Raw genomic sequence first — 57,671 nt, forward strand, 5'->3', positions numbered from 1 at the left:
GCCAAGCGTTCGGCCCCGCACACGCGGGGATGGTCTGTACGCCCACAAGTTCCCCAGCGTCGCCAAGCGTTCGGCCCCGCACACGCGGGGATGGTCTGTACGCCCACAAGTTCCCCAGCGTCGCCAAGCGTTCGGCCCCGCACACGCGGGGATGGTCCGATCAAGGGCCCCACGCTCGCCGGCGCCTACCTCTCGGCCCCGCACGCGCGGGGATGGTCCGTGGCTGGAGGAGTACGGCGCAATGTTCGGCGTCTCGGCCCCGCACAGGCGGGGATGCGCAAGGTCCTCGCGGGAGTCCATGCGGTCTGGATGCCAGGTCGTGGCGGGGGCACACTCCAGGTCGTCAGGGGGCCAGCCAAGCTCGGCGACGGTGACCGACAGGTCCAGTTCCTGTCCGAGGACGATCGTCGTCAGCGACCGCCACGGCCATCTGGGTTCCCTGCGGCGTCGGAATGCTCCGCGGATGGCTGGAGGCCGGCCTCCGTGCTGGGGCACCGGTCGATCCTGCCCTTTCCGCTGCAGCCCGGCGTCGTCGGCGCCTGAACGACCGCATCAAGTCGGCGAACCGTTCCGGTCGTTCGTGCCGGCCTTGCTCGCCGTCCACGCGGCCGACAACTTCACCCATGCGTGGCATGGTTCGAGGCGTTCCGTTGGCGCGTGGTGACTTCCTGGGCTGCTTCGGCGGCTTTGAGGAGGTCGGTGATGAGGGGTTGAGGGATGGCTTTGTGGTCGAGTCCGGCTGATCGTACGGCTGCGGATAGAGCGCGCTCATGCTCGACGGTCAGGTGCGTACGGCTGCTCCGGTTGTTGATGACCTCTTGGGCGGCGTATCCGTCTTCAGAGGTGAGGGCTTGTTCGACGAGCCGGTCCGTGGCTCGTTCGTCTTCGCGCTGTTGGCTGGTGATGCCTGCGATGTCTGCGACGGTCAGGCCCAGGCGGACTTGGAACAGGACGACGTCCGGGCTGGGAGGAAGGCTGAGGTAGTGGTCGATCATGGTGGTGACCGCGGCGTTCGCCGGCTGGTCGGTGCGGGTGGTGCACAGGGCGGTGAGGCAGGCGGCCACCGCGCGTTCCCATAGCTCGGCAGTGTCGCTCTGGCTGATGGTCTTCAACGCGGTGATGGGATCGCCGGCGTGTAGTTGGGCGAGGACGGCGACCTGTCGACCGTCCAGCAGTCGGCGGCCGATCCCCTTGTGCTGCTGCACGTAAGCGAGGGCCTCTTGCCACCGGCCGGCGCTGGTCAGGGCGCGGGTGCCGTCGGCGAGCAGGACTGTCCACAACCATTCGAGGAGCGTGCGGTGGTTCTCTTCGGTGTTGGTGAGGTAGCGGAAGGATACGGAGCGGCCGTCGATCACCGCGTCGCCGTGGGCGCTGACCGCGTGGAAGAGGGCGTTGAGTAGATCGTGGGCTCCGTTGGCATCGCGCGTGCGAATCAGCAGGCGGGCGATGTTGACCAGGGGTTCCAGGGCATGCCGGGCTGTTGGTGCATCGAGGGGCCAGTGGCTGAGATAGGTGTCGAAGTGCTGCCAACACAGGGTCCGTGCCAGGTCGTGCAGGCCGCAGTCGCTGGCGATCAGGGCGGCCATATTCTGTACAGCAGCGGCCGACGCTCGGTCGCCTTCTGTGTGAGCGCTGAGGGCCATTTCGCGGAGTTGACCGACCCGCTCGGCGAGGGGCGGGCAGGTCGGGCGGGGGCGGGCGACCAGTGGGAAGCGCTGGGCTATCGCGGCGACGTCCATCTCATCGCCACTCGATGAGGATCCGGTTGAGGGCGTTGGAGAAGGTGAAACGGCCGGGGCGCTGGGCGGGAGGCGGGCTGTCGAGCGGCTGGATCTCGAAGGTGACCTCGCGTCCGCGGTACTCATTGTCCCAGGTGCGGACGGCCTCTGCTACCTGCTCGGCCAGGGCGCCCCTGCCGGGACCGTGGCCGATGACGCCGAACTCGTACAGGCTGGCGCCGTCCGGGGCGGCGCGGGTGGCCTTGCGGCGGGTCAGGTAGGTGAGTGCCGCCTGGTCGAAGCAGGCTGTGGAGCTGGGGTAGGGGGCGGTGAGCAGGCCGCTTTCGATGGCTTGGGGTTTGGCGGGCATGCGGTTCAGACCGTTGCGCATTGTGCAGGCCAGCCATAGCTCCAGCCACTCGGCCGACTCCTGGCCACCGAATGTGACGCCGGTCCAGACTTGGGAGGCGGGCTGGTGCAGGACATCGCCCAGCGCTTCGGCATCGACCTCTTGGTCGCCGCTGGTCACGAGGGTGACCGTGCCGTCGGAGGTCACGGGAACCAGGCGCCGTGGATCGTCGGCGATGCCTTGGCGAAGCGGCATGAAAGTGTTCATTTCGCTGCTGACGCTGCGCCAGGCGCCGTCCTGCTGTTCGAAGGCGATGGAGCGGGCGACGGTGCCGCGCAGCCGTAGCGGTGTGAGGAGCCTTCCGCCCGGGGCGAGCTGGTCGAGCCAGGCATGGGGGACTGCGTGTGCGCCGACCGTGGCGATGACGCGGTCGTAGGGCGCGTTGTCGGCGTGGCCGAGAGCGCCGTCGCCGAGGATGACGGTGACGTTGTCGATGCCGGCGGCGGCCAGTGAGGTGCGGGCGCCCTCGACGATGTCGTCATCCACATCGATGGTGGTGACGTGGCCGGTCGGGCCGGCCAGGTAGGCGAGCAGACCGGCGTTGTAGCCCGTTCCGGCCCCCAACTCCAGGATCTTGTGGCCTGGTTCGACCTGGAGCTGTTCCAGCATCATGGCGACGATGTCGGGCTGGGAGGCGCAGCTGATCGACGCGCCGCCGGCGTCGAGCTTGATGTCTACCGTGGCGTTCGCGTACGCCTTTTCCAGGGGAGCTTGCGGCACGAACATGTGGCGGGGGACTGTGCGCATCGCCTCTTCGACGCGGCCGGTGCGGATGTGCCCGTGCTCCATGAGCTGGTTGACCAGGGCGTGGCGCAGAGGCTCGGCGGAGGCGGCCTCGATCGTGTCGTTGCTCACGCGGGCCACCGTAGTGTTCAGCGGACCTGTGCCAGAGGCGGACACGGGACGCTGTCCGGTTGTTCCCATGACTTCTTCTTTCGCTAGTACGGCCAAGGTGGCCTGCTCCTGGTGGGACAGGCCCATGCGGTTCCAGTGGAAGATCACGTGGTGGGCGAGGACGGCTCGCAGACCGCGTTCCAGTCGGCCCAGGTGGTTGAGATCGGCCAACCGCTGACCGAGGTGCTCGAAGGCGGCGACCCAGTCGGCCAGCGGCGCAAGCCTGCCCGTGGTCGTCAAAGTGCTGGACGAGCCCGCCTCGACGGTCATGAGCCGGTGCACGGCGTGCGAGAGCCGCCGGGAGCCGGGCTGGTTCTGCGGTGTGGGTCGTTGCTCGGCGACCTTGGCCCAGACGTCGCCCTGCTCGAACCAGTCCAGGCCCGCGGCCCGCATCGCCACGCTCGGGAGCAGCACGGCGAACTCGCGCCGCCCGAGCTCTGGCGGATTCCTGCGGGGGAGACCGGACGGGGCCAGATGCTGAAGGACGAGACGGCTGTCGTGGTGGAAGAGCGCGTGGGCGGCATCCATGCCCGCAGCGCCTCCGAAAGCGGTGGTCTCCGGCTCGTAGATGCCGGGCGTCCAGCCTTCGATCAAGCCGTAGGAGAGCATCATGTCCAGCGCCCGATCCAGTCTCCGCAGGCCGTGGTCTGTGGTCGGGTGATGCCGTAGCCGCCAGGTCGGGTACTTGCGCACGAACGACCACCCGTGCGGCTCCCCGCTCTGCGAGGTTTCGAGCGCGGGCAGCAGATGCTCCAGCACGATGGGCTCGGCGCTGCGCCAGTCGGCGAATGTGATGACGTGCTGCGGCCACTGCTGGGCTGTCATCCAGCCGGTCTCCCTTCAGGTGGACGAGGTCAGGTGATCAGGAAGCAGGAGTCCCAGCCGGACAGGGTGGCTCCGTTGACCTGGGCGAGCAGAGCAAGCGCCACGCCGGTGGTGCCTTCTAGAAGTCCGGCGCCGCAGGCCATCAAGGTGTCCGGCGTGGTGGATTCGATCGGTGCTAGAAGGCGGGGCAAGCACTCGCGCAGGCCTGGCGTGATCGCATCTGCCGCGGCGAGTTGGACGATGTGCGCCAGGCCGGCGAAGCCGTGGCACAGTGACAGGTCGGTGGTCGCGGCGAGCGGAATCCGGGCCGTCATGGCATGTAGCAGCGCCTCTTCGGCCATGCGCTGGCGTCCGGTGTCGCCGGTGGCCCGAGCGGCGAGTTGCTGGGCGCGCGCTGAACCTGCGACGCCGTAGCACCAGGAGGGACGCGAGGGACCAGGGCTGGGACGTTCAGACTCCAGCTCGCTGAGCGTGATCCAGTACGGCCAGCGCGGACCGTCCCGTCCCTCGATCCGCCACAGGTCGAGCCAGGCGCAGATCCGTTCGATCGCTGCCCGTTGATCGCTGACGGTGATGCCGCGTAGTGAGGCCAAGGCCAGGAGAGCCAGCGGACCGGCGATGCCGTGAGCGACGCCGTTGTTGGCGTGCCCGCTCGGGTACTGCGAGGACCGTCTGCCCGATGGGGCCAGATCGCTCCACCAGCCGGGAAGGAGGTCCCCATGGCGCCGCACGGGTTCGCTGAGCCGGACCAGGTAATCCAGGATGGCCCGGACCAGGTCGGCGTGAACATCGCCATGGTGGACGGTGCGCCGCAGCAGCAGAGCCCCCATGCCGGTCAGCCCGCGGATGGCGTCGAACTCGGCCAGCGCGGGCAGCCCGCCGCGATCCATCCGCGCGTGGGCCTCGTCCAGTCGAGAGCGGGCGACAGCGGCGATGTGCCGATCAAGGGTCTCCAGGGCGCGGGCATAACGTCCAGGCCGGTCAGCCGCAGCGTCGAATGCGAAGGCGAGAGCCGGTGCCCCGTAGTACAGGTGGCTGCCCGCCCCTGTTGAGGCGGGTTCAGCAGCGGCGCAGGCGAGCCAATCGTGAGCACGCTGCCAGGAGCCCTCGCCCAAACGGGCGCGCTCGATGTGGAGCAACGCGATCCCGGCCGCACCGTAGGCCAGCGACTGAGGCCACCAGCCGTGGGCCGGGACGGTAGCGCGCACGGCCTGCGGCGAGGCCAGGTGGTCAGCGATTCGGGCGGCGAGCGCTGCTCCAGCCTGGGCGCTGGCCGGCGTGACTACAGTTTGGTCGGCCACGTTCACCTCACCGTCCTGCCGCTGACGACCGCTTTGCTGTCCATGCCAGCGCGGCGGCGCGGGCCAGCCGCACGCAGATGTGTTCGTCGTTCTTGTTCGGCCCGGCGGCCCGGATGTGATGGGCGTGGAGCAGCGAATCCAGGACGAGGTCGGGGTTCAAGTCCTCGGCGCTGCGTAGCCGGTCCCGGTAGCGGACCAGCGCTCGGTCGCGTTCGGACCAGGCGGCCAGGACGATGTCGCCGCCGGGGACCGCACGCAGCGCTGCCCAGCCGTCCTTCGGGTCGGCCAGGCGGACCGCCTCGCGGAGTACTGGCCGTTCCAGGGGGCAGGCGGCATCGACCTTCCCGTGCCGGATCAGCCAGTCCATGCCACTCTGCGGGCTGCCGCTGAACCCGGCCGCGATGGAGACAAGGTTCGCTGCGGTCAGCGCCTGCGGGGACGACCCGGCCATCTGAGCGAACTGCACGGCCAGTGCACGAGAGTCTGCGGCAAAGACCTCCTCGGCCGCCTCCAACACCGTTCCACTGCCCCACCGGCCGGTCTCGGGGTAGGAGGTGGCGAACTGCACCTCGCTGAGAAGCCCTTCGCGTCGCAGAAGCGCGGCCCACGCGGAGACGCGCTTGGCAGCAGGTCCGAACTCGGTGAGGTCGTCGAGTGCGATGCGCAGCCGTAGATGCGGGAGCGGGTCGCGATAGCGCAGGAACCACCACTTGGGCGGAGTCGCCCACCGAGCGAGCAGGTCCGGTAGGTAGCGGCCGAGGATCTCAGGGTGCCGTTCGGAACTGCTGTAGAGCTTGACCAGCAGCATCCGGGACGCCCCCGGCAGTTGCCCGTGATCCCGACGCTGCGGTCGAGGGGCCGGGACTCGCGGTCCCCTTGCCGATCCGCCTGCTACGACCGCGGTCATTGGCACGACGATCTCGTGGGCGTGGCCGTCGAACCAGCCGTTCCCGGTCGCCGCTTCGCTCAACAGGGCGACGCCGGTCGAGTCAACGTATGCGCGCAGCACCGCCAGGTGCGCGGGTTGGGATAGGTCCAGAGGTAGGGCCTGGTCCCCATCGGTGAGGGTGACGGCGTCCGGGACGCAACGGCGGTCCCGCCAACGACACATGCCGTCCCACCACTGGGGCCACGGCGCATGGCGGTCGGGTAGGTCCGAACGGCGCAAGCGCCAGCGAGCCGGCGAAAGGACCGTGCGGCCGATCCGAAGCCGGGGCACGAACGGCATCCGCCCAGCCGGACCCCAGGAGAAGTGGGACACGACCGCAGACTGGGACCTGGCGATCTCGGCGAGGAAGCGCGCCAGCGGGGGAGTATGCGCCCGCAGATCGAGCGCGTGCGGAACCACCGGCTCCAGGCGCTGCCCGCGTGACCGCGAAAGCAGGAAGAGACGGCGCCGGTCGCAGCCGACCACCAGGTCGTCCACCCCGATCACCTGGGGCCCCGCAGAACGGTGCTCCGCGAGACTGATCGTGGCGGCGAGGAACTCCTGCGTCCGAGCCACATGAGCGTCGCCCGAGTTGAGCGGCGGAAAGGACAGCTGAACCGCCACTGCCTGCGGTTCGCTGACCGGCAGCCGGTCGAATACCGCAGCGGCCTTGGCCCGGTCGCCAGGGCTCAGCAAGCCGATGAACCGGCCGGTTGTCGTGCCGATGCCGCGAGAAGGTCCCACGACCGTTAGCTGGAAGTGTCCGCGAGCCAGCGCCTCCCGGGAGGCCGCCCGAAGGTGGAAACGGAGCTCGAGATGCGGCGGCACCAGGATCTGGGTTTTGGTGCCGATCTCCAGCTCACCGATCAGGTCCTCATCCAGCACGACCTCCTCGCAGCCGTCCAGGGCCGCAGCCTGCGCCAAGGCAAGCAGCCGCAACTGCCTGGCGGTCACCGGCTCGCGTGCTTCCGGCTCGCCATCCAGGTAACCGGCGGGAAACCCTAAACCCACATCGGGATCCACCAGGTCCCGCAGCGGCACGAGCGAACCGATCCCGTACCGCTCGAAGAAACGGTTGTGATAGCTCCGCCAGCCAGGCGAGCCTGCCGGGAACTCGGTCAGGCGTGCCAACACCGACGTGGCAGCTTCGGCCTCCCGGGCCACCTGGAAGGGCAAGCTCAGCGAGCAATCGACCCGCATGTCCACCACAGGGGCTGAGTCCGTGTTCGTTGCCAGGCGCGCCATGCACTCCGCGAGGGCGGGGCGGGCCTTCCGGCGATCCGTAGAGGTCGTGAGCCGGGCGTACTCGGCAAGGCCCGCATGGATCTCGCGCAGCTGATCCAAGAAGTCCGCGACTTGCCGCAATTCGCCTGCCCCGGCCTTCTCCATCTGCTCCACGACATGCCCCAAGGGATCCAGCGTGGTGGAGTGAGCGTGCAGGCTGCTGATGAGAGCGCCCTGATCCAGCAGGCTGTTGATCAGCTTCTCGATCTCGGACTGCGGCGTCGCCGGGAACGCGGCGGCGACCGCGGCCGCCACTCCGTCGAACGGGACCGGAGTACGGGCCGTCTCCATCGCGATCCGCACGGGCGTGGTCCACCGCAGCGATACTTCCGAGGGGGAGCGTTGACCTGCTCGCCGCCCGGGCGGGTAAGGGACGACCAGGCGACCGCCCCGCACGAATGCCATGGGATTAGCCATCAGCGGTAGCCGCCGCAACAGTTCCGGGATGCCTTCCAACTGGGCGATGACCTCGCTGATCCAGCTCGCGCCGACCCGTGCGACGACCTGATGGTCCTCACCCCACTCGACCACCGGCCGGGCACTAAAACCGGCCGGTGCGATTCCGGCGAAAAGCCCGAAAGGTGTAGCTCTGCCCGTCATCCGGAGCACGTATCGCACGACCGACAGCACCGTGCGCCGTGCCCTTCGGGCATCCGTGGTCGAGGTCGAGCACACCACCGCAACCTGCCGAGCCAGTGCCGGGCTGGCCTGTTCTATGGCTTCGGCGATCTCGTCCAGCCTCCAGATCGCCAGGAGCCACGCACGCCAACCGGCGACGTGTTCCGGTGAGTTGCCGGTGAGATCCGGCCATTCCGGCAATTCCAATGCCGAGTGAGGAGCGGCACGAACCATCGCCGTCTCAGCGCACCGATACAGGCGCTTTCCACCGCTTGATGCCATCATCTCGCCTTCGGGGCAGCGTTCTGCCAGGCTCCGGCCCATGCCCCGAACAACCTTTCCGGGCATGGGCCGGAGCCCGAACCTCAACGTCAGAGCGCGGTCAGACGACGTTGGTCGCGCACGGGCTGGAACACGTACTGCCACACCCGTCGTCGGTGAGGACGATGAGGTCGGCTGATGCGTCGCCGGACTCCAGAACACTGATGTCCAGGTCGAACTCGTCGCTTTCCATGGACTCTCGGATGGTCATCGGCTCTCCATACCCTTCCGGAGCCCACCGGCTCCTCACTATCGGCTTTGCGGCCATGGCAAGGAGATTCGCCGACAGTTCTCGTAGGCGCCAGAAAGTTCACACACATTCACACCCGTGCGCTGTCCGGCGGGGTTGACCGCCGACCGGGGTGGGGGTCAAGGTCGGGGGGAACCAGGTGAAGCGAATGTTAGCTGGGAGCCATTCATGCACGAACCGGCCGAAAAGCCCAACACCCCGCCGTCCGGCGACGTCGACTTCGTCGGGATCGACGACGACTCGCCCGCCAACAAATGCCCGGCGGTCCTCGTGGTCCCCGGCACCGGTGACGTCCTCCAGGTCGGACGCCGGGTCACCGACCCCGCCACCCTCGCTCGGCTGGGCCGACACACATCGATCGCTGACGACGAGGTCGCGATCTGGACACCGGCGAACCTCAAACAGAGCCTCCTCGAAGCCCTCACCGACGACTACGAGCCGGGCAGGGACGGCCCCGGGGAACCGGCCTTCGAGGAACTACTGGCCGGAACCGAACGATCCGTCGTCCACCTCGAAGCCCGCGATACGTACGACCAGACGGACCCGGCCTTCATGAAATGGCTGGAGGACGGCGACACCACTTACCAATGGGGCGCCTGGATCGACCTGGTCGGGGGCGCTGTCGCCCGCGGTGTCCGATTCCGTCGACTGCGGATCGTGTCCGAGCCGGTGAGCGATTACATCCGCTGGGAACATGCCATCAGCTACGGCAACCTCAAAGCCGGGGAGGAGTTGCGGTGGCTGCCCCGCCACCTGGCCTACGACCTGCCGCATCCCGTCGCCGACTTCTTCATGTACGACCAGCGCCTCATCGCCTACAACTTCACCGCAGGCGACGGCACCGACACCGGCCGGATGGAGTACGTGGCCGACCCGCGCAAGGTCCTGCCCATCGTCGGCATGTTCGAGATGCTGTGGGAACGCGGCATCCCGCACGACGACTACACCCCCTCCTGATCGCCCAGCCGGTCGAGCGCGGCGCGGACCCGTCCCGTCGCCGCCTCACCTGTCTCCGCCAGTGCCCACAGCCGCTTCCATGCGGCCACGTAAAGCGCGACTTCCGCTGGCTGCGTCACCGACAGGTAGCCCGACACCAGCTCCACGGTCACCAGGTGGCCGTCGGTGATGTCGAACGCCTCCTCCGGGTGAACACCATGCCGGAAGGTGCCGGCCGGGATGATTCCCAGGAACACGTTCGGCCGCCGCCGCACCTCCAGGAGGTGCCGTAGCTGATCGCGGTGCACGTCGGCCGGATACGGCCGGTACCACAGCACCGGCTCCTCCAGCAGGAAGTACCAGCGGGCATCCGGGCGGCTGAGGAGACTCTGCCGATCCATCCGTTCGGCCACCGCCAGCTCGACCTCACCATCCGGATCCGACGTCTGCACCGCCTGCTCAACGATCACGCCGGTCAGTGCCGCCCGAGTGTAAGCCGGCGTCTGCAGCATGCCGGGAAACACCTTCGGCTGGTACGACCGGGCCAGCACCAGCTCCTCGTACTGCTGCCGGATCGATCTCTGCGCCGCCGGCAGGCCACCACGATTCAGCTGCTCGTACGGGATCCACATCCCCGCGACCGCCGCCTGCTCGGCGAGCAGTTCCTCGGTCCGGCGCTCGGACGCTCCACAGATCGAGCACCACAACCGCACGTGCTCCGCCGAGATCGTTCGGCGGCCCATCTCGATCATGGACACCTGGGACGCGGACTTCCACCCCGCCGAGGCTGCGAAGGCTCGGCCCGAGATACGCCTGGCCCGGCGGAGATCTCGGAGCTGGCTTCCCAAGCGCTCGCGCGCCGCTTGAGCTGACGACGATGGTGAGGGCGGCATAGTGGCCCATCATGCCCCGGCCTCACCTGGTGAGCGCGACACCGTTTACCAGGATTCACACCCACAGGCAGTCGACTGCACACGACGACACTCTTCACGACGCCCGGCTCGACACACCGTTCCCAGTCGGCCGCGAGTTGACCATCCCCGATTTCGCCACGTCGAAATCGGGTGGGCCAAGGCTGAGACGCACCCCTCGGCCAGACGACGCCTGGCCGAGGGGTAGGTAGCGGGAGCCCTTCCCGCTAACGCGCCTAGGCGATCTGATCCAGCATCCGAGACACGCCTGGCTCAGACCGCCGGCGCTGGATCCCGACAGGGCTGGTTGCGCGGATCCAGGACACGCCGACCTTGCTTGTGAGGGCCTCGGCACTGAGGGAACGACCGTGCGCGACTGGACTGATGACGACACTGCCCAGCGGGTCCCTGAGTCCGGCGATCAGGAAGCTGGCCTCCCTGCGGGTGGAGAGAGCCTTGTCCGAGCGGTCCGGTTCGCGAAGCCCGAGAGGGCTGCGGGAGACCTCGATTTCCCCGCTTGGGGTGGTGAGCGGGCCGCCGTGGAATCGCTGGCTACTCGCCCTGTAGAGGACGTATGAGGTGTGTGCCAGAGCGTTCATGGAATCCTCCGATCGTTTTGCTGACGAGCCACAATGAAACCCTGAGAATTCAGGCTGTTAAATGAGGAGAACGTTCGTTGGGCACAACCGACCAACAGTGCGATGCGGGCGCCGAGCGCTGAGGGCGCCGAAGGAACCTCTGGTCCGGGGGTTGTAGGCCTGAGTTGTCGCTGTTGGTTACTTGCGCTGATTGGTAAGGAGTACTCACCGGCAGGTGCGCCCTGGTGAGGAGAAGAGTGGCCGGTGACCCTGCCGGTATCTTTTCGGCTCGGGTCGCGCGCCGCTGACCACGCCGCGGAGCGGTAACTGTGCACAGGCCTATGTCGTTAATGTCCATACAGGCCGCTTAGGCGGCTTGGAGGCGATGCGCAGGACCACTTGGTCAGCTGCGGAAGCAGCCTGTCTTCCCCGGTCCGCTATAGCCCTTGCGTCCGAGCAAAGACCACGAGCATCGAGATCAACTGCTCATTCGAGGCCGTCCTCGGAGGCCCTGAACTGGCTGCTCCCCAAACTCATCCTCACCGACGGTGTCGGTCACCTGGCTCCTGCCCGATCACCGCATCCGCCGTTCTCTCACCCGAGGGCCCAGAGCCTGGCGATTGCCTGGTCGCGGGTGAGGAGGTCGAGGTTGCGGCAGGGCGGGTGTTGGGGGCCGTCGACGGTGACGAAGTGGGTAGGGCCGTACGGCCAGGGGCCGTTGAGCAGCGTCATGAGGTCTGTCGAAGGCTCGCGCTCGAGCGTTTGGTGGACGACGTCGGCGTCGTCTCCCGGCGTCGCCAGCCAGAGCACTTGCGGTTGCTCCACCGAGCCTGCGGCAGTGGTGTGGGGAGTCCTGCTCTCAAGGTGTTCGATCGCGTCCTCAAGGGTGTCGGTGATGTGCAGGGCAGGGACGAGGTACGAGGAGAGTTGGGAGGAGGCCGCGCCGAATAGGCGCTCCAGGTCGGCGCGCGCGATGACGACCTCGCATCCCTCTGTGCTGCGGGCCAGGGCGTCGACCAGGACGGTCCGAAGTAGGCGTTGGGTGCCGGGGCCTATGACGCCGGCTCCTTGGGGGTGGCTGAAGGCGCGGGCCAGGAAGGGCTCAGAGGCAGATCCACCGCACGCGCATGGGTTGACTCCCGGGGTGGTGAGGTGGGTGAGCCACTGGATCAGGGGTGAGTGGGCGGCCTTGCGTAGACGGTTCATTCTCGCTCCGGTCGATCGGTGGTGGGGTGCCTTGATCAAACTGGGTTCTGCCAGCTCAGAGGCATGAATGAAACGCCTCATGGTGGTAAGTGGCCAGGATTCGGCGACCGATTCATGGGTGCTGGAGGCTTGGAAACCACCTTCGCCAGCAGCTTCGGAGACCCCGAGCCGTGATGGCGGGGCGGACGGTGGTCACTTTGTTCGTTGACACCAAACGCTCATCCGACAACTTGTGACGCTATTCACTCACGTCGATACTCTCTGTCAGGGGAGGTGTGAGTGAGTACCGAGCTCGAACAGACAGCCACCAGGCTGCTGAAGGGAATCGTCGCCGATGAGCTGCTCGTCCCTTACGCCCGGCTACTGGGCTCGGACGGGTGCCTGCCCTCCGAAGCCGCCGAGGTGCTCGGTGGACCGCAGATCGTGGAGGCGTTGAAGGAGACCGGGCTGGCTTACGTCATGCCATTGGGGATGGCGGTTCCTGCGCGGCTTGTCGCCACCGCGCCGGATCTGGCCCTTCAAGGGGCGCTTGCTGCGCTGTCCCGCAAGTTGGTCGATGACCAGCGACGGTTGCTGGATGGCCAGCGGCGCATGGTCGACATGCACCCTTTCCCGGGAGTGATGGAGGGACAGGCCGACCAGCTGGTGCGAATCCTCACAGACCGCACCGAGATCACCGACACCTCACGCTCTCTTCTGGGAACAGCACGACGCCACTGGTTGACCCTGGAGAACTTCGCGATGGAGCGGCCGCTAGAAGAGCTGGCTGGAATGCCACCTCTCCCCGCGTTCGAAGGCAACGTCTTGAGCCGGACGATCTACCAGGCGTCTTGTGCCGAGCATCCTGTCGGAGCCAAGATCATCCAGATGCACACCCAGGCCGGTGAAGAGGCCAGGGTCCTGCCCGAGGTCGGCATGAAGATGAAGCTGGCCGACGAGGCGGTGGCGTTGCTGCCGCTGACGCCGACCGGGTTGCCCGGCGCGCTGCTGATCAAAGCCCCGGTGATCGTCGCCGCCCTGCGTGAGTACTTCGAACTGCTGTGGCAGCGCGCGGTTCCGCTGGGGGAGACCGAGCCGCAACTGCCGCTCAAGCCGGTCCAGATGTCGATCCTGCGGATGTTGGCGCAGGGCATGACCGATGACGGGATCTCGCGGCGGATCGGGCTGAAGACCAGCAGCGTGCGGCGGCACGTCAGCGCAATCAGCAAGCAACTCGGCACCACCAGCCGCGTAGCGATGGGCGCCGCAGCCGCCCGCCGCGGCTGGATCAAATGACCCGATCCCTCTGGAGCACAACAGCGATGCCCGACTACCTGGACTTCGTCCCCACTGAGCGTTTCCGCGGACAAGTGGCACTGTCCCCGGACGCCGAGACCGTGGCCTACTGCAGCAACGCCGCTGGGTCCTTTGACGTATGGACGATTCCGGTCGCTGGCGGGCCACCGCGCCGATTGACCCGACTCGAAGGCCAGGCGGTGCGGCAGTTCGCATGGTGGCCTGACGGCAAGGGCCTGGTCTTCACTGCCGACCGCAACGGCGATGAGCAATACCGCATCTACCGCATCGGTGCAGACGGTCAGGAGCTCACCGAAATCAGCACCGGCCCGGACTGTCAACGAGTCTTGGCGGACGTCCCCTTCCACGCCGACGGCCGCTATCTGATCTATGCGGCTAACGACCGTGACCGCACTGTGCAGGACATCCTCGTCCGGACCCTGGCGGACGGCACCGAACGCCGCATTATTCCTCCGGATGGAGTCAACTTCACCCCGGCCCGAACTTCACCCGACGGACGGTGGTTGCTGGTGGCAGGGCTTCGATCCAACACCGACGTTGCCATCTACCTCGTCGACCTTGCCGATCCCGACCTCGAAGCCGTATGTGTTACCGCAGAGCACGGGAGCGGATACTTCGCCCCCGGACCGTGGACACCGGACTCGACCGCCTTCTACCTGTCCACCGACGTATGGGGCGAGTTCACCGCCATCGGCCGGTACACCCTGGGCGACGCTTCGATGGAACGCATTACCCACGACGACTGGGACGTCGAGCACATCGAAGCCGTCGGCGAGATGCTCGTCTGGTCCCTCAACCAGGGAGGACGTTCCGTGTTGCACGCCACGCGGAACGGAACCGAACTCGCGCTCGCGGACCTTCCGCAGGGAGTCATCGACGCGATCGCACTCAGCCCGGACGGTCAACGGATCGTCCTGGAGATCGACACCGCGACACGGCCCAGCGAGATCGGGGTCCTCGATCCGGCAGGCGGGTTCCTATACCTCACCGATACCCGGCCACCCGCAGTCCAAGTGATCGATCCAGTCGAGCCCGACCTGATCACCTATCCGGCCTCCGGCGGGCGCGAAGTCCACGCTCTGCTCTACCGTCCGCACACCTCAGGCCCGCATCCGGTTCTGCTCTCGGTGCACGGCGGTCCAGAAGCCCAGGAACGTCCCGAGTACGCCTACGCCGGCCTCTACCAGTACCTCCTTCACGAGGGCATCGCCGTGCTGGCCCCCAACATCGCCGGCTCCACCGGATACGGGCTCACTCACCAGAAGCTCATCTACCGCGACTGGGGCGGGGTCGACCTGGACGACCTTGACCACGCCGTCCGCCACCTAAACGCCCTCCCCGGCCTCGGCGCCGCCCGCCTTGCCGTCATGGGTGGCTCTTACGGAGGTTTCGCCGCCCTGTCCTGCCTGTCTCGGTTGCCATATCGATGGGCGGCCGGGGTGTCGTTCTGCGGTCCGTCCAACCTGGTCACCCTCGCCCGGGCCTGTCCACCCACCTGGCGACCCACCGTCGACGCCGTTCTGGGCAACCCCGACGCCGACGCCGAACACCTCACTCGCCGGTCGCCGATCACCTACGCCGATGCCATCACCGCACCCCTGCTGGTCATCCAGGGCGCCCATGACCCGCGTGTTCCGCAAGACGAGTCCGACCAGATCGTCACCAGGCTTCGGGCACGGGGCATTGACGTGCGCTACGACATCTATCCCGATGAGGGCCATGGATTCACGAACCGCACCAACGAGATCAAGGCCTACGGAGACATCGCCCAGTTCCTCCTCACCCACCTGACGAGCAAGTAGGAGGCTTCGTGTCCGGGTTCCTGTCGCCCCTCGCCTTGTTCCGAGACCCGTCCATAGCGCCCCTGTTCATCTCCCGCATCATCTCCAGTGCGAGCGTCGGGTTCGGACAACTTGCCCTGGCCTGGGGCGCGATGAACCTGGGCTACGGCGCCCGAGGCCTGTCGTTAGTCATGGCCTGCAACGCGTTCCCGGCCTTGCTCATCATCTGCGGTGGGGTCGCAGGAGACCGCTTCCGCCGGCACCGCGTCCTCATGGCCGCCGAGACGTTGGCCTGCCTTTCATGGCTCGCCATCGGTGCCGCACTCTTCACCGGTAGCGCGCCTCTGCCGCTGCTGTGTGCGCTGGCCGCCATCGGTGGCGTCGCGACCGCGATGTTCCTGCCCACGCTCCGCGGCATCATCGCCGACCTCCTCGACTCACCGAACCGGCCCGCCGGGAATGCGCTGGTCAACCAGACCCAGTCCGCAGGCCTACTCATCGGCCTCGTCTCCTCCGGGGCCATGGTCTCTGCGATCGGCCCGGCATGGGCTGCCTCGATGCGTGGCATCCTGTGCGGGCTCAGCGCCGTGCTGCTCAGCCGCCTTGCCACTTCGCGTCCCAGCCACCCCGGCACAGGACCACTGCGCGACCTGCGCGACGGATGGCGCGAGTTCGGAGCTCGCCCGTGGGTGTGGATCATGACGCTGCAGTACACGGCGATCACTACCGCGGTGGTCTGCTACACCAAGATCGCCGGACCGCTCTACGCCACCGACGGGCATGGTGGCGCTTGGTCCTGGGGCATCATCAGTGCTTGCGAGCCCCTTGGGGCAGTGATGGGTGCGTTGGTCGGTGCTCGCTGGCGACCTGGCTGGCCTATGTCGGCCGCCGCGCTCTTGCCGATGTCGGTCGCACTGCCCATGCTTCTGATGGGGAGCGGAGCCCCTTGGCCGTCGATAGCCGCAGCAGCCGTCGTGCCTGGAGTACTCCAAGCCGTCTACTACGTCCTGTGGACGACTGCCCTGCAGGATCGAATCGCCCAGGACGTCCTCGCACGCGTTAACAGCTGGAACATGGTCGCCAGCTATGTCCTCATGCCACTGATCATGCTGGCGTCCGGGCCTCTGGTAGCCGTCCTTGGCGCCGAGGTGCTCGCGTTCTGGTCAGGAACCACAGCGGTGGTCGCCACGCTTTCCGCGCTGGTCGGACTCCGTCTGGCTGCATGGAAGGAATCTTCTTCGAAGATCGAAGTGAAGGGCGCTATGGCGTAAGTCTATGGGGTCTGCTTCAAGCGAAGGCGCGGGTTTGATGCCTCGTCCGAACATTCGACCTTAGGTTGCCGCATGCGCTCTCTCGAAGAGAAGGCTGTTCGTCTGCTTGGCGGAGTCGTTGAAACAGAAACCCTTCGTCTATATCTCCGACTCCTTGTCGTGGACGGCTGCCCGGCCGAGGAGGCCGCAGATTTCTTCGGGGGAGCAGACGAGGTAGAAAAGCTGATCCGCGCCGGAATGGCCCAGGTCCGCAAGCCGGCAGCCGGCTTGCCAGCCCGCCTGATGCCCGTTCCGATGGACGTGGTCCTGCAGCACACGCTCGCTGGCCTCGCTCGGCAGGCGCTGGCCGACTACGAAAGACTCCTGGGCGGTTACCAGCGCATGTGCGCCTTCGCTTCCTCCGCAGGTGCAGAGCCGGACACGTCGGTGGGGCAGTTGGCGCGGCTCATCACCGATAGCGACGAAGTCAGCAGGCTGACCAGCACGCTCCTGGGCTCAGTCCAGCGAGAGTGGCTGACCCTGAGCACCCATGCGCCGACAGAACCAATGGATGGAGCCGGTATCACTGCGACTCCCTCCCCAGCAGGACGCGGCGCTCGATGTAGAGCTATCTACGATGACGACCTCCTGGCGGAAACAGCCGCGCGTGACAAACTGGAAGCGATAGCCGAGACCGGTACCGAAGTTCGGATTCTTCCGCGTATTCGCATGAGTCTGGGACTCGCCGACGAGGGGATCGCGCTCCTTCCGCTCACCTCGTCCGAGACTGCAGGTGTGCTTCTGGTTCAGTCCTCGGTGATCGTGGGCGCCCTCTGGGAATACTTCGAACTGCTCTGGGAGAGGGCCATTCCTTTTGGAGGAGGCGGTTCCAACGGCCAAGGATTGCCTGAGATCCAGATCAAGATTTTACGCCTGCTAGTCCAGGGGTTGTCAGACGAAGCTATCGCACAGCGGGTGAATCTGAGTCTCACCACCGTCCGGCGCCACATCAAAGCACTCCGAGAGAATCTCGGCAGTGAGACGCGTTTCCAGCTCGGAGTGATCGCCGTCCAACATGGTCTGGTGGACTGACCGCCAATCCGCCACCACATGACGATCCGTCTGGCCGGGCGGGAGGCCGGTCTCACAGAGCCGCATCCGGATCACCAAGGCCGGCGTCCTGATTCCGGGACTTGCGTAGCGGAGTCGGCGGTTAGCGGTGTGTAAACCGGAGCCCCCGCCGAGCCGTCCCAGGAACGTCGGGAGCTCTCCTCGACAAGTTCAGGTCAGCGGCGACACGGGGGTCGGCGCGCTAGATCGAGGCCCTCGTTTCGTCCGAGAGGACATTGCGAGGAACTGATGACACTGCAGGAGATCCCGCATCCCGACTACATCGGTGCCGAGGTAGAGCCCGGTGACGCTGAGCGTGCCATGCGCCTGTTGAGGTTCTTCCTCAGGGATGGCGAGAGGGTGCTGGCCCTCGCGACGACCGTCAAGGCGCTCCCGACTCTCTCGCACATCGCCATCACTGATCGTCGGATCCTTGGAATCTTCGTAGCGGACCTCGCCAAGGAAGGACCGCGCCAGGAGACCGACATCGCGGCAATCGTCTCCGTCGAGACACGGAAGTCGTACAAGCAGCGGTGGTTCTTCGTGGTCGCGGATCGGGCAGGCGCCGATACTGATTTCGGTGATGTGCACGACCAGGACGCGCCGCGGCTCACCCAGATCGTCCAAAGCCTTATTGCGGGTCCGCCCCTGCCCGAAGCCGCCGTCTCTGAACCCCACATGCCAGCGGTCGGCGCGGGGACGCCTGCCCCGCCGCCTGCCGCCCCCGTCATGGTGCCGCCCGCGCCCACGCCCGCGCCTGCTCCGGCCCCGGCCCCGCCTCACCCGACCGGATGGCGGTACAACCCGCCGCCGACCTGGCCGGCGCCGCCCCCAGGCTGGACGCCGCCGCCCGGGTGGATGCCCGATGCAAGTTGGCCGCCCGCACCGCCAGGCTGGCAGTTCTGGTCACCCGCGCCTGTCCAGCCCGCGCCGCCGGCAAGTATCCCGCCGCCACCGCCGCACCAGGAGGTCGCGCCACCTCCTCCCCGAACCGCCGGATCTGCGCCACCTCCGCAAGGTCCCTCCGGCGGATCCAGGGGTAGGGCAGGGTTCGGCACTCGCAAGCAGCGGATCGAAGAACTCGAGGCCGAGAACGCCGAGTTGCGCGGATGGCTGGAGCGGCTCGGGGGGCTGGACGCACCCGGGGTGGCGGCAGAACTGGAGGGGATGCGCGGCGAGGTCGCGGACGCCAAGCGCAAGCGCACAGAACTGCGTGCCGAGTTGCGGCGGATCCGCGATTCGATCGTGGAGACCGAGGACCTGGCTCTCTTGCAGGAGGCGGGCGTCTACGAGTACCAGCATCCGCTGGCGGATGTCGTCGCCTACAAGGCCGAGTTGGCGAAGGTGAAGGATCGCATCAAGGCCATGGCCCGGGCGGGCAAGGCGGTCGTCGGCGCTACGAACTGGACAGTGAACGGTTCCGCGTCCCAGGGCGGCAAGATGGTGCGCGACTTCTCCAAGCTGATGCTGCGCGCCTACAACGCCGAGGCCGACAACCTCGTCCGGACGATGCGCCCCTACAAGCTGCAGTCGGCGATCGAGCGGCTCGACAAGAGCGCGCAGACGATCGAACGGCTCGGCAAGACCATGGACATCCGGGTCAGCAGGGACTACCGCGCGATTCGCGTCAAGGAATTGCGACTGACCGCGGACCATCTGGCCAAGGTGGAGGAGGAGAAGGAGCGGGTACGGGCTGAGCGCGAGCAGCAACGCGAGGAGGAGAAGGCCCGCAAGGAGTTCGAGCGCGAGAAGGCCCGCCTGCTCAAGGAGCGCTCACACGTCGAATCGGCGCTCGCGCGCCTGGAGGCGAACGGGAACACCGACGGCGCCGCCGAACTGCGGGCCAAGCTCGCCGACGTGGACTCGGCCATCTCCGATGTGGAGGGACGCGCCGCCAACGTCCGTGCTGGCTACGTGTACGTGATCTCCAACATCGGCGCTTTCGGCGAGCGCATGGTGAAGATCGGGATGACGCGGCGGCTGGAGCCGATGGACCGAGTGCGTGAGCTGGGCGACGCCTCCGTGCCGTTCCGATTCGACGTCCACGCGCTCATCTTCAGCGACGACGCCGTCGGACTGGAGAACAAGCTCCATCAGGAGTTCGCTGACCGCCGCGTCAACCAGGTCAACCTCCGCAGGGAGTTCTTCTACGCGACGCCAGCCGAGGTCCGCGAGGTCCTCGAACGCATCGCGGGCAACCATCTCCTGGAGTACAACGAGACACCCGAGGCCCTCGAATACCGCGCAGGCAAACCCGCCTGACAGCAGAGCTCTCGAGCCCAGCCAGGGCTCCGGGTGAGGGCGTGCGCGCCGAGACAGTCTGCGACCAGCGTCGGCGCGCACCCACCGGGCCTCCGAGGCTGGGTGGGTGATGCCGATGTGGGTTATCGAGGCCATCAGGAGCGACACGCCGACCGACGGGCTAGCTGGTCACCAGCGCCGCAGCACGACAGTATGGAGCGCAAACAGCCTCAACTCACTTCATGAGCATTGAAGGCTGTGGACTGTCCCCGGCGAAAGGAGCGCTCAATGATCGGATCCGCCTCGATGTTGGAGAGCACCTCACATGGACGATCACGAGACCCGTACGAACGAGAGCATTGAGCGACTCGCCGGCGAGTTGCATGAGCGTGTCCGGACCCTCAACCACCTGACGCAAGGCTCGCCGGGCTTGTCCGAGCAGGGGGCCGCGTACACGGTTCTGGGGAATCTGGCTCAGACTTCATTCCGCTTGGCGCAGACGGCCGAGCAGATCGACGCGTTCCTGACGGGGGAGTTGGACGCCGGACGGCTCGGGCATGACCGGAGCGACGACCCAGTTCCCGCCGTGACAGTGGCGCACAACGCGCTGGGGTGGGCAGCTGAACAGGCAGCCGATCTCGGTGACACTTTCCGGCGTGCGGCGAGCGCGCTCGCCCCCATCCACGCCCTGGATGCCAGCGAGGAGCAGTCCCTGGCGCAGAGGGCTGCGGCGAATCCTGGCGACCCTGAGGCCGCCCAAGTCGAGCCGGCGAAGAAGGACTTCCCCAGTCCGATCGGTGACGTCCTGTCGAACTCGTGTGCCAATGACTCGGTGCCGCCGGAGCTTCGTTCTCCACCGCAGGTGCCACATCCACGCCGGGAGCGTTGACCCAGGTGCCCCGTAGCGGACCCGACGGCCATTAGGCGTCGTTGCTGGCGCGGAACGAGGCCGTGTTCCTGGGGCTTCGCGCAAGGCCTTCTTCGCGTTGGAGCTCATTTCGTGCAGGGCTGGCGGGTGCCGTCTTCCCCCGTCCGGGCGAGCTGGTTGTGGTTGCTGTAGCCAGCAGCCGCCAACGCTCGCCGGGCCGGGGGATAGCCCCGCTATTGCCTCAGTCCTCACCGGTCGGCTGCGTGCGATGTCGGTCGAACGTATAGACCACGCGGTCTCGCCACTGCCCCCGGATATGGAGGTGATCGCGGAGGATGCTTCGCGTCGCATGCCGATCTTGGTGAGTACTCGGGCCGATGCGGCGTTGTCGGGGTCGCAGGTAGCTGAAATCTTGTGCAGGCCGAGTTCGTTGATGCCGAAGCGAAGCAGGGCGGTGGCGGCCTCGCTGGCGTATCCCTTTCCCCACCAGTCGCGGTGCAGGACGTAGCCGATTGCTCCGTGGTGGTCGGAGGCGCTGGTGACCTGAAGTTCGATCGATCCGATAAGGGCGTCGTGCTCGCAGTTGACCACGGCGAGCGCGAACCGGCGTCGGGGAGTGCTGGACCTGTCCTGTGTCACCTCCGCGAGGAACGCGGTGGTGTCGTGCGGGCTGTTGGGCCCCCAGTCGGTGTAGCGGGTCACCTCGGTGTTGCTGGCAAAGGCGTGAACGGCTGGGTGGTCGCCGGCGCGAAACTCGCGTAGCAGCAGCCGCGGTGTCTTCAGGTCCATGGTTCAAGTATCGGGACGCGCGGATCAGTTGGCGGTTTCGGCTTCAGGAACGTTGGCGGGCGTAGGGGCCAGGTAAGTCCGAACGTGGCCACTGCACGGAACAAGTAAATGCGGACCGGGCCAGGTTCGCACGGACGGGACAGCTGGGCAGGTGCGTGAGCCGTCCGCCGGGGGCGGCGGGCGCGGGGCAAGTAATGGCGTAAGTGACACATACGAGCTTCGGACCGGGCGCGGTCCGAAGAGGTGATAGGGGCAGTTCAACCAGCCTGAACGGAGGCGCCAGGTGGCGTTTGGCGGTCACGAAGGTCCCCGGTTTGGGGCACGGCGAGAGAACGGTGGCGGGCAACCTCGAAGCGGGCAGGGGCATCGTCGGCGCCGGTTGCGCGGGCAGCGGCGAGGCGTGGGGGTGCGGATCTCCTTGAGTGAGGAGGAGTACGCCGCGGTCCGGGCGGCGGCCGAGCGGGTCGGCATGGCGGTGAGTGCTTATGCCGGCGAGGTCACCGTTGCCGTCGCCATGCAGGCCGATCCGCCGCGCTGGTCGCCACTGACGGAATTGCTAGGCGAGGTGATGCGTGCCGCCGGGCAGGCCCGCCGTATCGGGATCAACCTCAATCAGGCCGTTGCGGCCCTGCACTCGGCGGGTCAGCCTGCCCAGGCATTGGAGGAGTACGCGCGGGTCGCGGCGGCCTCCACGCAGAACATCGACGCGGTTGCCGAGGAGATCAGAAGAACCCTCCGCCGATCCAGTGTGCCGAGGCCTCGCCAGTGAGATCGAGGGGGTCGATTTTCGACGCTCGGCTGATGCTGGGCGGGCTTTGGTGTGCGGTGACCAGATCCTCGCTGACGCCATGTTTCTGATTCATCGGATGCGGCGCGGCGGGACTGTGTGATCGCCAAGGTCATGCGCGGTAAGCGCGTGCCGGGCCTGATCCGCTACCTGTACGGGCCAGGACGGCGCAACGAACACCGTGATCCGCATATCGTCGCAGGCTTCGATGCCCCGGCAGCGCTTGAACCACCTATAGGGCGGGATGGAAAGCGGGACTTCCGGCGCCTGGACGCTCTCATGCAACAGCCGCTCGATCTGTTGGGTGAACTCAACCATCCCAAGCCGGTGTGGCATGTGGCCGTCCGGGCGCATCCGGACGACCCGGTGCTGAGCGATCGTCAATGGGGGGACATCGCCGCCGAGATCATGGGGCGGACGGGGTTGGCTCCGGCCGGCGATGATGAAGCCGTCCGCTGGCTCGCGGTGCGGCATGCTGACGACCACATCCACATCGTCGCCACCCTGGCCCGCCAGGATGGGACGCGGCCCAGCGTGTGGAATGACGGCTACCGGCTCCGCGCTGCATGCCGCGTGGTCGAGGACCGGTACGGGTTGCGGCGGACGGCCCCGGCGGACCGGACGGCGGCGCGGCGGCCCAAGCGCGCTGAGACCGAGAAGGCCGAACGCGTCGGCCGGAGGGAACCAGCGCGCTCCGCGCTGCGGCGGCATGTGGTCACCGCGGCGGCCGGGGCCCGGACGGAGACCGAATTCTTCGACGCTCTAGCGGCGGAAGGGCTTCTGGTCCACAAGCGCCACACTGAACGCATCGCCGGTGCAGTCACCGGCTACGCCGTCGCACTGCCGGATGACGTGGGGCCGTCCGGACGCCCAGTCTGGTTCGGCGGCGGGAAGCTTGCCGACGATCTCACATTGCCCAAACTCCGACGCCGATGGGCGTTGGAAGGCGGTGATCGTCCGGGGTCTCGTCCGCTGTCTGGACGGCATCTCTCGGCGCGGACGGCACGCGCCGTTTTGCGGACGACCGTCCGCCGCGCGGCGGAGGAAGCCCGAACGACCCACGAGTTCCTCGATCTGCTCGAACGACAGGAGCTCCTGGTGCGGTGCCGCTACAGCCGACTCAATCCCGAGCAGATCACAGGCTACGCCGTCGCGCTGGCCGACGGCGAAGAGCCCACCTGGTATACCGGCGGGCAGCTCGCAGACGACCTCACCCTTCAACGCATCCAGCGACGATGGGAAACCTCGACGCCGGACGCCACCCGCGGCCTCGCCGCCCCGGCGTACGAGCTCACACCCGAAGAGCGTCAGGCCTTCTACGATGACGCGGCCCGTGCCGCCGCCTATGCCACGTCCCAGATCCGCCGGCATCTGGCCACCAACCCCTACGCGGCCGAGGACGCCTGCTGGGCAGCGTCCGACGCTCTGCACGTGGCAGCCAAAGTCACCGGCAATCAACATCTCCGCCGGGCCGCCGACTCCTACGACCGGGCCGCCCGCTCGCCCTACGGCCGCATCCCTCATCCGACCTCAGCGGGCAATGCCCTGCGCTTTGCCGCTCGTCTCCTGGCGCTGGCCGGAAAACAGAACCACACCACCGTCTCGATCCTCGTCCTGCTCAGCCGACTGATCGCTCTCGTCGAAACCATCACCCAGATCCGCTTGCTGCAGCAGCGGCAGGCGCAGGCGGACGCGGCTCGTCGAGCAATACAGCACCTCCGCAACGTGACCGGCACCGCAACACCGCGGCCCGAAGCCACTGTTCAACCAACGTCAGCTCGCCTTGCCATGGCCGCCTTCCCGACGCTCTGGGCCCCTGCGAGTACCAGCACACACGTGAGCCGGACGTCCAGCACGCCACCGCGGCAGGCGAGCCGACGGCGCGCCCCGTGAGAACCCGATATTGCCCGAAAGAGTCGCAACACGCCGATCGCACACTGTAGTTGACCGTAATCTGTGTGTGCTGCATCTTCGTGACTGCAGTCTTTAGTTGATGGGTGCATTGGCTGACATCACCGGGGGAGCGATGAGGACGCAGGCATCGACCATGCAGGTTGAGCTGGAGGAACGGCGCGCCCGCCTGCTCCGGCTGCACTACGAGCTGAGACGGCTGGAGCTCAGCGTACGAGTCCGAAGGCCGCGCAACGGACGCTGGTGCCTGCGCATCCGGAACAACGGATGGTCCGAGACCGTCCTGTGCGCTGGAGCTGACGGCGCCTACGCCTATGTCACCGCCCACGGTCGCCTCCTGGGCACCACGAGCGAGGCCCGGTACGTCGCCCGGCTGCTGCTCTGGATGGTCGAGAGGCGCATGCGGTGACCTGGCTGAAGCAGTCGCGAGCGACGGCTACGGACGACACTCGAAAGGACAACGCCCCTGCACGCCCGGAGCCCGGCGTTGTCAGGTGGGCGGCAGCCGGGGTCGCACCGCTGATAGCGGCGCTGGCGATCCTCGGGGGCCTCGGCTCCTTCACCACCATCCGGCAGTTGGCCGAGCCGCACTTCAAGGGGCTTGCATGGATCGTGCCCGTCGGAATGGACGTAGGCATCCTGATCCTGTTGGCCTGGGACCTGCTGATGGAGTACCTCGACCTGCCGTGGCCGGTCCTGCGCTGGGTCGCCTGGCTCTACATCACCGGCACCGTCCTGGTGAACGTATCCGCCGCGCACGGCGACCTCGCCGGCAGCCTCATGTACGCGGCCATGCCCGTCCTGTTTGTCACGGTAATCGAAGGTGTGCGGCATCTGATCCGGCGGTGGGTCGGACTGGCATCGGCCCGCCGAGTGGAGCGAGTACCGATGGCGCGCTGGATGCTCGCGCCGGCTTCCAGCCTCCTGCTGTGGCGACGGATGGTCCTCTGGCACATCACCGAGTACCAGCAGGGCCTTGAACTGGAGCGCGATCACCTGGAGGCCGTCTCACGACTGCAACAGGATTACGGCAGGTGGTCGTGGCGATGGCGCGCACCGCTGGCCGAACGGCTGGACCTCAGCCGCCCGCCCGCATCCACCAATCCACGCGCGACCCCCGACGGCAGTTCACCGGCCGGTCGGCGCGACGATCCACTTCTAGCCGTCGCTCGTCAACTCCAGCGTCATTCGGAACGCGAGGGAGTCGAGCTCAAACGGGACCGGCTCGGCAAGCGGCTGCGAGAACTGGGCTTCGCCATTGCCAACCAACGGCTGACGGAGCTGATCGCCACAGTTCGTGAAGAGTCTTCCAGCGGGAAGCCGTCATGACGGCCTCCTCGGGAGAGGAGCGCCTTGCCCAGGCTGAGGAACAGCATCGTCGACTCGGCGTCCTCCAGGGCATTGCCGAGCACTCGATCGCCCGCCTCGTTGACGGCAGCCTGGCGTGGGAAGTCTGGCTTCGTGACGCGAGTCGGCATGGACGCTACGGGTTCACCAACACCCTTCTCATCCCAGCCCAGCGGCGCTCGGCGACCGACGTCCGCTCATACGACACCTGGCAGACGGATGGGCGCCAAGTCCGCCGCGGCGAAACCGGCATCCGGATCATCTCCAAGCGCGGTAAGCCCCGCACGGTCTTCGATGTCGAGCAGACCGACGGCGAGCCGGTCACCAAGGAACCGCTCTCCCCGCCCTATGGCCTGCAGACCCTCGCCCGGCTGGCTGCCGACCTCGGCTTCTACGTCGACCGCGGGCAAGATTGGACCTACCTCGGGCACCCCGGGCGACGTATCCAACTCGCTCCAGAACTCGGCGACGTCCCCGCAGCGTCGCTGCTCGCGCACCAGCTCGCCCACGCCATCCGACCCGGCGACCACCTCGACGGGGCCGCACAGAATTCTGCACCGTGCCTGGGGGCTCGGCGAGTCTTCGCCGATTCCGTCGCCTACCTCGTCCTCGCCGACTTCGGACTGGACGTCTCGCACCTTCTCTTCCCGGCGACGGAGCAATGGGCTGGGACGGACGCCCGAACGGATTCAGCCGCCGCCATCCGCGTCGTCGGCGGCCAGATCGTCAGGACGAGCACACGACTACGGCGCCGCCTGCACGCGCTCGCCGGCCCGGCACCTACTTCCGCTTCAACCTCGGTCGACCGCTCAAAGGCCGAGCGCCCTCAGACGACTGCATCGCGAGACAGCTCGTTGCTGCACGCAGCGCTCACCGATGCGCATCACTTCTACCGGCAGGCCCTGCCAGGAAGCTGGGGCGTCCACTACCTCGCGGACCGGGGTTTCAACGCCGTGGTTCAGGAGCGCTGGGAACTGGGCTTCGCGCCGCGCGACCGTCGTGCGCTGCTCCACCATCTGCGGGGTCTGGGCCATCACGATCAGACGATCATCGATGCTGGCCTGGCGAAGAGGAGTGACGATGGCGAACTCCTCGACGTGTTTCGCGACCGCGTCCTGTTCCCCCTCCGGGACGGGAACGGAGAGATCATCGGCTTCATCGGTCGCCGGCGTGACGAAGCCCCGGGCCCGAAGTACCTCAACACCCCCGACACGGCCCTCTTCCACAAGCGCGACGTACTGTTCGGTCTTCACGAAACCCGCGCCCAGCTCGCGGCCACCGGTCGCCCCATCCTTGTCGAGGGACCACTCGATGCCATCGCGGTCAATCTCGTCCTGCCGGCCGTCTACGCCGCCGTCTCTCCTTGCGGCACAGCGATCACTACCGCGCACGTCGAGGCGATCGCGGCACACGCTGACGGGCCCACGTCCGGGCTGGTAATCGCACTCGACGGTGACTCCGCTGGACGAGCTGGAGCGGTTCGAGCCTGGCGCACCCTTCGCAAGAGCGCAGAGCTCGTCGAAGTGGCCCTCCTTCCACCAGGCCACGACCCGGGCGATCTGTTGGCGCCGGCGAGCCAATTCGCCGTCCGCGAGGCGCTACTTTCCGTAGTTCCCCTCGCTGACCTGGTCATAGATGAGAGAATCCAGCGGTTCGGGGGAGCGCTGGAGTTCGTCGAGTCCCGGGTGGCCGCCGCCCAAGCCGCCGCAGCCCAGATCGCTCAACTGCCACCCGACCAGATCGCCCGCCAGGTCGACCGCGTCGCAGCGCGCACGGGCATGGACCCGGCCGACGTCACCGCCCTGGTCGCCGGAGCGATCAGTCCGAGCCCTGACCTGGGCGCCTCATCATCGCGGCCTCCGCCCCCTGCCCAACAGAACCGCGGCGCCCATGGCCCCTCTCCCACGACATCGCCGACACGCAATCACCGGAGGACGGTGTGAGCCAGCAACATCCCGACCCGATCAACGAAGGCCTCCAGCACGGCGGACAGCGACTCGTCCAGGTCGTCTCCGCAGCCGTCGGAGTGCAGCAAACGCTCGCCCATCGCCGGCACCGGTCAAAGGCCGTCCGGCAGCTTCAGGACCAGCAGGCCCAGCGAGAAGAAGCCAGAGCTCAAAGGGCCGCAATGTCCGAAGCACGATCGCGCTGGGTGCGCGCCCACGACAGCAGCTGGCTGCGCCAGGCGAACCTGCTCCAGGTCGCCGAAGCATGGGGAGCAGCCGTCCCGCACGCCCCGGGCAATGCCTCGGCGGCCCTCGCCGTCCGCAAATGCGAAGAACGGCTCCGCCACCTCCACCCGCACGGGATGAGCCACTACGACCGGTTCCGCAGCGAAGGCTTGGACTCGCTGGATGCCATGGCACAAGCCGCCCCCTTCTTCACACGGGATCCGAACGTCCGCCCTGGCGACCCCGGACCCCACCAACGAGAGCTGCACGAAGGCACCGGCGCCGAATGGGCCGCAAGAGTCCACGGCCCAGAACGGAGCGGTTGGGAAGAGGCCCGGCAAGAACAGCGCGCATTCCAAATCGCGGACGAGTTGAGGACCAAGCTCCGCCTCCAGGGGCGCGAACCTCAGCCTGAGGAACTGCGCACGGTCCTGGAGATCACGACCAACCTGCCTGAACACATCACCGCCAAGGCCGTCCCGACTATCCCGGGTCCGACTTACGCCCGCGGCTCGGACGTGGAGCGGGCCGCCGAGGACTTCCCCCTCACCATCGACGAGGCACTGGAGATGAGCTCGAAACAGCCCTTCGAGGCCTCGGCCGTCCGCCGGACCCAGTCACAGATCCCCGAGCGCAACCGCCGGCGGAACCTCTAACCGAAGGGAAGATGATGAACGCCATCCAGAGCAGCGCGTTCTTCTGGCTCGGACTGATCGGCCTCCTCGCGCTCCTGGCCGTCCTGCCGACGCTCATCGCGCTCATACGCGGTGCCGACGACATCGGCTACATCATCCTGATCAACGTGATCTGCTGTGCGACCGTCTTCGGCTGGCCCATCGCAGTGATCGCCGCCATGAGATGGCCGAGCCGCCACCCGCGTCGGCCCGGCGCAACAGGGGAGCCTGGCCCCCTGCCGCCAGCCGGCGGTTTCGGCCGCAGCCTTCGCGGACGTGGCCCGAATGCGTGATGCAGGAACCACCAGCGGCCCGCTCCGACGAGGTCGAGGCATTCCAGGTGATGGCGGCCGAACACATGCCCCGAGGCGGGGAGCAGTGTGGCTACGGGGCGCATTCCTCGTCAATACCGCCGCGCTCCTCTGCGCGGCCGCACCGCTTGCTCCGCACCATGGCACTGACCCGGTCGCCATCAGGCATGTGGAAACGTGCGCACCGATCGGTCCGATTGCCAGCAGGTACGTCGACAAGAAGAAGCTCTGCCACCGCGCCCGCAAGGAAGTCTTGCGAAGCCTCAAAACCGGCCGTGACCCCGACTGGGGTGACGTCTTCCGCGACTCCATACCCAAGGCGTCCAAGCGACCCCGCCCCCACCAGCACCCCTCGAAGCCTCGTCGCCGACCTCACCAGAACCAGGCCACGAAGCCGACGCCATCAGGGACGGCGCCAGCGACCGGCGCCGCCAGAGGAGGCCGGCCCTCGAACCGGACTCCCGTGCAGGCGTCGCCGGGAACACCGGCTCCTACCGCCAAGAATCCCCTGAACTCACACCAGCCTCAGCCGACGTCCACCGCGCACCAACCCCTTCCCACGCCTATCCCGATTTCACGCACAGATCCGGATGGCCGCAGAACGTGGGGGAGTGGCTGGGCTGGAGCTTGCGCGCTACCCCTTCTCCTTGGCGCTGCTGCCATCTTGAGTAGGTATCGGCGAGCCGTCGCCGCGGCAGCCAGGTCGGCATTCAGCCAGGTGATGAAGCGACGCTCCCAGCCCGAGGCGGTCCTGGGATCTCCAACCTCCGCCGGTCACCCGCCACCCGACCTGCCCGGCATCAGGCCGTACGCCGCAATGGGGGTTCCACTCGACGGACCAGCAGGCGAGAACGCCGTCCGCCGCCTAGCCATAGACGTCCTGACCAGTCGGCCAGGCACCACGACCGAGCTCGTTCTCACCCGAGCGGATGCATGGCGACTACTCGGGATAGATATCGGCACTCTGCAAGAGGATCGGGTACCCGGCTTGGTGCTGACCGAGAACCTGGAACAGACACGGGCCTTCCTCACGCGCCAGACAGGCTCCCGCCGGATTCTGGTCATCTACGGCGGCGAAGCCGAAGGAATCCGCGAGTTGCGCAACTACGGCCAAGTCGCGGTCATCTCGCTGTCCTCCCCTACAGAGACGCCCATGGTGGGCGCACGCGACCACGAGGCCCCACACGCCGTCGCTCTGTCCGGCATCGACTGTCTGGCGCCGCTGTCGAAGGACGATGCCTTCAATCAACTCATGTCCATGCCGACGATCGCCCGGCTCTCCCGTCCGTAGGCGACCGCCCCACTCTTGTCCAGCCGTCTGGGGGACAGGCCCGCACTAAGGACTCCTAACAACTTGGTGGGCTTGGCCTGCTCAGGGGTCGGTGTCATGCACCAGGCCGCTGGATGGCGGGAGGCGGCCGACTGCGTAATCGCACGCGAAACCCGGGCGACGTCTGTGATCATCTCCGGGATAGTGGTCGCCCATGGATGAGGTCGAGGTCGTCGCCCATTCCGAGCGTGCGACTCTGCGCGTCGGCGACGTGTTCCGGAAGGTGGACGTTGATCAGGCGCATATCGACGTCTAGGTCGAGGCGATGGCCTTGGCGCCGGTCCCGACTCCGGAGGTCCTCAAGAGATCCACGCGGGCAAGGAGCGAGCTGTGCCGGGTGCGGATCGGCGGGAGCCGGGACCGGCCCGCGTGTCGCGCGGTCGATCGCAAAAGCGGCGGCACACCGAGACAGCCCGGTTCGGGAACCCGTACCGCGACCACACGCCCATGGATGCGCCGGTTCGTCTTCGCTCTATGTCTGGATTTCGAGACATAGCCGCTGCATGATCACGGCCGACTGCATACTGATCCGGTGCTGAGCGTTTTCCACTGGCAGGGCGATCCTTCGACAAGGCCGGCGGCAGCTCTGGTGCCGTCGGGTATCGGAGCGCGGCGCCACGACAAGCTCGGGGCCGGGTGCCGGTCGGCGACTCGATGACGAGCCTGCGGATGCGGACGGCAGCGGCGTTCACCGCCGTGGCGCTGCTGGCGTCGGTGCTGGCATCCGGCGTCGGGTACGTGCTGGTGCGCGACGCGATGCTGGAACGCACCCGGGACGCCGTGGCGACCCAGGTCCGGCAGACCGTCGAACGGCTGGTGCCCGTCCAGATGCCGGCGAACGCGGACAGGACCCTGCAGGCGACCCTGCAGGCGGCGTTGAGCACTGCCGACCGGCGCCAGCGGGCCTGCGTGGTGACGTCACCGCCGGGCCGGCCGGTGCCTTCGCCTGCCCCTGGCTGCCTGCACGTGCCGGTGCCCGCCGTGTTCGCGGCGCGGGCTGTGCGGGCCATGGTTGTTCAGCGAGTACGGCATCTGGGACGGCCGTACCTGCTGGTCGGGACGTCCGTGGCCGTGTATCGCGCCTCGGCGGTCGGCGCGCAGCCCACTTCCCCACCGATTGTCCTGGTCAGCGTCAGCCTGGATCGGGAAGCCGCTGACCTACGGTCGTTCATCCGGGCGATGGTCATGGCGGATGCCGCTGCGCTGCTGTTCGGGCTAGGACTGGCATTGGCGGCCGCGCATGGGCTGCTGCGGCCGGTCCGGCGCCTTGGCGCGGGGGCACGGGCGCTCGCCGAGGGCGAGCTGACGACGCGAGTGCAGGTCCGGGGCCGGGACGAGCTGGCCGACCTGGCCCACACGTTCAATCGGGCGGCGGGCGCCCTGGAGACCACGGTGACCGAGCTGCGCGCGTTGGAGGAGGCGGCGCGGCGGTTCGTGGCGGACGTCTCCCATGAGCTGCGCACTCCGCTCACCGCGATGACCGCCCTCACCGACGTGCTGGAGGCCGAACCGGATCCGACGGCGGCGCGGCTGGTGGTGGCCGAGACGCGGCGGCTCGGCGCGCTGGTGGAGCACCTGATCGAGATCAGCCGGTTCGACGCTGGTGCGGCCGCGCTCGTCCTGGACGATGTGGTCGTGGCCGAGGCTGTTGCGGCCGTCCTCGACGCGCGCGGCTGGACCGGCCAAGTCGCGGTCGCGGCCCCCGGCGACCTGGTGGTCCGGGTGGACCCGCGCCGATTCGACGTCATCGTGGCCAACCTGGTCGGCAACGCGTTCCGGCACGGGCGGCCGCCGGTGCGCTTGGAGGTCCGCCCTGCCGAGCGCGACGGCGTGCCGGGGTTCGAACTCTCGGTCGCGGACTCGGGACCGGGCATCCCCGACGACCTGCTGCCACTGATCTTCGACCGGTTCTTCAAGGCCGAGGCGGCCCGCTCGCGGAGCGCGGGCAGCGGGTTGGGCCTGGCGATCGCGCGAGAGAACGCATCGCTCCACGGCGGGACGCTGGAAGCATCCGCCGGTCCCCAGGCGGGCGCGGTGTTCACCCTCTGGCTGCCCGTGGCGGAGACACAATGAGCGGCAGGCACGTCGTGACGGTGCTCAGCGCCGTGCTCGCCGCGGCTGTGGTCCTGGTGAGCGGCTGCGGCGTCCGGCCGACCGGCATCACCAGGGTTGGAGCTCTGCCCACCGGACAGGGCCCGGTCGTCAACAACACCATCTACTTCGTCAAGGACGGCCGGCTGGTGCCAGTGGTCCGGCCCGGATTGCCCGGGGCTCCGCTGATGCCGCTGTGGCAACTCGGGTACGGCGTCACCGACAACGAACGCCAAGCGGGCCTGGACAGCACGTTGCCCGGTATCGGGATCGTCGCCGGGCTGCCCGACCCGTCACCGGACGGCATCCGTCCACCTGGGGCGCCACCAGCGGCCATCCGCGAAACAGACGACTCGGGGACCGTCACCGTCGCGTTGCAGACGACGATCCGGCCCGAGAAATGGCCGCGCCTGTGGCAGGCGCAGCTCGCCTGCACTGCACAGGCGATCCCCGGCGTCAAGAAGGTCGAGCTGAACATCTTCGACGGCCGTCCCGGCCACACCGTCCGATGCGCCGACTATCGCGACCTGCTCAGCACCGCGACCAACTGATTTACGTGCTGGAGCACCTGGGCTTCCTCGCAGTGCTCGACCGAAGCCGACAAATAGAAGCCGGCGCTGCATGGCCCTCCGCTTCCAAACGTGTCCCCAGCCCCAAGGTAGAAAGGTCGCCGCAGGTCACGCGGCGTGGACGCCGCCCGGCCGCGCGCTGGATTCCGGCCCGGACGCGACGGGATAAGACCGGCGCGCGGTGCGTTCGCCCGGCCGGACAACCGTGCAGCCGGGCCTCGCGCGCGGTCGGATTTCTGAAACTCGCCCAGGTCAGCGGCGGAATGGCGCCTCGACCGCTGGTGGGGTTCAGAAGTTATGACAACCCGCCGGTCACGCTCGGCTACGTGGCGGCTCGCCGTAGCGGTAGGAGTTCCGGGCCATGTGAGGCTGCCCGGACCCGACTGCCACGTACGCGTTCTGACGCTTCGAGCAGGCCATCCCCTGGGGCGCATCCCCTGCCCTTGAGCCGAAACGTGACCGGGTGATCGGTACCAGCCGTCTTCCATCCGTTTGTGGGAGCCTTGCGTCATGGGAACTCGGCGGGAGGATGAGTCCCTCGCAGCGTTTCTGGAGACGGTGGACGTCGGTGACATCCTCTCGGGCGTGGTTGCAGAGGTCACCCAGTCGGAGGCGGCCGTGCTCCTTGATGGCTTCCCCGTCTACCCCGTCGGTGTCGTTGGCCCGCTCGATCTGTCCTGGCGCGCGTTCGGCCGACCACCTACTGCGCCACTCGAAGCGGGCGCCCGAGTATCGGCCGAGGTGCTTGCCGTCGATCTCGCGAAGCGGCAGGTGCGGCTCTCCTTGTCCGCCACCGAGCATCCACGCTTGTGGGCGTTTCTCAAGGCATTGCGTCCGGGACAGCGGTTGTCTGGCTCTATCGCGTCGATAGAGCGGTTCGGTGTGTTCGTTGATCTGGATGATGGACCGGACCATCCCGTCTTCCCCGGCGTGGGCTTCATCACCTTCCCCGAACTGTCCTGGCTCCGTTTCGAGGATCCTCGCGAGGTCGTCTCCGTGGGCCAGCGCGTCACCTGCGAGTTCCTGGTCTTCGACACCCACAACGGCGAGGCCCGGCTGTCGTTGCGCGCCCTGCAACCCGACCCGTTCCAGCAGTTCGCCAACCGCGTCCGCGTAGGGCAGCCCCTTCCCGGCCGGGTCACCAAGCTGGTGCCCTTCGGCGCTTTCGTGCGCGTCGAAGACGGCATCGAAGGCCTGGTCCATCTCGGCGAACTCGCCGACACACCCCTCGACAGACCCGAGGATGCAGTCGAGGTCGGCGACTCCATCACCGTGGTCGTCACCGACATCGACCAGCAGCGGCGTCGGCTTTTCCTATCGCGCCGTAGGGCGCGGCAGTAGACCCCGATCCTCGTGGAGACCGTCGTCGAGTTCCCCGATGACACGAATCACAAAGCCACGAGGACTGCCCTGCGTCCGCCAGCGTGCTCTAGAGGATGTATTCGTTACCAGCCCTGGTGCCGGCTGGCAGCCCCTTCGACGGACCGCTCCAGGCCGTGATCCCGGGGCTCGTGGCCCTGGGCGTCCTGCGGAGGGGTGTCGGCGCGCGCGGCGGGCGCGGGGATTCAGAGTTCGAGTTCGCCCCGATGCGCCCGGTTGGTGAGTGTCCGCCAGGCCTTTCGGTCGATGACGACTGTCGGGCCGTCGGGGGCCTTGGAGTCGCGAATAGCGATCAAGTCCGAAACCTGGGCGATCTCAACGCAGTCGCTTCCGCTCGCGCTACTCCGGCTTGCCTTGCGCCACCGGGCCCTTGAGAGGTCATCGTGGAGGCTCATTGGATCGCTGGTACTCCTCGGCGATGTCGGCGATCAGGGCGACCGAGTCCTTCTCGGTGAGGGCCTGTTCGCAAATGCGGTCGAACCTCACATTACAGCGGGTGACCTGGCCGACCTCCTCGACATAGACCTCGCCGCCCATACCTTCCAGGTAGACGACGTCTTGGTCTAGTTCGCCGGCAAAGCTCAAAGCGACGAAGGGACCGTCCATTCCAGCGTGCTCGCCCACGGAGATGGGCATGATGCGGATGCTGACGTTGGGCTTGGCGGTGGCGTCCACCAGTGCTTCGAGTTGTCGTGCCATCACTTGCGGTCCGCCCACCGGGCGCCTGAGCACGGCTTCGTCCAGGACGACTGTGAAGGTGGGGGCGTTCTCCCGCTCCAGAATCGCGCGACGTGCCATGCGCGCTTGGAGACGTCGCAGCAGGACGTCCTCAGAGTCCTCCGGGCTCAAGATCCGGATGAGCGCGAGCGCGTAGTCGCTGGTTTGAAGCAGGCCGGGGATGAACTGGACCTGCCAGCTGCGGATCTCAGTGGCGTCGTCTTCCAGTTCTGCGAATGAGCCGGTCAGTACGTCGTTGAAGGCCGACCACCATCCGCGTTTGCGGATGTCACGGGCGAGTTGCATGAGCGCCAACTTGACTGCCTCCTCCCCGCCGTAGAGATCGAGCATCTCCTCGACATCCGAAGGCCTGGGCCGCGTTTTGGCCGTCTCGAAGCGGAGCAGCTTCGGGCGACTCCAACCGAGTGCGGCAGCCGCCCGCTCCATCGTGAGCCCGGCCTTCTCTCGCTGTTGGCGGAGTTGTCGGGCGAGACGACGGTGCCTGACGGTTGGACTCTGCGCGTTCGACATGTCGCTCAGTGTGGCATGGCGAGCATGATCCTTTTCATCCTTGAGGAGCCCAAGTGCACATAGAAATGAACAAGTGCATGGACAGGTGCGCTCTGTAAGAGCATGATGTCGCTGGGTGACCAAGTCGATGCCGACTCAGGCCGTACGGCTATTCCGGCCTGCCATGCGGCAACGACGAGGACTCACCGGGCCCTGGCAGGGGCCATCTGGCCGAGAGGTTAAGGCGATCTCGGACCGGTGTGGCAGCACCGGTCCGAGACCTTGATCGGACAGTGGAGGTCCGACCCATGCATGATCGTACGAATCCTTTCCCGGCCCCGGGGATCGCATATGCCATAGATCAGGGACACGAGGGCGGGCGGCGCCATGGCCTCACGCCCGTCGGGTCAACGACGTCGCAGATGCCATGCAGGACGGCCGCTCACGATCCGGAGCAAGCCGTAGCCCTGCTAGGCCATCGGCACCCTCAAGCCACGATCTGGTTCGGTGCATACACCGGGAACTACTGGGCCATGTTCCGTGCCGAGAACGGTACGCCTCAGCTGATCGAAAAGAGCACGCCGGAGGACCTGAGTAGCTTCCTCGCGTCCCCCGTACCCATTACGCCGAAGCATCACTGGCCACGGCCGCGCTCGCTCAGTGCATCCCGCCCCAGCTCAGCTCCGCCCGCAGCTCGCGCAGACCTGCACCCTCAACCCATGCCTGCTCGCGAGGCGGCTCGGCCGAGCGAGAGGGGACGAGGCGATCAGTCGATGCCTGCGCGTGTGGACGGGAGGGGCCGATGCTGACCGGCGGCCCAGCTGGCATCCCGGCTGGAGGAGCCTGCGCTTTCCCCCTACCCAACGATGCAAGCACCGCCTCCCGCGCACGCGGCCTCCTCGCTGCGACGATGCGGCCGCTCGGCTTCGCCGCAGACCAGGTCGAGGACGGGGAACTCGCAGTGTCCGAGCTAGCCACAAACGCCCACACGTACGCGTCCTGGCCAGGGCGCGCCGACACGGTGCAGCAGGAACTCTGGATCTGGGCGCGCACCGTTCCCATCCCAGAACTGGTTGTTTCGGTCTTCGACTCCCACCGAGACACCTGGCCGGTCACCCGTGATACAGACCTGCTCGACGAGCACGGCAAAGGGCTGTCCATCGTCGCGGCCGTTTCCACCAGCACCGGCACCCACCTCACCCGCTCACGCCTTACTGCGGCGCCCGGCAAGTGCGTCTGGTTCACCCTCCCATTACCAACCACCTGGCAGATTGCCGACCGAGCCATCCCTCCGATCTTCGCGGCATGCCAGCTCTCCGACGCGCTCAAAGCCCGTGGCATCCCGACTACCTATCGCAGGGACGGCAGCGGAGCCACCGTCCTCAGCACGCGCACCCTGAACATCTGGGTCGCACCCACGGCGTTCACCTGGCCCGACAACCACGGTCATATCCGCCAACCGCTGATCGACCTCCAAGAGACCGCCGAGCGCATCACCAGCCACTACGAGACTCACCCCTCGGCACCCCGGGCCTGACAGGTCGAGCAGCCGGGGTTGGCTGGACCCCCAATTGCCGGGGACGCGACGCCGTCTCCTGTTCGCCGCGTCCCCGGCCCATAGCAGCACGCCAGGACCAGAACCTATGTACATCGAAGCCGACCGTCTCGCTCGCCTGCGGCGAAGCGCAGAGCAGATCCGGATGCTCGCCGAACGAGCCGACCGCACTGCTATCGACCGCTTCCTCGCCCGCCCGGAGACCGCACACCAACTCGACGCCCCCACTCTCGACTTCCTCCGCCAGGCCCAAGACCTGATAAGCACCACCACCCAAGTACTGACGACAGCGCTAGAAGCCGCGGACCCGTCCCACAACGACGGCGGCCAGCCGGCCGCAGCCTGTAACGCAGACCTCTACCTCGCGCCACTCGGCGCGGGAGATGTAGCCCCCGCCAGCACGCGGCTCGTCGACATCGCCGAGGCTTGGCGCTGCGCCCACCTTCTCCTGTCCCGCCATCACGACAACCCGATCCTCATTCACATCCAAGAGTTCGAGGACGGCTACCAGGCCATTCCCATCGCGGCCCATATCCCCGAACCACCGCCCGTCCCCACCATCGAGACCACCACCCTGGTCATCGACAAGATCACCGGCACCGTCACCCGCTGGCCCCTGCTTCCTCTCGATGCCCTAGCCCGCCTGTACCGCCGCTATCAACAGCGAGAACCCATGACCTTCGATGATCAGTCTCGGTAGCGCTACGCAAAACGGCGAAGTACATCGCTAGGGGCTGGTATCCACTCACCTCAAGGCAAGTGGACCCGGAGCGCAGGGCCGGCCACGGCCCTGCGCCGGAAGTCACGCTGCAGCGACCCAACGACGCAATGCACTTCAAGGCCCCTGTGATGATCTTAGGGCTGAGTTGCAGGGTGGTTCATTACCAGTCTCACAAACAAGATCCAGTTGCGTCCATATCCGTCCCCTGACCGGCCATGCAGCTGTCTCCAGAACGCCCCATGAGTCCGCCGCTTCCTAGGGTCATCCATGACGGTTGTTAACACCTTCGCTAGCAAGAGCGTCGCTGTTCCAGTCCCTCAGCGGTGACGGAAACGCTCTTGAGGCGTTGAGGAGGCGGAGGCTGGCCGCACGTAGGACGACGAACGGGTCGGCAGTGGCGGTCTGGCATTGCTCGGACAGGCAACGGGCTCCTGCAACCGCTGCGGGTCCTCGAGCGTCCGAACTTCAGAGCCTCCTACTCCCCGGAGCAGCCCGTGCGCCTGTCCCTCGGCATCTTCGACGTGTTCACCTACGCGATCCCTGGCTCGCTGTATCTCGCACTCGGTCTTTATCTAGCCGTGCGGCTGGACTGGCTTGACGCCGAAGAGTTGGGGCACCTTCCGAGTGTTCTGCTCGTCAGCGGGATCGTCATGATAAGTTACCTCGTGGGTCATCTCACCTATTTCGTCGGATCGCTGATCGACAGAGCAATCCCATTTTGGCGACGGACGCCGGATGAATCATGTAGGCAGTTCTTGCAGCGGGTGCCCGCTGCGCGTGGGCGCCCCTACATCTGGGCGCACGGGCCTATACTCCTTGCCGCCATCGAAAGATATGACAAGGATGCCGCGCAGGAGATATCCCGGCTCCGTGCCACTGGGCTGATGTTGCGGAACTGCTGCTTCCCGTTGCTTGCAGGCTGTGGTATGGCGGTAGTCGAAGCCGTTGTTAACAGAAATCTGCCCGTCGCAGCCGTGTGTGCGGTGGTGCTCGGCGTCGGCGGGATCGCCACAGTGCCCGAGAACCAGAAACTTCGACATTGGGCCGTTCTGAAGACCCTGGAAACGTGCTTCTGGCTCCCTGAGGTAGACGCCGAACTTCAGCCGCGTCAGAGGTGGCGGTTCCTGAGGCGGTGACTACAGGTCCAAGCGCCGATGCCCCCTCTCAGTCTGTAGGGAGGATCGGGCGGAAGGAGCGCCCAGGCAGTTGTCCGGGCTGGTGAGGAGTTCGGTGAGTATGGTTGGGAAGTCGGCTGCGGCCAGCTTGAGTTGGTTCTCTTCGTTGAGAGTTGTTGCTCGACGGATTACCAGGCCTACATCTTGAGGGGTAAGTTCTGGGGATATAAGCTCTTGGATTGCTTGACCGAGTGTGATGATGGCTTGGCTTCCTTTGATTCTGGCTGCGTCGTAGCGGGTTGAGAGTTCACGAACTGATGCTGGTACCCGTGGTAGGTGGGTTGGGTATTTCTGGTGCCGGTTCACTGCGCCCATTGCGGCTGCATCGTTGATGGCAGCGTGGTGGTGTGTGGCGAGGTTATTGCACGCTTCGATGGTTTTGAGGGTGATCGTAGCGAGCGTTGCTGCGTGGTGGAGGTCTGGGGCCAGTTCATGGGGCGGTTTTAGCCGGCTGGATGCGTGAGGGCTTGGCGTCCAGGTGGAGTCGGCGTGTATGAGGCGGCCCAGGCGGATGATGAGGTCGCTGGCGTCGGTGGCCGGGCCGGTGGCGGGGTGGCCGTAGTGGCCGATGTGCTCGTCCCAGCGCCGGATGATGGTTCTCCAGGTGCGGCCGGTGTGCTGTACGTCTGTTGCCGCCTCCTTGAGAGCGGGTAGGCGCTCAGATTCGTTCAGCTCGTTGATCCGGTAAATCAGTTGGTGGACGGTCTTTGAGTCGATGTCGCAGATGATGGCGGCTGCTCGCGCAAGGTAGCGCCAGGTGGTGATCGAGGTAGTGGTCTGCGGGTTGTTCAGCCGTTGGATGCTGGCGTCGATGCCGGCGAGGGCTTGAGTGATGTCCTCGCCGACCACGGGAGGGATGCGGTCCGGCGTGTGCTGGGGTTGGACAGCGGTGATGGGCGGTGAGGTCTCGTTCTCGCTGTAAATGCGGGAGAGGAACGCCGCCTTCAAGAGCAGTACGCCGGCCTGGCTGGTGGGCGCAGGAGTGCGCCAAGCCAGGTGGCCGATGGTGGAAGTATGAACGCTGAGTTGGTGCAGCAGGGAGCGGGCGCTGTCGGGCGCTGCGATCACGACCGCTGTCGCTGAGGTCATCTGGTCATGGGCGGTGGGGAAGTGTGTGGACAGTAGGTCCAGGCCACAGCCCAGAGCGATGGAGGCGGCGCGAAGCTTCTGGGCCAGGGCCGAACGTGGGGTTTCGGTGTCCGCGGGCGGGCCGAGGAGGTCTTCGGCTTGCTTGATGAGGTCGCTGGCGCGGCGGGCGCCGTCCCGTACGCCGGTACCGGCTGGGGCGGGAATGCCGAAGCCTTCGGCGATCTGGTCGTGGTAGCGGGCGAGGACGTGGGCGAGGCGTGCCAGTTCAGGCAGGGTCGTGCGGCTGCGGATGTCTCTTTCGAAGCGTGCCAGGTGGAGTTGGTTTCGGAGGTCGGTGAGGTGTTCGTTGGCGAGGTTGGTCATCTCCCCGAACGTGGCCATCGGCGGCTACCGGAGTGCGTCGCGTAGGCGTCCGGCGTGCAGGGCGGCTTGGAGGCAGGCCAGTTTGTCGTCGGGGTCGCTGGCCAGTTCGGCGGCTCGGACGAGGCTTTGAGAGGTCTTGCGGGCGAGGTCGAACAGGGCATCGGCGGTCGCGTTCTGGCCGGTGTGGTCGGCGGGAAGGATGGCGCGCAGGGATGGGGCTTGGCGAAGTGCCTGGTGTGCTTGGACGGCTTCGCCCTCGGCCATGCCCCAGGCGATGAAGCCGTCTGGGGATTGGCCGGCGTAGGCGGTGATGACGCGCTCGGCGTGGGCGAGGTCGTTGAGGGCGCTGTTGAGGAGCTCGGTGAACCAGTTGTGGCGGACGTCCTGGTGCTGGCGTTCGTGAGTCATCGCGGTGTCCTCCGGGTGCACGGTTGAGCCGGTCCGAGAGTCGGCCTGGTGGGGGCGGCAGGGGTTCTGCCGCGATTGCAGGGGGGCGCCTTGTGCGAGGCCATGGGGTGCTCCGGTCGGTGGCTATGCGGTGGGAGTTGAGCCGTGGGACGCGGGTGGCGGCTGCTTGCGGTCGGGAGTGTCCGGCGGTGCTGCGGTGAGGTTGTGGCCGATGTCGGTGGGGAAGTCCGCTGCGGCGGCGTTGGTGTTGGGCTGCCGGAACCTCGTCGCGGCCGGGCGCGGGACGAGTTCGTTGTGGAGACGGGACGCGGAGACGCCGCTCCAAGAGCTCAGTACGGCCAGGAGCCGTTGGCAGTCGTGTTCGAGCTTGGGGCGGGTTGATGCCGGGGCGTTTGGGAGCTGTTTGGTGAGGTTGATGTAGAGCTGTTCGGCTTGGTCGGCGGAGTTCACAGTGCCGAGGATCGTTTTGGTCGGTGGGAACGCGGGTGCGGGCGCCAAGTACGCGGCTGGCTCGGCGTAGATATAGGGGATGCCGGGCACCGCGACGAGGTAGGTGGTCTCGTCGTCGGGGCCGGTTGCCTGCCAGCCGATGACGGTGCCGCAGCGGGCGTCCTGTCGGGTGAGGCGTACCTGATCAGCGGGCTTGTAGGGGGCGTCCTCGGAAACCTCTTCGGCGTTGAGAGCGCGGCCGGTGCTGACGACGCCGGAGAAGTTGATGCCGTGGTGGTTGGCGTAGTGCTCCAGGTCGCAGACCAGTGCGGCTAGCAGGGCCTCGGTGTAGAAGGGGTCGCGTTGCAGAAGCGAAGGCTTGCCGGGGAAGGCGTCCAGCTCGTAGACGGTCAGGGTGTGCGTGGCGCGCTCGATGCGCTTGGCGTTGTGGGGCATGGGCCCTACTTCATGGCCGCGTGGACGTTGCCGGCGTGGTGGACGGCTCGCAGGCAGGCCACTCGATCCGCGGGGTCGGTGGTCTTGGAAGCGACGTTGAGGATGGCTTCGGCGACGACCATCACCAGGGCGGCGATGGATTCGGCGAGCTCCGGTACGTCGGTGTCCGACAGGGAGCGGTCCGGCCAGGTGAGTGTGGGAGCGTCGGCCAGAGCCCACCAAGCGTCGCTCGCCTCGGCGAGGGCGGTCTGGTAGGCGTCCTCGAGTGCGGATTGGGCCAGGACGGTGGTGGCGCGCTCGATCAGTTCCATCCCCATGAAGGCGGCTGCGAGGAGCGCGGGCAGAGAGTCAGCCGTCTTGATCTGTCGGGCGGCGTAGTCGAAGAAGTACTTCAGCGGGACCTCCGTGGCGTGGACGCCCGTCCTCAGGACGTCAGATGTGTGCATAGAAACGCTGTAATCGAAGCTCATTGCTTATGATCGATGGGGGATGCGTTGTCGTGCCGAGTTCTTCCAAGTGGTGGCGGCTAGCGGTGATGGCCGGTGCGCTTGCTGCCAGGGGCATCGGAGTGGGGCGTTGTGCGCGGGCCGGGGTGTTGCTCTGTGAGTCCTTGTTCCAGCGGTATGGGGAAGTCCCGTGCGGCGAGTTGGTCGGGGCTAAGCGCTGTGTCCTTGGCTCGGGTCTCGGCTTGGGCAGGGGTGAGTCGTTGCTCTACCTCGGCCAGGAGGAGGTCGGTGACGTCACGGGTGTCCATGCCGTTCCAGGCCACCAGGGCATTGAGCAGGACCTGGCGATCGTTGAGATCGTCTTGGTGCGGTGAGATGCCGGCGAGGTCGGCCCGTCCGATCCGGGTCATCGCCTCGACGAGGGCCTCTTCGGCCAGAAGGGGGTCACCGATGATGCCCCTCGTGGTGGACATGGCCGGGAACGGTGCAGTCTCTCGGAGGTCGGCGGCGAGGATGCTGCGGCTGCTGGTCTCGCCGAGGAAGTGGACGTAGTACTCGGTCGGGGCCTCATAAGGGACGTGGATTCCGGTGACGCTGCCCCGGGTCGGTCGCCCGAGCAGGGCCGCCTCGTCGGCGGCCGGTCCTTCGAGTTGGATGGTCGAGCCGATGGCGTAGACGTCGGGGCTGTTGCGTTCGCTGAGGTAGTAGCCGTTGGCTTGGGCGAGGATGTCGTTGAACTCCAGACCGCGGTGCTGGGCGTAGTGCATCAAGTCGATCAGCAAGTCGCCGAGGAGCTCGCGGGCGTGGACGTCATTGCTGCGGTGGTCGAGGTGCTCGGTCTCCTCGAAGAGGGCTTGGAAGGAGTCCAACGCTGCGGCTCCGAACTCGGCGAACTCTTCGGCGCCGGCTTCGGCCATTCGGCCTCCATGGGTTCGAGTGCGGATGGCATGCGAGGTTGGGGCTGGGGACTCAGGGGTGGCGCTTGGGCGGGTTAGGCCGGTTATCCGGGCGGGACCTTGTGCTGGGCGGCCGGTCGGGCGACGGTGAGGGAGCCGGTCCCTGGGGGAACTCGGTTGCGGACAACCGCGCCTCAGATCGCCCCGGCTGGATCGGCTTCTGCACGGCGGCCAAGATGCGGTCGTGGAGGTGACGCATGATCGCGTCGGGACGGCCGCCGGACCATGTCCCCAGCCTCATGGTCAGCTGCGCAAGGTCGGTGAGCGCCTGCTCGTCGGCGACGAGGCCGCTGGCGGCGGCGCGCTTGAGCCGGACGCCGATGTCGATGATCGTCGACTCGGCGCCTCGGGCACTGACGACGACACCAGCCGTTCGCGTGGAGAGCGGCGGGAACGGATCGGCCGGTTCCAGCTCGGACGCCGTAACGTGCAGACCTTGGTGGATGCCTGGCACGCGGACTGTGCACTGTGCGCCGCCGTCTGGCGAGGCTGCCAGGGCGGTGATGAAGCCGCGCCACAGCGGAAACCGCGGCTTGTCCCCGGTGGCGGTGTGCTCCTGTCGGAACTGGACCTCGCTTGCGAGCCGGAAGCGTTCGACCGGGTGGTCGGCCCGCCCACCGCGATCGAGTCGTTCCTGATGGAGCAGGGCCAAGGTGTCGTCGACTTTCAAATCCCGGCGCTCGGCGTAGCGGACGAGTTGATCGATGAGCGACTTGCTGAGCAACTCGGCCAGCAGCGGATCGGCGCGGTGGCTGGGAAGTTTGTCGGGCAGGACTTGCCGCTGGTAGGTGTCGAGCGCGTTGGCGACTGCCTCGTCATGCTCGCGCATGCAGTACCTCCGGATGACTGAGCGGGTATGGCTGGATCACTTCAGGCGGGGACGTGGGTTGGTGCTTGGCGGCTCGGACCGGCTGATGGTTGACGGGGTCGGTTGCTCGCCAGTGAGGCTGGCGGCGATGCTGTTCGGGAACGCGGACGCGGCGCGGCGGGCGGCCGGTGAGCGGTTGTCCGGCGATGGTGGGGAGACTCTCGCCTGGTTGCGGAGGTGGTGCAGGACCCGTTGGGGTGTCGTGCCGGACCAGGTAGCCAGGGCGGTGGACAGCTCCTTCAGATCCGCGACTGCCTCAGGGGCAGGAGCGGTGTCCTGCTTGGTCGTAAGGTCGCCGAGGATCTCGATGATGGTGTCTTCGGCCTCCTGCGCGGAGAAGACGATCCCGCGGGTGCGAGTCGGTACTGGGACCAGCCGGGTGGCCGGTTCGAGTTGCGAGGTGATGGTGTGCTGCGGGTCGATGAGCCCCGGGACGCGCAGTACGCATTCGGCGTCCTGTCCGGAGCCGGATGACTTCAGTTCGGTGATGAAGCCGCGGTGCTCGTCGGCGTCTCGGTCGCGGAACTGGACTTCGGTGTTGAGGCGGAAGCTGTAGCGAGGGTTGATGAGGGCCCCGCCGCGGTCGATGCGGGCTTGGACGAGTGCGTCCAGGAGGTCGACGACGTCCAGGTGGTTGCTCTCGCCGTAGGTGATGAGGTCGACGACCAGCGCGTGCACCAGCCCTTCGGCTTCTGCGCGGTCGTTGCGGTGCCCATGGGCAAGATCCCCGAACAGGTGCTGTTCGTAGGCGTCCAGCGCCAAGGCGACGGCTTCCATGCGTTCAGTCACGCAAGCCTCCGGTCAGCAGTTCGCGGCGTGTTGGGCGGGTTCAAGCGTCCGCTGCCGCGAGGTCGTCTTGGTCGACGCCCAGCCACCAGGCGGGAACCGGGATGATGCGTGCCTGGTGTGGGGCCAGATGCTCGTTCTCGGTGCACTGGTAGAAGGGGCCGCGCGGTCCCAGCAGGACGGGGATCTGGTGGTCGAGGTGGTCGCGGTACCACAGGGCCATGCCGGTGGCGCCCTGGAGCCGCATTGCCTCCCAGGAGAACCACAGGGCGGTGAGGCGTGAGATGGCTTCGCCGTGCCGCCACCATTCGGCGCACCAGCGGAATTCGCCGCCGAGGGTGCGCCGGTACATCGGGACGAAATGCTGGGTCACCCAGGCGGTGACATCCGGATACAGCGGCTTGAGACGTTGGCCGTCCGTGCGTGGCGTGTCGGAGGGGGACATGGAGCCTCCAGAGCGGTCGAGGTGTGCATGCAGGGCCCTTTCATGGACACGGGGGGTGGGGGATCAGTTGGTGTCGCGGTGGTAGTGGCGGCGGGCGGCGTCGGCGATGGCGATATCGGCGGTCTTGATGGCCGTGTTGATGGCCGCGGCGTGCGGTCCGGCGTACCAGGGGCGCAGGCGGATGAGGGCGGGTTTGGTGCCTGTCGCGAGCAGTAGCGCGGTGCCGGTGGGCAGGGCGCGGATGTCGGCGGCTTCGAGGATCTCCTGGCGGCGCAGCGAGATCTGTTCGCTGGCGCGTCCGTCGCTGTAGGTGATGGACCGGACGGGCACGTCGTGCTGCCCGATGAGGGTGGCCAGGTCGCGGACGAGGCGGGGCGAGTCGATGCCGGCGCCGATGAGTTTGCGGGTTGCGGCGCCCCACAGGGCGGCCATGCCGGGCTCGCCCCAGACGGTGACGCCCTGCTCGTAGCTCTGCAGGATGGTGACCGGGATGATGCCGCGTGAGCCGAGGTGGGAGTAGAGCTGGGGGAGGTCGGCGATGCGGCAGATGTTGGCGGCCTCGTCCAGCGCGACGATGAGCGGCGGGTCCAGGCGTCCGCCGGCTTGTTCGGCGCGGCGCTCGGCGGCGCGCATGGTGGTGTCGGTGAGCGCGGCGATCAGCGGAGCCGCCGCCGAGAGCGACTTCGACAGCAGATACAGCGTGTCGCGCGAGGTCGCGAACGCGTCCGGGTCGAAGACCGGCAGGTCGCGGGCGGGGGTGACCCAGGCGAGGATCTCCTGGTCGCGCAGTGCCTTGGCGGCCGTCCGAGCGGTCTGGTAGATGCCGTCTCGCGTCTCGACGGCGCCGTTCTGGGTGCCTTTGAGTGAAGAGGCCATGAGCTGGAAGCCGGCTTTCTGGAGCAGCTCGATCGGCGTGGGGACGGCCGGTTCGTCCAGCCACTGCGCCACGTGATGGAGCGAGCGGCCGGAGGTTGCGGCGGCCAGGAACAAGGCGCACAGCAGGTCTTGTGCGGCCGGCCCCCACAGGTCCTTCTTCTGGCCGTCGTCGACGGTGAGGACGAAGTGCCCGGCGAGCCGGTGGGCGTCCTCGACGGTGGAGAGGCCGGCGAGTGGGTTCCACCACCAGACTTGCGGCTGGTAGGTGATGTGCTGCGGATCGAACAGCCAGATCTTCCCGCCTGTGTGCTTGGCGCGGACGGTGGCGATCGCTGACCACAGATCGGCCTTGTTGCTGGTCGCGATGACGGGGCCCGGCGCGGAGAGGACGTGTGGGATCGACTGGGTGGTCGTCTTGCCTGAGCGCGGCGCCATGAACGCGACCACGGTGTCCTCGAACGAGGCGAACAACGTCGGGCCGGAACGCTCGCCGGGGAGAAGGACGTCGCCCAGGACGAGGCCGATGTCGTCCCGCTCCAACTCCTCTGGGGCGGACTTGGCGAGAGATCGTCTCAGCGCGATGGCCTTGCGTGCGGTGGCGTCGGGTTGAAGGGCGGTCAGGCCCGGGTTGTCGGCGAGCGCGGCGACAGCATCTCCAGGCTGGGGCAGGCGCGCAGCTATACGCGAGCAGACCTCCCAGGCGCCGCTCACCAGCGCGGTGACCAGGAGCGCGAGGATGAGAAGGACCAGCGGTGTGGGTGTTCCCGGCCAAGTGATGCTGGTCTGGCCCTTGACGAGGGCGATCGCGAAATCGGAGCCGAAGGGCATGACCGTCCCACCCGTGGCGGCGGCGCATAGCTTGGCGGCAGCCCACACGACCCACAGCGCGACGATGGGCGTCCAGCAGGCGGCTAGCACCAGCCAGCCGGCTCCCGCGTTGGAATGCCACAGCGATGCTCGCGGCCCCAGCGCCCGTGTCATCCAGCACCTCGGATGGCCTGGTCGGTGTCGTAGAGGTCGGTTTCGGGGCCGACGAGGGAGAGTTCTACGGGGATGCCGAGGCGTTCGCCGGTCTTGATGAGGTACTTGCCGCGTCCGGGGTGGCGGGCGCCGGGTTGCCAGGAGTCGGGGGCCGACCAGGAGGTGACCAGGCGCTGTTCGGGGCCGGTGAGCGGGGTGATCTCGTGGACGCGGGCCAGCTCGCGTGGTGGGAGTCCGGCCAGGACGGTGATGGCGGAGCGGTCGGCGAAGCCTTTGGCTTTGGCGCGGTCTTCCTCGGTGGCCAGGGCGTCCAGGTCGGCGAGTGAGTGGGTGATCATGATGGAGGCCATGCCTTTGGCGCGGTTGAGGCGGGTCAGGGCGTCGGCGTGCTCGACCAGGCCGGGGGCGCCGCGCAGCGCCCGCCAGAGTTCGTCCATGACGCCGAGGTAGGAGCGTCGTGGGGCGGCGCCGAGGTCGGCGAGGGCGGTGGCGGCGTCGACCATGCCGAAGGCGTAGGCCCAGGTGCACAGCATCGCGGCGGTGAGGAGCTTGTCGCCGGCGGCTCGCACGCGGGAGATGTCGACGCTGATCGCTGGTGCGTCCAGGTTCAGCGGGCGGGTGGTGGGGGAGTCGAAGACGCCGGCGAGTGATCCGGAGATGAGGAGGTCGAGGGTGAAGACCAGGTCGCGGGTCTGGGCCCGGTAGGACTCGGCGGAGTCGGTGCGGGTCGCTGAGCGCAGCTCGTCTGGTCCTTGCTCCAGGATGCGCAGGACGTCCACGACGGTGGGGTCGTGTGCCAGGCGTTCGTCGAGCAGGTCGATGGCGCGGCCGAGGACGACTTCCTCGGCGTTGGTGATGCGGGCTTCGCGGACGAGCGTCGCCAGCGCCAGCAGCAGGGAGAGCCGTCGGGAGCGCACTTCCCAACGCAGGGTTTCGGCGTCGGCTCCGGTGAGGCGTTGCCGTGCCTGGTCCAGGGGGCCGGCGTCGAGGGGGTTGATGCGGTCGAAGCCGCGGCCGACCCGGATGACTTGGCCGCCGAGGTAGTCGACCAGCAGGGTGTAGTCGGGTTTGGTGTCGCCGAGGATGATCGGTGTGGTGCCGGTCGCGACGGCGCCGGTGACCAGGCGCTTGACGAGGGTGGATTTGCCGGTGCCGGGTTGGCCGAGGACGAACATGCCCGGGTTGGTGACCAGGCCCTCGCGGAGCCAGGCCAGCGGGTCGAGGCACACGACCTCGCCCCAGAGCTGGTGGCGTCCGATGGGAGTGCCGGCGGTGGGTGTTCCTGAGCCGGCGGTGAAGGGGTACAGGCCGCAGACTTGGCTGGTGGTGGCCTGGAACTGCGGGGAGGCTTCGACGTGGGCGGCGCGTCCGGTAGCTGGGCCGCGCCAGCCCCACGGTGGGGCGAGCGGCTCGGACATTGCTGCGGTTTCGGCGTTGGGCAAGCTCGGTTCCTCCGGTTCAGTGCAAGAGGCGGCGAGACAGTTCGGGTGGGCAGATGCCGCACGGCAGGGTGGTGGCGAATCCGGTGGCCTGGCTGCCCCACAGGCGGCGGAGCCGGATCTTGGCCGAGTCGGCCGACGCCTCCACCTGAGCCACGGCGCGTTGGATCTGGCCGGGGTCGGTGACGGTGACGGTCGCGTACATCGAGATCAGGCAGACCCCGGCGCCCATGGCTTCCTCGGCGGCGGCCTGGCGGGCGCGGGCGGCGTCCCAGCTGTCGCGGGCGGTCTCGTCGCGGCCGGTGCGGCGCCGGAACTGGGCGCGGAACGCCGCCGCATTGACCTCCTGTTGCAGGACGCGGCTCGCCGCCGCGGCGGGCAACGCCCGGTACTGCAGGGTGACGCGCTTGGGGAACGGGCCGGGCGCGACCAGCTTGGCCAGGACGTCGGAGCGCACGTTCTGGCGGGGTGGCTCGTGCCAGGCCCAGCTCACCGAGTGCCCGCCGTCGTGCTCGTAGTGCGTGGTGTGCTCGGTCGCTGTGACCGGCCCGGCATCAGCCCAGGACAGGATCTCTTCTGAGTTCGGGCGCGCGAGCAGCCGGTTCACCTCGCCGCGCGCATCGGGGTCGAAGGCGATCCGTACCGCCCCGGCGATCTCGGCAGCGGTGGCGCGTCCCAGCACGGATACACCGCAGCCACCGAGCCGGGACGCCAGCCCGTCCAGCGTGCGGCCCAGTTCGGCGACCGCCTCGAACAGGTCCTTCGGGCCGGACGCGGACGCCTTGGGATCGAAGGTGATCGAGACGCGGGTGTCGACATCGGCGGCTGCCGCGGGAGCTGTGCGGACGAGTTCGCTCATGATGGTGCGGGCCGGTTCCGGCGCGGTGTCCACGACGGCGCGGTCGACGGCGTCGGCGAGTGTCGAGCCGGGCTCGGGTGCGGTGTCGACCGTCACGCTCACCCAGCGCACGGCGGGCATGTGCCCGAGTGCCGCGAGCCAGCCACCCCAGGAGACGACCCAGGTGTCGGCGTCGCTGCGGTCGGCCAGCCAGGTCGAGGCGGGGACGACTCGGAGCGTGGCGGTCAGCAGGCCGGCGCGGCGGTCCCACACGATCCCGTACCGGCCGCCGTAACCGTCCTCGGCACTGAGCAGCGTCAGCGGCGCGAGCACGCCCGGGAGCTGGAACGCGCGGGGGTGGTCGATGACGACGCCGGCCTGGTAGCGGGTGTGGCCGCGCCACACGCCCCAGTGCCAGCGGCACCGCGCCAGAACGATCCGTGCCAGCGGCACGCCACCGACCCGGAGCAGGCTGAGCGCGCCGACGATGAGGGCGGGCGGGAGTAGGTAGACCAGCAGCCGCGGAGCGGTGGCCGCGACCAGCACGAGCAGCATCGCGGTGCCGAGCGCGATGAAGGTCGAGGTGGTGTCCAGGCCGAGCAGGCCGATGCCCTGGCGGCGTCGCCAGCCGCCGTAGGTGCGGATGTCATGCTCCACCGCCGCCACCCCCTCCTCCGGCCGCGCCGGTCGGTCCGCCCAAGCCGCCGGTGGCGGCCCAGCGGACGGCGTCCTCCCCGCGACGGCGTTCTCGGTCGGCCGCGCGGATGCCGGCGGGTCCGACCGGTTCGCCGTGACCGCCGTCGGGCGGAGCCCACCCGTGACCGTCCGGCGCGGGCTGGCTTGACCCGGGATGGTCGGTGCCGGGACGGCTGGTTCCTGCGGGGGCGCTTGGATCGGAAGAGTGATGGCCGAGACCCTCGGCCGGTGCCGATGTGCCAGGGGGTTGGCCGGGCGGGGAGGGTGGCTGGTCGGTGGGGTCGTTGCCGGACGGCGGCTGCGTTGGTGGGCCTTGGTCGCCGAGTTGCTGGTTGAGGTAGTCGGCGTGCTCGCCTGCCGAGTCCGACCGTCCACCTGCCGCGCCCAGGGCGCCGTAGGCGCGCAGCGCGCCCAACGCGGTGGCGCTGCCCATCAGCGCGCCGAGGATTCCGCCGCCGGTGCTGGATTCGGTGCCGCCGGTCGTCCAGTTGAAGAACTTCAGCAGGACCGGGAAGGCGATCAGGCTGATCAGCATCATCACGAACCCCATGAGGATCACGCGCAGGTCCTTGCCTTTGCCGACGAGCGTGAACGCCGTCGCGTACACCGCTGCCGCGGCGGGCTTGTAGAAGATCAGCGCGAGCATCCAGCCGGAGACGCGGGTGAACCAGGAGCGGGTCGAGGTGGTGATCATGCCTGCGGCCGCCAGCGGCAACAGCCCGGCCAAGATGACCAGCGCCGCTCCGCGGAACAGCAGCAGGATCGCCTGGATGATGCCGATGATCAGCGCGATGAGGCAGAGGATGAGGACCAGCGCGGCCGGTGTCCCGCTCGGCACCATCACGATCTGAGTCATCCGCTTGGCGAAGTCTCCCTGCGAGGAGGCGTCCAGCACCCAGCCCGACCACTGGTCACCCCACTGCAGCAGCAGATTCGGAAGGACGGTGCCGATCACGGTGACCGTCGCGAGCACGACCAGGCCGCGTCCGGCGTCGATCAGCGGAACCGCCTTGCGCGACAGCGCCATGCGCGCGGCGACCGCCAGCAACGCCAGTGCCGCGACCGCGATCGTCAGCGGCTGGACCAGGAGCTGCAGGTACCCGATCGCCGGCTCGCCCTCCAGGTCGGGGGAGGGGGTCTTGACCCACCAGGCGGCGGTGTTGGAGATCAGCCAGCCGACCGCCGACTGGAACGACTTGGCGGCCTCGTCCAGCATGTGCCCGCCGACCATGGCCGGGATGTCGGGTATCCCGGGCAGGAACGGGCTTCCGCCGCCGTGGCCGTCGTTGTCGACCGGCTGGACGCAGGCCGGGTCCATGACCGGTGAGCAGGGATCGAGCGGAAACATCAGGCGCCCCCGTTCGGGAGGGGCACATAGCCGTCCGGCGAGTCGATAGGGGACGCTGCCCCAGCCCATGTCCCGCCCGGGGGAGCGAGAAGACGCCAGTCACCGTCCTGCCACTGCAGTTGGAGCCGGGTCACGGCGCGGGCCGTCACATCGCTGTCGCCCGGTCCCGCTGACACAAGATCCAGGCTCGCCGCCTCGGGGGAGTAGCCCTGCCAGCGGAACGCCTCCAGCACGATGTAGCCGCGGCCGAGCACAGCGCCGTCGGGACGGCGGCCCTTCAGCTGTTCGTAGGCTTCGCGTGTCGCATCAAGCAGGGCGCTGGTGTCGGGGCCAGTGACCTGTCGCTCGATGGTCGGCCCGAACACGTTGCTGCCCCACTGCGCGTTGGCGCGCACCGCGATATGGATCGCGGCCAGCAGAGCCCCGCGCGGCGTCCGAGCGAACCCTGACGCCAGATCGGCGGCGGTGTCGCGTGGCCCGTCCTCAGCGGAGTAGGGCAGGAGAACGCCGTGGTAGTCCCGCCACGCCACGCCAGCGAAGGAGATCTGCGGCGCACTAACCATCTGCCCGGCTCGCGCCGTTGTCCGCACGATCACCGGAGTCGTCGGGGGAGGCGTCCTGAAGACCGGAGGTGCCACAAGCCCGACCAGCACTCCGCCGCCGATCACCGACGCCGCGATGACCGGGCCGCGACGCCACCACACGACGCCGTCCGACGACTTCGTGTCGTTCGCCCGGGTCATTTGAAGAACACCCCGACGATCGGAGCCGCTGTCGCTGCCAGGCTCAGCCCGCCCAGCACCCACGGGATGCCGGTCGCTCCGTCGGCGGCGAATGTGGACCGGTTCTTGCGGCCGATGGCCATTTGGCCCGCGCAGATGAACAGGCCTGCGACGCCGCAGATCAGCACACCCCACTTGCCCCACGCCAGCAGCGTCTCCATCTTGCTATCGAGCCCAGGCGGGGGAGCGGGGGGCGGATCGGGCACATCGACATCCGCGCCCACGAGCAGGACCGCGGCGAGCACCGACGAGAGCGGACTCATCGGCGCTCCTCACTGACCAGGCGCCGGATCTCAGCGAGGGCCTGGTGCGCCTTGCCCGGCAGGGCGACCGTGGAGGGGTCCTCGACGAGCCGCAGCGTCCGCACATGCGGGACGCGCACCACGCCACCGACCCGCGCGGTCAGCAGCCCGTAGCGGGCCGTTGCGTCCCGTGTCTCCGGTCCGCCGTCGCTGACGATCGCGAGCACGGTCACGCGCTCGCCCCACTCGTGCAGCGCGCCGATCGCGGCGGTGGCGTGCGTGGCCGCCAACGCGGTGTTGCGCGCCGCCAGCACCACCGGACGGCCCTTGGCCTGCAGCGGCGCCTGGCCGAGATCCAGCAGCTGGCCGATCGAGCCCATGTCCCACGCCGCGGGCAGCAACGCGGCCAGCGTGGAGGTTCCGGCACCACCGTGCGCGCCGGCCACGACCACGTCCATGACCTCTGCCGACTGCTCGGCCGGGATCGTTCCGGTTTGTCGAAGACTCACCCGCATACCCCCGAATCAATGCGCTGGGTTGTTGGTCGCTCACAGTACGTGGCAAGATTATGGAGCGCAAGCAACGTCAAAAAGTTTCTTCGAGAACCATCCGACCTCAAGAACGTGCTTCCGCAGCGCCCGTCCACCACACTGGACAGGACGACCCGTGACCGCCGAACCAGGAGCCCCCGCGATGACCGAGACACCCGGCCGCGACCCCGACGTCCTCACCACCGCCGAACTCGCGACCAAACTCGGCCTCTCGCCCCAGACCGTCCGCCGGATGGCCAACGCCGGGCAGATCCCCGCCCTCAAGACCGGCAAGGACTTCCGCTACTCCTGGCAAGCAGTCCGCGAGGTGCTGCGGCAGCCCCACCAACCGGGGGAGACCGCACATGAGCCACCCGAACCCAAGAAGGGCGCCGGATACCGCGCCCAACGCCGCGCCCGCACCGGCGCCCAGAACCAGACCACCCCGGAGCAAGTCAGCCAGGAGCAGGTCAGCCAGGAGTAGGTCAGCCAGGAGTAGCCCGCCCCGGCGGCCGGTGCAGCGGCCGACGCGGTGAAAGCCGCCGCCACCGCATGCGCCGCCGCCCTCGCCCTCCCGCTGGCCCTGGTCATCCTGCTCGCCGGCCAGAACTCCGCCGCAGGAACCGGCTCAGAACTGGCAGGGGCGCCCACCGCCGAAGCCGAACGCGACATCCCACCGGCCTACCTGCGCTGGTACCTCGACGCCGCCTCTACCTGCCCAGGCCTGCCCTGGAACGTCCTGGCCGCCATCGGCAAGGTCGAATCCGACCACGGCCGCTCCACCGCTCCCGGAGTCCACTCCGGCCAGAACTTCGCGGGAGCCGGCGGGCCCATGCAGTTCCTCGCCGCCACCTGGGCCGCCTACGGCATCGACGGCGACCACGACGGCCGCAAAGACCGCTACAACCCCGCCGACGCCATCCACGGCGCCGCCCAGTACCTGTGCGCAGGCGGTGCTGGCAAAGGCGGCAAGCGCCTCTACCGGGCCATCTGGCAGTACAACCACGCCGACTGGTACGTCCGCAAAGTCCTGGCCCAAGCCGCCCTCTACGCCGCCCCCACCGCCACCGGACGCGGCGCCACCGCCGTCCGCGCAGCCCTCCGCTGGCTCGGCACCCCCTACTCCTGGGGCGGCGGCGGACCCTCCGGCCCCACCTACGGCATCGCCCAAGGAGCCGACATCAAAGGCTTCGACTGCTCCGGCCTCACCCAATACGCCTGGGCCCAAGCCGGCATCCGCCTACCCCGAATCGCCGCCGACCAATACAACGCCGGAACCCACATCCCCCGGCCCCACCTCCAAGCCGGCGACCTGCTTTTCTTCGCCACCAACCCCCGCAACCCCGCGACGATCCACCACGTCGGGATCTACTACGGCCGCGGCCGCATGATCCACGCCCCCCACACCGGCGACGTCGTCCGCATCTCCCAATTCACCGGCAACCCCTACCGCGAACGCCAATACATCGGCGCCACCCGCCCCGCACCCCACACCACCGAAGCCTGAATGGGGGCCCGCGCATGCACCCACGCCACCCCACCGACCCGCTCCGTCTATGCCCCCGGAACCTCTCACGCGCGCGCCCACGCCCCAGGTGACCGCAAGCACCTGAACACGCCGCCGCTAGCCTCGGGCTTTCACCAATGGTGTGACGTGGCACCAACGCTCCAGGCGGAACGGCCTGCGTAACCATCGGCCCTCGGTGTGCACCAGCAGTTCGGTGAAGAACGCGACCACTGATCGGCCTGCTCTCGACAGTGATGATTGCCACGTTTCCGGCAATCAAAGCCGTCGAAGGCCCTCTCTCAACCGGGCGGCAGGCGACGCCCCGGCATGCCCCGCCATGTAGATCTCGACGTGGGTCGCTCGGACTGTCAGGGGTTGCGGTTATGTTTGGTCTGGCAACACAAGTTGGAGCGCTCCGCTCGACTGGACAGAAGGTGCGGATGGCTACTCGGAGGTACAACGCAGGTATTGTCGAAGCCCTCTACCTGCTGTCGGGAGGTGGCTGCTACTTCCCAGAGTGTGGCGAGCCGACAATCAGATTCCGAGACGGCGTTCCTAAGAAGAATGTCATGGTTGCTCATATCCACGCTTTTGAGGACGACGGTCCTCGGGCGATCAAGGCGATGCTTGGACCTGATCGGAACGCATTTCCTAATCTGATCCTTCTCTGCGGTCCGTGTCACGACATCGTTGATCATGATGAGGTTACATACCACGCTGACCTTCTTCGTGAATGGAAGGCCGAACGGGAGAAAGAGCCTCAGGGTACCCTTGCAGGGCTACGGGATCTGGATCAAGCCTCGATGGAGGCTATGCTCAACGACGCGATGAAGGAAGTTCGTGAGGACATGTCGGCCGTCGCTGACATGTTCCCTGAGCTTACTCAGTTGCTGCGGGGAGTGATGGAGCATTATCCGCGGTTGGACCCCGAGTCGATCAGTTTATTGCACGACGCCGCCACGAACCTGGTCGGACTGCCTGATAGTGCACAGATGTTACACAGTGCCTCCAGGGGCCTGCATCAGTTGCCTGATAGCGCGGAGATGCTGCGTTACGCCTCCAGGGACCTGCATCAGTTGCCTGATAGCGCGGAGATGCTGCGTTACGCCTCCAGGGACCTGCATCAGTTGCCTGACAGTGCGGAGATGCTGCTTCACGCGAGCAGGGATTTAAAGGGGCTCCGTGAAAGCGCGGTCCTGTTGGCCGAGGCAGCAAAAGCCCTCAGCCATCTGCCGGACACAGTCGTGGCGTTGCTTGCGGTTGCGCAAGAAGTTCGAGGTCTACCTCAGCAAAATGGGGCAATAGATGAGGCTGTAAAGCAGGTGGAAGCGGCCACCCGGGCGCTGAGCAGCGCGAATGCCACATTGTCACAAGAAGCCAGGTACGCCAAGCCGGCACCGAGTCCGACTCCGCGTATCCATGTCAGCCCGCGCGTTCAATTCTCAGATCGGTACTGGTACGCAATGCTGATCGGCTGGGCAGGATGGGGCGTCGTAATCGTGATTGCCGTGGTCCATGCCAAGAGTGGCAACTAGGGAACTCAGCGTTTCATTTGGCCAGCCCAACGGCTTGGCAGCGGAGTTTCTGGCAACCTCCTACCGCGAACAGGTTGACTCGGCTGGACGGAGCCGACTCGATGGACCGTGACCGACGCGGAGGTGTGCAACTCGACCGCTTCGGCGTAGCCGTGCACAAGCCGGCCCGTCCGCGCAGTGTGCCAGGCGCACCGTGGCTCTGTGCTGACGATGGTCGCGCTCCGCGTCCAGCTTCTAAAGCTGGTTTCGGGCATGACGAAATCCCACCCGACGAAGGTGGCGGGAGCTTCGTTTGCTGCGCGCGAATTAGGCTTTAAGGATGTCCCGGAACCCCTTGACAGGCTGTCCAGCTCATCGAGCCTTCTGAAAACTCGGCAAGCTTGGCCTCGTTAGGTCGATCAACTTTCAGCGCCTCGTCCGTGTTGAGTTGGCGCAGGGAACGTTCGGCTTTCTCACTGCTCGATCCGTTCCGCACCGCATTCACGGCCGCCGCAGCCTCGCTACCGTTCTTGTAGGCCACGACGTACTGGCGCTGATCCCGAGGGAGATCAACTGGTAGTACTACGGTCGCGATGTGTTGCGACGACTGACGTCCGGGAGCAGTAACTTCCGCTTGGTTGCAGAACGTGGGAGCCGGATCTCGCTCGTTTGGCACATGAACGCTGGGAGCGTTCATGTGGCTGGATGATCCTGAACTCGTCAGGCAAATCGCAAGCTTCCCTCATGCGTGCGTGGCGATCGCCAAACAGGGGCGAGGCAGGTGCCAACTTGCCAGGTCGAGACTCGTCATTTGCAGCACTATTGGGACCATTCTACTGTCGGGTTTACGAACCACCGCGCTTGTAGTACTGGACGTGACTTGTAGACAACAATGCTTCTCTAGTTACATCACCCTAATTATGGAGTATCGACACCGAAGCAAACCCAAACGTGTAGCATCGGACACATGCCCCCTCGTACCAATGACTTCCAGGCCATCGTCTTCTTCCTTATGCATCACCGGGCTGCGAACGCCCGTGTCACCGAGTCAGCTTCGCTGCCCGACAGCAGAACAGGCCAAAGCCGCGAAGTTGACGTCCTGATCGAGGCCGAAGTGGCTTGCCGCACCGTGCGCATCGGCATTGAGTGCCGTGATCGCAAACGCAAGGCAGATGTCACGTGGGTGGAAGCGATGTGGGCGAAGCATCAAGACCTGCCGACTCATCAGGTCGTGCTGGTGTCCTCGTCAGGCTTCTATAAGAACGCTGAGAAGAAGGCTCGCCAGCTAAACATGGAAGTCGTCGTACCCGGGACCGCAGTCCCCGAAGACGGCCCCCTGGCCGCTCTGTTGTGCCACCGAGTGGAGACGCGCGAGATCAACTTCGGTCCGCTAGTGAAGGTCGAGGGCTGGGTTGAGCGTGGCGGCACAGTCCAGCAGATGCAGCTCGGTATCAACTGGATAGTACTTAGGGCAGACGGTTCACGCATTGGCACGGTCGGCGACATCGTACGGTCAATTGCTGAAGCCGCCCAGCAAGAGGGTATGCGTGAACCTGCGGCAACAGCACAAGGCAAGGAGAAGTACCTGGCTTATGATCGCGAGGGTTTCTTGGACGCATATCTGCGCGAAGAAACTGATTTACCCACGTTACTGCCCCTTCACAGAATCCGCTTCCTCCGCGAGGTAAAGGTGTGCATCCGGCCTATACAGCTCACCACTGGCGAACTGGAGGGGGCTGGGTATGCGGCAGGAAACGGTAGCGTGGTCGGCAATAATGTCTTCGTTGTGCTAAGTGAGGGACTCCCTGGCGGCCAGATGTCCGTGCGCTTCACTGATTCCGACGGAAACGTAAGTGATTGGTTGGCTGATCGCGAGTCGCAAGAACTGAAGTCTATGACGACCGAGACA

49 protein-coding genes and 1 pseudogene (1 of these 50 running past the window's edge) are annotated in these 57,671 nt (G+C 67.3%); 25 read left to right on the forward strand and 25 right to left on the reverse strand.

The features are described from left to right. Positions 1–617: 617 nt before the first annotated feature. The 5 genes from ABWI07_RS31270 to ABWI07_RS31290 form a co-directional block, all read right to left on the reverse strand. Positions 618–1,586 carry a hypothetical protein gene (locus ABWI07_RS31270; RefSeq protein WP_353820732.1) on the reverse strand — a complete coding sequence of 323 codons (969 nt, stop codon included), beginning with the start codon at positions 1,584–1,586 and terminating at the stop codon, positions 618–620. Between the two features lie 154 nt (positions 1,587–1,740). Continuing rightward, positions 1,741–3,846: a methyltransferase, FxLD system gene (fxlM, locus tag ABWI07_RS31275; RefSeq protein WP_353820733.1), complete on the reverse strand. Its 2,106-nt coding sequence runs from the start codon at positions 3,844–3,846 to the stop codon at positions 1,741–1,743. Positions 3,847–3,875: 29 nt separating this feature from the next. Next, positions 3,876–5,153, reverse strand: a complete 1,278-nt coding sequence (locus ABWI07_RS31280; protein WP_353820734.1) for a lanthionine synthetase C family protein — start codon at positions 5,151–5,153, stop codon at positions 3,876–3,878. A 1-nt stretch (position 5,154) separates the two neighbouring features. Beyond that, a complete protein-coding gene (locus tag ABWI07_RS31285) occupies positions 5,155–8,301 on the reverse strand; it encodes a lantibiotic dehydratase (RefSeq protein ID WP_353820735.1) in 3,147 nt (1,048 codons plus the stop codon). A 58-nt stretch (positions 8,302–8,359) separates the two neighbouring features. Further along, the gene (locus ABWI07_RS31290; protein ID WP_353820736.1) at positions 8,360–8,509 is read right to left on the reverse strand and encodes an FxLD family lanthipeptide; all 150 of its coding nucleotides are present in this window, start codon (positions 8,507–8,509) and stop codon (positions 8,360–8,362) included. Between the two features lie 207 nt (positions 8,510–8,716). Here ABWI07_RS31290 and ABWI07_RS31295 point away from each other — a divergent pair, with 207 nt between their 5' ends. Beyond that, entirely contained in the window at positions 8,717–9,505 is a 789-nt protein-coding gene (locus ABWI07_RS31295) for a DUF6879 family protein (RefSeq protein WP_353820737.1), read from the forward strand. Here the strand turns inward: ABWI07_RS31295 and ABWI07_RS31300 are convergent. Beyond that, entirely contained in the window at positions 9,490–10,377 is an 888-nt protein-coding gene (locus tag ABWI07_RS31300; protein ID WP_353820738.1) for a helix-turn-helix domain-containing protein, read from the reverse strand. The two genes, ABWI07_RS31295 and ABWI07_RS31300, sit on opposite strands and share 16 nt — an antisense overlap. A gap of 1,190 nt (positions 10,378–11,567) precedes the next feature. Further along, positions 11,568–12,179, reverse strand: a complete 612-nt coding sequence (locus tag ABWI07_RS31305; RefSeq protein ID WP_353820739.1) for a hypothetical protein — start codon at positions 12,177–12,179, stop codon at positions 11,568–11,570. Positions 12,180–12,458: 279 nt separating this feature from the next. On the opposite strand from ABWI07_RS31305, the gene ABWI07_RS31310 reads away from it, so the two are divergent. From ABWI07_RS31310 to ABWI07_RS31335, 6 genes are all read left to right on the forward strand, one after another. Further along, on the forward strand, positions 12,459–13,454 hold the full coding sequence (locus ABWI07_RS31310; RefSeq protein WP_353820741.1) for a helix-turn-helix transcriptional regulator: 996 nt from the start codon (positions 12,459–12,461) through the stop codon (positions 13,452–13,454). Between the two features lie 26 nt (positions 13,455–13,480). Further along, the gene (locus ABWI07_RS31315) at positions 13,481–15,277 is read left to right on the forward strand and encodes a S9 family peptidase (RefSeq protein ID WP_353820742.1); all 1,797 of its coding nucleotides are present in this window, start codon (positions 13,481–13,483) and stop codon (positions 15,275–15,277) included. 8 nt (positions 15,278–15,285) lie between these two features. Next, positions 15,286–16,527: an MFS transporter gene (locus ABWI07_RS31320; protein ID WP_353820743.1), complete on the forward strand. Its 1,242-nt coding sequence runs from the start codon at positions 15,286–15,288 to the stop codon at positions 16,525–16,527. 72 nt (positions 16,528–16,599) lie between these two features. Continuing rightward, positions 16,600–17,598, forward strand: coding sequence for a helix-turn-helix transcriptional regulator (locus tag ABWI07_RS31325; protein WP_353820744.1), 999 nt, complete (start codon positions 16,600–16,602; stop codon positions 17,596–17,598). A gap of 267 nt (positions 17,599–17,865) precedes the next feature. Beyond that, positions 17,866–19,878 carry an SNIPE associated domain-containing protein gene (locus ABWI07_RS31330; protein ID WP_353820745.1) on the forward strand — a complete coding sequence of 671 codons (2,013 nt, stop codon included), beginning with the start codon at positions 17,866–17,868 and terminating at the stop codon, positions 19,876–19,878. Positions 19,879–20,182: 304 nt separating this feature from the next. Then, entirely contained in the window at positions 20,183–20,746 is a 564-nt protein-coding gene (locus tag ABWI07_RS31335; protein WP_353820796.1) for a hypothetical protein, read from the forward strand. A gap of 336 nt (positions 20,747–21,082) precedes the next feature. Here the strand turns inward: ABWI07_RS31335 and ABWI07_RS31340 are convergent. After that, positions 21,083–21,514, reverse strand: a pseudogene (locus ABWI07_RS31340) (GNAT family N-acetyltransferase); the annotation flags it as partial. Positions 21,515–21,920: 406 nt separating this feature from the next. On the opposite strand from ABWI07_RS31340, the gene ABWI07_RS31345 reads away from it, so the two are divergent. The 11 genes from ABWI07_RS31345 (at position 21,921) to ABWI07_RS31395 (ending at position 34,046) form a co-directional block, all read left to right on the forward strand. Then, positions 21,921–22,283: a hypothetical protein gene (locus ABWI07_RS31345; protein WP_353820746.1), complete on the forward strand. Its 363-nt coding sequence runs from the start codon at positions 21,921–21,923 to the stop codon at positions 22,281–22,283. A gap of 117 nt (positions 22,284–22,400) precedes the next feature. Then, positions 22,401–24,194, forward strand: a complete 1,794-nt coding sequence (locus ABWI07_RS31350; protein WP_353820747.1) for a relaxase/mobilization nuclease domain-containing protein — start codon at positions 22,401–22,403, stop codon at positions 24,192–24,194. A gap of 133 nt (positions 24,195–24,327) precedes the next feature. Beyond that, complete coding sequence (locus ABWI07_RS31355) at positions 24,328–24,621, forward strand: hypothetical protein (protein ID WP_353820748.1); 294 nt, start codon at positions 24,328–24,330, stop codon at positions 24,619–24,621. Continuing rightward, the gene (locus ABWI07_RS31360) at positions 24,618–25,541 is read left to right on the forward strand and encodes a DUF2637 domain-containing protein (RefSeq protein WP_353820749.1); all 924 of its coding nucleotides are present in this window, start codon (positions 24,618–24,620) and stop codon (positions 25,539–25,541) included. Before ABWI07_RS31355 ends, ABWI07_RS31360 begins: the two co-directional genes overlap by 4 nt. Next, the gene (locus ABWI07_RS31365) at positions 25,538–27,502 is read left to right on the forward strand and encodes a toprim domain-containing protein (protein ID WP_353820750.1); all 1,965 of its coding nucleotides are present in this window, start codon (positions 25,538–25,540) and stop codon (positions 27,500–27,502) included. Before ABWI07_RS31360 ends, ABWI07_RS31365 begins: the two co-directional genes overlap by 4 nt. Further along, complete coding sequence (locus tag ABWI07_RS31370; RefSeq protein ID WP_353820751.1) at positions 27,499–28,386, forward strand: hypothetical protein; 888 nt, start codon at positions 27,499–27,501, stop codon at positions 28,384–28,386. Before ABWI07_RS31365 ends, ABWI07_RS31370 begins: the two co-directional genes overlap by 4 nt. Positions 28,387–28,400: 14 nt before the next feature. Continuing rightward, a complete protein-coding gene (locus tag ABWI07_RS31375; RefSeq protein ID WP_353820752.1) occupies positions 28,401–28,697 on the forward strand; it encodes a hypothetical protein in 297 nt (98 codons plus the stop codon). Between the two features lie 1,006 nt (positions 28,698–29,703). Continuing rightward, positions 29,704–30,006 (forward strand): hypothetical protein, encoded by a 303-nt coding sequence (locus ABWI07_RS31380; protein ID WP_353820753.1) that lies wholly within the window; start codon positions 29,704–29,706, stop codon positions 30,004–30,006. 708 nt (positions 30,007–30,714) lie between these two features. After that, a complete protein-coding gene (locus tag ABWI07_RS31385; RefSeq protein ID WP_353820754.1) occupies positions 30,715–32,118 on the forward strand; it encodes a sensor histidine kinase in 1,404 nt (467 codons plus the stop codon). Beyond that, positions 32,115–32,687: a hypothetical protein gene (locus ABWI07_RS31390; RefSeq protein ID WP_197014223.1), complete on the forward strand. Its 573-nt coding sequence runs from the start codon at positions 32,115–32,117 to the stop codon at positions 32,685–32,687. The genes ABWI07_RS31385 and ABWI07_RS31390 overlap by 4 nt, the downstream gene beginning before the upstream one ends. A gap of 576 nt (positions 32,688–33,263) precedes the next feature. Beyond that, positions 33,264–34,046, forward strand: coding sequence for a S1 RNA-binding domain-containing protein (locus ABWI07_RS31395; protein WP_353820755.1), 783 nt, complete (start codon positions 33,264–33,266; stop codon positions 34,044–34,046). Positions 34,047–34,270: 224 nt separating this feature from the next. Here ABWI07_RS31395 and ABWI07_RS31400 read toward each other — a convergent pair whose 3' ends face one another. Further along, positions 34,271–34,480: a DUF397 domain-containing protein gene (locus ABWI07_RS31400; protein ID WP_353820756.1), complete on the reverse strand. Its 210-nt coding sequence runs from the start codon at positions 34,478–34,480 to the stop codon at positions 34,271–34,273. Next, positions 34,464–35,333, reverse strand: coding sequence for a helix-turn-helix domain-containing protein (locus ABWI07_RS31405; protein ID WP_353820757.1), 870 nt, complete (start codon positions 35,331–35,333; stop codon positions 34,464–34,466). Before ABWI07_RS31405 ends, ABWI07_RS31400 begins: the two co-directional genes overlap by 17 nt. 781 nt (positions 35,334–36,114) lie before the next feature. On the opposite strand from ABWI07_RS31405, the gene ABWI07_RS31410 reads away from it, so the two are divergent. The 3 genes from ABWI07_RS31410 (at position 36,115) to ABWI07_RS31420 (ending at position 38,724) form a co-directional block, all read left to right on the forward strand. After that, positions 36,115–36,849 (forward strand): ATP-binding protein, encoded by a 735-nt coding sequence (locus ABWI07_RS31410; RefSeq protein ID WP_353820758.1) that lies wholly within the window; start codon positions 36,115–36,117, stop codon positions 36,847–36,849. A 106-nt stretch (positions 36,850–36,955) separates the two neighbouring features. Beyond that, the gene (locus ABWI07_RS31415) at positions 36,956–37,567 is read left to right on the forward strand and encodes an SUKH-4 family immunity protein (RefSeq protein ID WP_353820759.1); all 612 of its coding nucleotides are present in this window, start codon (positions 36,956–36,958) and stop codon (positions 37,565–37,567) included. A 515-nt stretch (positions 37,568–38,082) separates the two neighbouring features. Beyond that, a complete protein-coding gene (locus ABWI07_RS31420) occupies positions 38,083–38,724 on the forward strand; it encodes a hypothetical protein (protein ID WP_353820760.1) in 642 nt (213 codons plus the stop codon). Here ABWI07_RS31420 and ABWI07_RS31425 read toward each other — a convergent pair whose 3' ends face one another. From ABWI07_RS31425 to ABWI07_RS31495, 15 genes are all read right to left on the reverse strand, one after another. Continuing rightward, positions 38,725–40,215, reverse strand: a complete 1,491-nt coding sequence (locus ABWI07_RS31425; protein WP_353820761.1) for a hypothetical protein — start codon at positions 40,213–40,215, stop codon at positions 38,725–38,727. Between the two features lie 24 nt (positions 40,216–40,239). Beyond that, the gene (locus tag ABWI07_RS31430; RefSeq protein ID WP_353820763.1) at positions 40,240–40,623 is read right to left on the reverse strand and encodes a hypothetical protein; all 384 of its coding nucleotides are present in this window, start codon (positions 40,621–40,623) and stop codon (positions 40,240–40,242) included. A 123-nt stretch (positions 40,624–40,746) separates the two neighbouring features. Further along, the gene (locus tag ABWI07_RS31435; RefSeq protein WP_353820764.1) at positions 40,747–41,508 is read right to left on the reverse strand and encodes a hypothetical protein; all 762 of its coding nucleotides are present in this window, start codon (positions 41,506–41,508) and stop codon (positions 40,747–40,749) included. Positions 41,509–41,513: 5 nt separating this feature from the next. Continuing rightward, positions 41,514–41,954 (reverse strand): hypothetical protein, encoded by a 441-nt coding sequence (locus tag ABWI07_RS31440; RefSeq protein WP_353820765.1) that lies wholly within the window; start codon positions 41,952–41,954, stop codon positions 41,514–41,516. An 80-nt stretch (positions 41,955–42,034) separates the two neighbouring features. Beyond that, positions 42,035–42,871, reverse strand: a complete 837-nt coding sequence (locus ABWI07_RS31445) for a hypothetical protein (protein ID WP_353820766.1) — start codon at positions 42,869–42,871, stop codon at positions 42,035–42,037. Between the two features lie 52 nt (positions 42,872–42,923). After that, on the reverse strand, positions 42,924–43,739 hold the full coding sequence (locus ABWI07_RS31450; protein WP_353820767.1) for a hypothetical protein: 816 nt from the start codon (positions 43,737–43,739) through the stop codon (positions 42,924–42,926). 36 nt (positions 43,740–43,775) lie between these two features. Next, positions 43,776–44,555 (reverse strand): hypothetical protein, encoded by a 780-nt coding sequence (locus ABWI07_RS31455; RefSeq protein WP_353820768.1) that lies wholly within the window; start codon positions 44,553–44,555, stop codon positions 43,776–43,778. A gap of 52 nt (positions 44,556–44,607) precedes the next feature. Then, on the reverse strand, positions 44,608–45,009 hold the full coding sequence (locus ABWI07_RS31460) for a DUF4913 domain-containing protein (protein WP_353820769.1): 402 nt from the start codon (positions 45,007–45,009) through the stop codon (positions 44,608–44,610). A gap of 63 nt (positions 45,010–45,072) precedes the next feature. Beyond that, positions 45,073–46,866, reverse strand: a complete 1,794-nt coding sequence (locus tag ABWI07_RS31465; protein WP_353820770.1) for a type IV secretory system conjugative DNA transfer family protein — start codon at positions 46,864–46,866, stop codon at positions 45,073–45,075. Beyond that, positions 46,863–48,308 (reverse strand): putative type IV secretion/conjugal transfer ATPase, encoded by a 1,446-nt coding sequence (locus tag ABWI07_RS31470; protein ID WP_353820771.1) that lies wholly within the window; start codon positions 48,306–48,308, stop codon positions 46,863–46,865. The genes ABWI07_RS31465 and ABWI07_RS31470 overlap by 4 nt, the downstream gene beginning before the upstream one ends. A gap of 16 nt (positions 48,309–48,324) precedes the next feature. Further along, positions 48,325–49,800, reverse strand: a complete 1,476-nt coding sequence (locus ABWI07_RS31475) for an SCO6880 family protein (RefSeq protein ID WP_353820772.1) — start codon at positions 49,798–49,800, stop codon at positions 48,325–48,327. Next, entirely contained in the window at positions 49,790–51,187 is a 1,398-nt protein-coding gene (locus ABWI07_RS31480; RefSeq protein WP_353820773.1) for a hypothetical protein, read from the reverse strand. Before ABWI07_RS31480 ends, ABWI07_RS31475 begins: the two co-directional genes overlap by 11 nt. After that, the gene (locus ABWI07_RS31485) at positions 51,187–51,930 is read right to left on the reverse strand and encodes a DUF8175 domain-containg protein (RefSeq protein WP_353820774.1); all 744 of its coding nucleotides are present in this window, start codon (positions 51,928–51,930) and stop codon (positions 51,187–51,189) included. Before ABWI07_RS31485 ends, ABWI07_RS31480 begins: the two co-directional genes overlap by 1 nt. Beyond that, positions 51,927–52,232, reverse strand: a complete 306-nt coding sequence (locus tag ABWI07_RS31490) for a hypothetical protein (RefSeq protein ID WP_353820775.1) — start codon at positions 52,230–52,232, stop codon at positions 51,927–51,929. Before ABWI07_RS31490 ends, ABWI07_RS31485 begins: the two co-directional genes overlap by 4 nt. After that, on the reverse strand, positions 52,229–52,720 hold the full coding sequence (locus ABWI07_RS31495) for a hypothetical protein (protein ID WP_353820776.1): 492 nt from the start codon (positions 52,718–52,720) through the stop codon (positions 52,229–52,231). The genes ABWI07_RS31490 and ABWI07_RS31495 overlap by 4 nt, the downstream gene beginning before the upstream one ends. A gap of 184 nt (positions 52,721–52,904) precedes the next feature. Between ABWI07_RS31495 and ABWI07_RS31500 the strand changes: the two genes are divergently transcribed. From ABWI07_RS31500 to ABWI07_RS31515, 4 genes are all read left to right on the forward strand, one after another. Continuing rightward, positions 52,905–53,225: a helix-turn-helix domain-containing protein gene (locus tag ABWI07_RS31500; protein ID WP_353820777.1), complete on the forward strand. Its 321-nt coding sequence runs from the start codon at positions 52,905–52,907 to the stop codon at positions 53,223–53,225. 48 nt (positions 53,226–53,273) lie between these two features. Further along, positions 53,274–54,248 (forward strand): C40 family peptidase, encoded by a 975-nt coding sequence (locus ABWI07_RS31505; RefSeq protein ID WP_353820778.1) that lies wholly within the window; start codon positions 53,274–53,276, stop codon positions 54,246–54,248. Positions 54,249–54,817: 569 nt separating this feature from the next. Then, positions 54,818–55,783 (forward strand): hypothetical protein, encoded by a 966-nt coding sequence (locus ABWI07_RS31510; protein ID WP_353820779.1) that lies wholly within the window; start codon positions 54,818–54,820, stop codon positions 55,781–55,783. Between the two features lie 946 nt (positions 55,784–56,729). Then, positions 56,730–57,671: the 5' portion of a hypothetical protein gene (locus ABWI07_RS31515; protein WP_353820780.1), read on the forward strand. 21 nt of this gene lie beyond the right edge of the window; the window shows 942 of its 963 coding nt (coding positions 1–942); it begins with the start codon at positions 56,730–56,732; its stop codon lies beyond the right edge, outside the window.

This window comes from Actinomadura sp. NPDC000600 (assembly GCF_040492135.1).
GTDB lineage: Bacteria > Actinomycetota > Actinomycetes > Streptosporangiales > Streptosporangiaceae > Spirillospora.

Coding starts and splice junctions, on each gene's coding strand:
- ABWI07_RS31390 (WP_197014223.1), top strand. CDS start 32,115: ATGAGCGGCAGGCACGTCGTGACGGTGCTCAGCGCCGTGCTCGCCGCG.
- ABWI07_RS31330 (WP_353820745.1), top strand. CDS start 17,866: ATGACACTGCAGGAGATCCCGCATCCCGACTACATCGGTGCCGAGGTA.
- ABWI07_RS31270 (WP_353820732.1), bottom strand. CDS start 1,586: ATGGCCGCCCTGATCGCCAGCGACTGCGGCCTGCACGACCTGGCACGG.
- ABWI07_RS31510 (WP_353820779.1), top strand. CDS start 54,818: ATGGTTGCTCATATCCACGCTTTTGAGGACGACGGTCCTCGGGCGATC.
- ABWI07_RS31375 (WP_353820752.1), top strand. CDS start 28,401: ATGAACGCCATCCAGAGCAGCGCGTTCTTCTGGCTCGGACTGATCGGC.
- ABWI07_RS31300 (WP_353820738.1), bottom strand. CDS start 10,377: ATGCCGCCCTCACCATCGTCGTCAGCTCAAGCGGCGCGCGAGCGCTTG.
- ABWI07_RS31410 (WP_353820758.1), top strand. CDS start 36,115: ATGCTGACCGGCGGCCCAGCTGGCATCCCGGCTGGAGGAGCCTGCGCT.
- ABWI07_RS31480 (WP_353820773.1), bottom strand. CDS start 51,187: ATGTTTCCGCTCGATCCCTGCTCACCGGTCATGGACCCGGCCTGCGTC.
- ABWI07_RS31430 (WP_353820763.1), bottom strand. CDS start 40,623: ATGACTCACGAACGCCAGCACCAGGACGTCCGCCACAACTGGTTCACC.
- ABWI07_RS31305 (WP_353820739.1), bottom strand. CDS start 12,179: ATGAACCGTCTACGCAAGGCCGCCCACTCACCCCTGATCCAGTGGCTC.
- ABWI07_RS31425 (WP_353820761.1), bottom strand. CDS start 40,215: ATGACCAACCTCGCCAACGAACACCTCACCGACCTCCGAAACCAACTC.
- ABWI07_RS31415 (WP_353820759.1), top strand. CDS start 36,956: ATGTACATCGAAGCCGACCGTCTCGCTCGCCTGCGGCGAAGCGCAGAG.
- ABWI07_RS31460 (WP_353820769.1), bottom strand. CDS start 45,009: ATGTCCCCCTCCGACACGCCACGCACGGACGGCCAACGTCTCAAGCCG.
- ABWI07_RS31315 (WP_353820742.1), top strand. CDS start 13,481: ATGCCCGACTACCTGGACTTCGTCCCCACTGAGCGTTTCCGCGGACAA.
- ABWI07_RS31465 (WP_353820770.1), bottom strand. CDS start 46,866: ATGACACGGGCGCTGGGGCCGCGAGCATCGCTGTGGCATTCCAACGCG.
- ABWI07_RS31450 (WP_353820767.1), bottom strand. CDS start 43,739: ATGCGCGAGCATGACGAGGCAGTCGCCAACGCGCTCGACACCTACCAG.
- ABWI07_RS31335 (WP_353820796.1), top strand. CDS start 20,183: ATGGACGATCACGAGACCCGTACGAACGAGAGCATTGAGCGACTCGCC.
- ABWI07_RS31490 (WP_353820775.1), bottom strand. CDS start 52,232: ATGAGTCCGCTCTCGTCGGTGCTCGCCGCGGTCCTGCTCGTGGGCGCG.
- ABWI07_RS31385 (WP_353820754.1), top strand. CDS start 30,715: ATGCGGACGGCAGCGGCGTTCACCGCCGTGGCGCTGCTGGCGTCGGTG.
- ABWI07_RS31325 (WP_353820744.1), top strand. CDS start 16,600: ATGCGCTCTCTCGAAGAGAAGGCTGTTCGTCTGCTTGGCGGAGTCGTT.
- ABWI07_RS31435 (WP_353820764.1), bottom strand. CDS start 41,508: ATGCCCCACAACGCCAAGCGCATCGAGCGCGCCACGCACACCCTGACC.
- ABWI07_RS31485 (WP_353820774.1), bottom strand. CDS start 51,930: ATGACCCGGGCGAACGACACGAAGTCGTCGGACGGCGTCGTGTGGTGG.
- ABWI07_RS31445 (WP_353820766.1), bottom strand. CDS start 42,871: ATGGCCGAAGCCGGCGCCGAAGAGTTCGCCGAGTTCGGAGCCGCAGCG.
- ABWI07_RS31400 (WP_353820756.1), bottom strand. CDS start 34,480: ATGAGCCTCCACGATGACCTCTCAAGGGCCCGGTGGCGCAAGGCAAGC.
- ABWI07_RS31440 (WP_353820765.1), bottom strand. CDS start 41,954: ATGCACACATCTGACGTCCTGAGGACGGGCGTCCACGCCACGGAGGTC.
- ABWI07_RS31290 (WP_353820736.1), bottom strand. CDS start 8,509: ATGACCATCCGAGAGTCCATGGAAAGCGACGAGTTCGACCTGGACATC.
- ABWI07_RS31405 (WP_353820757.1), bottom strand. CDS start 35,333: ATGTCGAACGCGCAGAGTCCAACCGTCAGGCACCGTCGTCTCGCCCGA.
- ABWI07_RS31365 (WP_353820750.1), top strand. CDS start 25,538: ATGACGGCCTCCTCGGGAGAGGAGCGCCTTGCCCAGGCTGAGGAACAG.
- ABWI07_RS31500 (WP_353820777.1), top strand. CDS start 52,905: ATGACCGAGACACCCGGCCGCGACCCCGACGTCCTCACCACCGCCGAA.
- ABWI07_RS31355 (WP_353820748.1), top strand. CDS start 24,328: ATGAGGACGCAGGCATCGACCATGCAGGTTGAGCTGGAGGAACGGCGC.
- fxlM (WP_353820733.1), bottom strand. CDS start 3,846: ATGACAGCCCAGCAGTGGCCGCAGCACGTCATCACATTCGCCGACTGG.
- ABWI07_RS31285 (WP_353820735.1), bottom strand. CDS start 8,301: ATGGGCCGGAGCCTGGCAGAACGCTGCCCCGAAGGCGAGATGATGGCA.
- ABWI07_RS31455 (WP_353820768.1), bottom strand. CDS start 44,555: ATGGAAGCCGTCGCCTTGGCGCTGGACGCCTACGAACAGCACCTGTTC.
- ABWI07_RS31295 (WP_353820737.1), top strand. CDS start 8,717: ATGCACGAACCGGCCGAAAAGCCCAACACCCCGCCGTCCGGCGACGTC.